We start from the raw sequence: 57,671 nt of genomic DNA, 5'->3' as shown, positions 1-57,671 counted from the left end.
AAAAGAGAGACGGGAACAAGTTGAAAAAGAAGCAGACTTCCATGGATCCATGGATGGAGCTAGTAAATTTGTAAAAGGGGACGCAATTGCTGGAATCATTATCGTTATTATAAATATCTTATTCGGTATTATTATTGGAATCGTTCAAATGGGTATGCCATTCAACGAAGCGATCAATACATTTACGCGCCTTACTGTTGGGGATGGATTAGTTAGTCAAATACCTGCATTATTGATATCTACCGCAACAGGAATTATAGTGACCCGTTCTGGAGGGAAAGATAATTTAGGTTCAGAGGTAACAACTCAGTTATTTCAATATCCGAAATTATTATACATAGCAGCTGGAGCTATCTTTTTATTAGGTTTGACTCCAATTAACTTTTTTCTGACAACAATCATTGCAATTTTGTTAGCTGGTAGTGGATATGTTTTAGAAAATCAAACAAAGGAAATGGAAATTCCAGATGTAGAAGAAGATGTTCAAGTAGAAAGTAACGAGATGAAAACCCCAGAGAATGTAATGAATCTGTTAAGTATGGATCAAATTGAATTTGAATTTGGTTATGCCCTCATTCCTTTAGCTGATGCAAATCAAGGTGGAGATTTACTTGATCGAATTGTCATGATTCGTAAACAACTTGCTTTGGAGTTAGGAATTGTTATCCCGGTTGTTCGGATACGTGACAATATTCAATTAGCACCGAATGAATATCGATTGAAAATTAAGGGGAATGAAGTGGCAACTGGCGAAGTATTATTGGATCATTACTTGGCAATGGCACCCGGAATTGATGAGGAAGATGGCCTGGAAGGAATTGATACAAAAGAGCCTGCATTTGGTCTTCCAGCAAAATGGATTAGTGAAGAGTTAAAAGATGAGGCTGAATTATCGGGTTATACAGTCGTAGATCCTCCTTCCGTTGTGTCCACACATATTACAGAAGTAATCAAACAACATGCTCATATATTGCTTGGAAGACAAGAAACAAAACAATTAATCGATCATTTGAAAGAAAGTTATCCAATATTGGTGGAGGAAGTTACACCAGACCCACTATCAGTAGGGGAAGTGCAAAAGGTTCTTGCTAAATTATTAAGGGAAAATATTTCGATACGGAATTTACCTATTATATTTGAAACACTGGCAGATTTCTCTAAAATGACGAATGATACGGAATTATTAGGAGAATATGTCAGACAATCTCTTTCCGTTCAAATTACAAAACAATATACAAAAGAAGATATGTCGTTAAATGTTGTTACTGTATCTGGAAAAGTAGAAAAAACAATTGCCGAGCATATCAAACAAACAGAGCATGGAAATTATTTGTCATTAGATCCTGAAACACAACAAAACATTATTTCTTCTATTCATGAACAAGTGGAGAAATTATTACTTCAGGAAGAAACAGCTATTGTCCTTTGCTCACCAGCCATACGTATGTACCTTAAACAATTATTAGATCGATTTCTACCTCATGTCGTAATATTATCTTATAACGAATTAGAACCGAATGTTCAAGTTCAAAGTGTTGGAGTGGTGAATGTCGCATGAAAATAAGAAAATATATCGCGCCAAATATAGCAGAAGCAATGAAACAAATACGAAAAGAATTAGGTACAGATGCTGTTATTTTAAATTCTAGGGAAGTACTTCAGGGAGGATTTTTAGGCTTCTTTAAAAAAAAGAAGATAGAAGTCATTGTAGGACTAGATCCTGACCCAATAACGAATCAGTCGAATCAAGTAAAGATAGAAATGCCTTCATCGACACAACAAGAATCTGTTAATAACAGGAAGAATTCTTCGGATCAGGATGTTTTACATGAAATCCAACAGGTAAGGAAGTTTGTTGAATTACAATCTAGAAATCAAAATGCCGACAGCTATCCAATCGAATATGAACTACTTTATCAACATTTACTTAATCAAGAGGTCAAGGCCCAATTTGCAAAAAATATAATCGATACCATGTTAGATCAACATCAAGATAAAAACTTAACAAATAACCAAATCTTAGAAGGGTTTAAAAGAACCATAACGAAGTCACTTCAAAAGTATTCATTTAATGGGATAACTACAGGTAAAAAAATATTTCAATTTATTGGACCAACCGGTGTAGGTAAGACTACAACCTTAGCTAAGATTGCCTCCAACCTCGTATTAAAGGAAAAGAAAAAGGTTGCATTCATTACGATGGATACGTATCGGATTGCGGCAGTAGAACAATTAAAAACATATGCACAAATTCTTCATGTTCCCTTAGAGGTAGCTTATACAGCGGAAGATTATAAACATGCAATTAATAAGTTTGATTCTTATGATACGATTCTAGTCGATACAGCTGGTAGAAATTTCAGAGAAGAAAAATATGTGAAGGATTTATTAAATAATCTAGATGCCAATATAGAAATGGATACTTTTTTAGTCTTATCGTTAACGGCTAAACCAAAAGATATATTAGAAATATATGATCAGTTTCAACATATACCAATGAAAGAAGTCATTTTCACAAAATTAGACGAGACAAGGCAATTTGGAAGTCTTTTGAATATTTGTATGGAAAAAGAAGTTGGGATTGCATACATGACGAATGGTCAAGATGTTCCAAATGATATTTTGGAAGGAAAACCGCAAAGAATAGCTGAATGGATTGTAGGGGAATACAATGAAGAATGACCAAGCTACTCAACTAAGAAGAAAAATAGAAAAGTTAAATAATCCGAAGCAGGCAAAGACTATTTGTATCATAAGTGGTAAAGGCGGAGTAGGCAAATCTAATTTTGCTGTTAACTTTGCATTGGATTTAATTTACAACGGAAAAAAAGTATTAATATTTGATTTAGATGTAGGGATGGGAAATATTGAAATATTATTGGGGAGATCAGCAAAAAAGAATATCAATGATATGTTTAATGGTAATGACTCCATTCATAGTATTATCGAGATCCACGAAAACGGTCTAGCATTTATTGCAGGGGGATCTGGATTAAATGAGCTTTTCACATTAAACGATCAAAAGAAACAATTTTTTATTAATCAATATAACGAACTTATTCATAGTTATGATTATATCATTTTTGATATGGGGGCAGGGATACATTCAGATAGTTTGTTTTTTATTTTGGCAGCGGATGAGTGTATTGTTGTTACAACGCCCGAGCCCACCTCTATTACGGATGCTTACAGTATGATTAAACAAATCATCAATAATCAGGGTAGAATGCCAATAAGAGTTATTATGAATCGATGTCCATCGCAAAAAAATGGAGAACAAATGTTAGAGCAATTTAGAAAAGTAATTCAACAATTTTTGCAGGTAGACATCTCAAAAATGGGGATTCTACCAGAAGATAAAGCTGTCACATTGGCTGTTGTCCATCAAGAGCCTTATATTTTTAATGAAAAATTACCAATTACGAAAGCGTTAAAGCAAATAACGGCTAATTATTTAAATAACACGTTTACATTAAATTCGATACATCCAAAATTTATACAAAAGCTAAAACAACTACTGATTAGAGAGGTAGAATAAATGGAGCAGATTCGAGTCATTGTTATTGATGATTCTGCATTTATGAGAAAAATAATTACAGATATTTTATCAAGTGATGAAAGAATCGATGTTATATCTACTGCAAGGAACGGTACAGATGGGATTAAGAAAATTAAACAGTTTTCTCCAGATGTTGTCACAATGGATGTCCAAATGCCAATTATGGATGGAATTCAGACTTTGGAAGTATTAATGGAAAAAAAACCCATACCAGTCATTATGTTAAGTGGGGAGACAGAAGATAATAGATCTCGAGTCTTAGAGGCAATGGCAAAAGGTGCTGTGGATTTCATTACAAAGCCCTCAGGTCCTATTTCTTTAAATATGGACTCTATCAAAAATGAAATAATCTCGAAAGTAGTTGCTGCTGCATCCATCAGAAAAATAGATATTAAGAAAATAGAAATTGAAAAAAAGGTTTCAACTATAGAAAAACCGCCAAATAAGTACTTTGATAAAAAGACCGTTGTTGCTATCGGTTCATCTACCGGGGGTCCAAGGGCATTGGCGCAAGTAATAAGTAGTATACCTGGTAATTATTCTTTTCCTATTTTTATTGTACAGCATATGCCAGCGGGTTTTACTAAGTCGCTTGCTAAGAGACTTAATATGAATAACGATATCTATGTCAAAGAGGCAGAAGATGGAGAACAAGTAAGGTCAAAAACAGTATATATTGCACCTGGTAACCAACATATGAGAATCAGAAAAAGAGGAGAAATATTAACTATTCAATTGTCTGAGGATTCTCCAAGAAATGGACATCGCCCATCCGTTGATATTTTATTTGAATCACTTGCTGAAATAGAAGATATCGCTAAAATTGCAGTTATTTTGACCGGGATGGGAAGTGACGGAACGAAAGGAATTCTAAAATTAAAAGAAGTGAACGAAAATACTGTAGTTATTGCAGAATCAGAAGAAACAGCAATTATTTATGGAATGCCAAAAGCGGTTGTCAATTCGAAAAAGGCGAATTTTATTTTACCAATAAATGAAATTGGGAAGAAATTACTAGACCTACAAAAAGGAATGGAATAAAGCAGCCCTTAGGAAGTTTGCTAGTCTTATATAAAATTATATATGTATAAAAGGGGAAATTTACCGTGTCTAATTCAAAGGTAAGAAAAATGATTGTATTTCAGTTAAAAGAAGAGGAATATGCGGTTAGTGTTCAGGGGATAGGTTCGATTGAAAGGATGATTCCTATTACTAGAGTTCCACAAACTCCCGAACATGTGAAAGGTGTTATTAATTTACGAGGTGTCGTTACTCCAATTATTGACTTGCGTTTAAGATTTGGTTTTGAAGAGGCAGAAATTACTGATGCAACTCGAATTCTTATAGTCTACATAAATGGAATGGAAGTAGGTCTAATTGTGGATTCTGCAAATGATGTAATAGACATTCCTGAAAATATGATTGAGGTAAATCCAGAGGTTATTGGTTCTATTGATGTGAATTATATTGAAGGAGTAGCAAAAATAGATAATCGTTTATTTATATTATTGGATTTACATAAAGTATTAAGTCTTGAAGCACTAGAAGAAATAGTGGAAGGGTAGTAAGTATGGAGTATTCAAATTTATCAGGAATGCAATTAGACGCTCTACGTGAAGTTGGAAATATAGGAGCTGGAAATGCTGCCACATCTATGTCTATCTTACTTGATAGGAAAATTGATATGAATGTTCCATCAGTTAGCATAGTGGATTACAATGACATGATGGAAATAATAGGCGGCCCAGAGGAATTAATAGTTGCGATTGTTTTTCAAATTAAGGATGAATTTCCGTGTACAGTTTATTTTATACTTTCTGTCGATGAAGCGGAAAGTTTAATTCAAGATTTGACAGGTAACAAGGATTTCACCCTAATGAACGACCTGTATCATAATGAATTAGCAATGTCCGCGCTTAAAGAAACTGGAAATATTGTAATCGGTTCTTATCTATCCGCATTATCAGACTTTATTAAATATAATATGCATCCCTCCATCCCTTATTTAAGTTTCGATATGGCTGGCGCAGTATTAACCGCAGGATTACTAGAGATTTCTGAGGTTTCTGATTATGCGATTGTCATTAATACTAGCATATTAAGTGATGCTTCAGAAAATATTCAGGGTCATTTTTTTCTATTACCAGAACCCGAATCATTAAGTAAATTATTTGAAGCTTTAGGTATTGACAATGATTAAAGAGAAGAAAATAGTTAAAGTTGGGATTGCTGATTTAAATATCGTTACATCACCAGATATTATCCGTACAGCTGGACTGGGTTCTTGTGTTGGTGTCGTTATATATGATAGTTCTAAAAAAATAGCCGGTCTTGCACATGTATTGTTGCCAGAATCAAGTTTAACGCAGCAAAGTGATTTCAATAAATATAAGTATGCAGATACTGCTGTTCCTATATTAATTGGGAAATTACTAGCTAATGGGGCTCGAAAATATGCCCTTAAAGCAAAAATGGCCGGAGGAGCACAAATGTTTCAATTCGCAAGTAATTCCAAAACAATGAGAATTGGCGCACGAAATATCGAAGCGGTTAAAGAACAACTTACTCATTTTAACATACCGATTATTTCATCTGATGTTGGCGGAAATGTTGGAAGAACGATAGAGTTTGACCTAGTTAGTTGTCAGTTGAAAGTCCGAAAAGTGAATCAGGAAACAGTGTTTATATAATTAAAAGATAAAGGGGAACTCGTAAAAGGGGAGTTTAAAACTATGTATCATAATCCATCTTCTCTTGAACAAGATTTATGGAATAACTGGATAAACGATAAAAATAGTAAGAACGCAAATGAGTTGATTCATCACTACGAGTATTTAGTTCATTTTCATGTTGAGAGAATGTGTATTCATCTTCCTAAAAGTATTAATAAAGAAGATATTAAAAGCCTTGGTTTCATTGGATTATACGATGCTTTAAAAAAGTTTGAACCAAATCGGGATTTGAAATTCGATACATATGCCTCTATTCGGATTCGCGGATCTATTATCGATGGATTAAGAAAAGAGGACTGGCTACCTAGATCGTTAAGAGATAAAGTTAAGAAAGTAGATCAAGCTACTCAAAGTCTCGAACAAAAGTACCAACGATCTCCGAATCCAGAGGAAATTGCTAAGTATTCAGGATTAACTGTTGAGGAAGTAGAAAATACGATAAAAGACTCACTATTTTCTAATATTTTATCTATTGAGGAAAAATCAAAAACAGATTATGTTCAAGAAACGGGAATTGGGTATTCGATTGCAGATGATTCTTCACAATCACCCGAGTCTAAAATTCTACAAAAGGAATTAGAAAAAGAGTTAAAAGAAGGAATAAAAGAATTAAATGAAAAAGAGCAGCTAGTAATTAGTCTATTTTATTTTGACGAATTATCATTAACTGAAATCGGACAGGTTCTTGAGTTAACGACTTCTCGTATATCCCAAATTCATAAAAAAGCAATAGTTAAATTACGAAAAACGTTAAATAAATTAAAATATTTATCCCATGTAAACGGGCAGTAAGACTCACACCACAAGCTTCTAGGGAAGTAAGGAAGATAGGTGGGAGATAAAGGAAAATTCCACTGGTGGAAGTCTTCTTTATTGTAATGGATTCTTGAATTGACTCAAAATGTTTAAACAGAAAGGGATTTTTATGGTTTCATTTTTGCTAATTATTAGCTTTTTACTTCATATCATATCAATCTATGCAATTTATATGTTAAATAAACAATTACAAAAAAAAGAAGATACAAATGAAATTGCACAATTATTTGAAGAGTATTTACAAGAGATAAAAAAGGAAAATGACCGTTTACAAAATGATCTAATAAGGTACACTCATAATAAGAGTGATAAACCGATTGAAGCAGTTGAGAAAGAAAAAAAGGTTGGTAATCTTGTAATGAACGATGCAGAAGATAAATGGCTGAAGAATGTTAATGAGGTAAATGATTCTGTAGAGTCTTCATTGGAAGGTAAAGTATTACAGTTGTATCACCAAGGTTTATCGATAGCCGATATAGCAAAAAAATTGGATTGTGGGATAACAGAGGCTGAACTTATTATTCGTTTTCACGATTAGAAAAAATGGCTTTCCCTAAGAATGCCTTCTACAGATGGTAAAGACTTTTATCCCAGCTCAAGCTTCTTGGGAACTGCCCGTAAAGATCCGATAAGTATGACTAATCATCAGTGGGGGATGAAGGGAACCCCCCATTGATGGAAGTCTTCTTTATACTTTCTAACGAAAAAAATAGGATTAGTCTTGATAACGCAGGAATGATATGGTATATTAATTTTTGGTGTAAATGCTCATGTTTTGTTGAAAAAATATTGAGTAAAAAAACACACGTTTAGTAATTCATATAAATGGTGCCACATCAACTGTGTGGTGTTTATGTGAAGATGATCTAAACGGAGGAAAAAAACCATTAGGAGGAAATTTATATGTCAGCAATATCTATGAAGCAATTATTAGAAGCTGGTGTACATTTCGGACATCAGACACGCCGTTGGAACCCGAAAATGAAAAAATACATTTTCACAGAACGTAACGGTATTTATATCATTGACCTACAAAAAACAGTTAAAAAGGTTGATGAAGCTTACAATTTCGTAAAAGATATCGCAGCAAATGGCGGTACAATTTTATTTGTTGGTACGAAAAAACAAGCTCAAGATTCTGTACGCGATGAAGCTATTCGCTCAGGAATGTTCTATGTTAACCATCGTTGGTTAGGTGGAACGCTTACTAACTTCCAAACAATCCGCAAACGTATTAACCGTTTGAAAGATATTGAGAAAATGGAAGAAGATGGTACATTTGAAGTACTACCTAAAAAAGAAGTTGTAAATTTATTAAAAGAAAAAGAACGTCTTGTTAAATTCCTAGGTGGAATTAAAGAGATGAAGAGTCTTCCAGACGCTCTATTTGTAATCGATCCTCGTAAAGAACGTATTGCAATCGCTGAAGCACATAAGTTAAACATTCCAATTATCGGAATTGTAGATACTAACTGTGATCCTGATGAAATTGATTATGTAATTCCAGCAAACGATGATGCAATCCGTGCTGTAAAACTATTAACTTCAAAAATGGCTGATGCTATCTTAGAAGTGAAACAAGGTGAAGTTACAGAGGAAGCAGAAGTAGCGGAAACTGTTGAAAAGGCAGAAGAAGCTGTAGCAAATCAAGAGTAATTTTAAAAGGTGAGGGTGATAAGAGGAATAAGAGCCTTTTATCACCTTTTTTAAAAAGGTTGTTCAAAAAGTCCGGTGAAAATGACACTTCGGCCTTTCTTAGGACGTTGCGCTCTTAGCTGGCCTCGGCCCTTTTCATCCACCTTTTTGAACATGCACTTAAAAGAAAAATTAATATAATTAATGGAGGAATAATCATGGCAATTACTGCGAAAATGGTTAAAGAATTACGTGAAAAAACTGGTGCTGGCATGATGGATTGTAAAAAAGCACTACAAGAAACAGATGGAGATATGGATAAAGCAATTGACTTTCTACGTGAAAAAGGGATTGCTAAAGCTGCTAAAAAGTCAGACCGTATTGCTGCTGAAGGGTTAACACATATTGAAGTGGAAAATAATACCGCAGTTCTTCTAGAAGTGAACTGTGAAACAGACTTCGTTACAAAAAACGATCAATTCAAAGATCTTTTATCTGAACTTGGTAAACATATAGTTAAAGAACAACCATCTAGTGTTGAAGAAGCACTTGGACAAAAACTTCATGGTGAAGGCGAAACTTTAGAAACTTTTATCAATACTGCAGTATCTAAAATTGGTGAGAAGATTACTCTAAGACGCTTCACTATCTTTACTAAATCAGATGATGATGTCTTTGGTGCATATCTACATATGGGTGGACGCATCGGTGTATTAACTGTTCTTGAAGGAACAAATGATGAACAAGTAGGGAAAGATATCGCTATGCACGTTGCGGCGGTTAGCCCTCGTTATGTATCACGTGATGATGTTAACGAAGAAGAAGTTAATCATGAACGCGAAGTATTAAAACAACAAGCATTAAATGAAGGAAAACCAGAAAAAATTGTTGAAAAAATGGTAGAAGGACGCCTTGGCAAATTCTTCCAAGAAATTTGCTTGTTAGAACAAGATTTTGTTAAAGACCCAGATCAAAAAGTGAAGAAATATGTTGCTGACAAAGGTGCTACCGTTAAAGAATTTGTACGTTATGAAGTGGGCGAAGGTATTGAAAAACGTGAAGAAAACTTCGCTGAAGAAGTAATGAATCAAATGAAAAAATAATCAAAGTTAATGATTATCATCTAAAATAAAATAAAAATAGGGAACTTAGAAGTTCCCTATTTCACCATGTTTAATAAAATATAATAAATGTTTTCTTGGAGGTTATTATGACAACAGCACGATACCGAAGAATAGTATTAAAACTGAGTGGTGAAGCATTAAGTGGAGAACAAGGGTATGGAATAGATCCTAAAGTAATTCAATCTATTGCTGGCCAAGTCAAAGATGTGGTTGAATTAGGTGTAGAAGTAGTTGTTGTTGTTGGTGGTGGAAACATTTGGCGTGGAAAAGTAGGTAGTGAAATGGGAATGGATCGTGCTACTGCTGATTATATGGGAATGTTAGCTACAGTAATGAATTCACTTGCATTACAAGATGGATTAGAAACAATTGGAATTCCAACTCGCGTACAAACATCCATTGAAATGCGTCAAGTCGCTGAACCATACATACGAAGAAAAGCAATTCGCCATCTCGAGAAAAAACGTGTTGTTATTTTTGCGGCAGGTACCGGAAATCCTTATTTTTCAACAGATACTACCGCAGCACTTAGGGCTGCAGAAGTTGAAGCAGAAGTTATTTTAATGGCAAAAAACAATGTTGATGGTGTATACACAGATGACCCTAAAATTAATAAGGATGCAAAGAAATATGACACCCTTTCTTATCTAGAAATGTTAAATGAAGGCCTTGGGGTAATGGACTCTACAGCTTCTTCATTATGTATGGATAACGATATCCCATTAATTGTATTTTCTATTACGGAAGAAGGAAATATTAAAAAAGTTGTTCAAGGTGAAACAATCGGAACAATAATAAGGGGGAAATAAGTATGTCAGATACGATTATGAGCTCAATGCGTGAAAAAATGAATCAAGCAGTTCAATCTTACTCAAAAAGCTTAGCTACAGTAAGAGCAGGGAGAGCAAACCCAAGTCTACTTGACAATGTTTTTGTTGATTATTATGGTGCCTCAACACCACTTAATCAGCTTGCAAATATATCAGCACCTGAAGCAAGAATGCTTGTTATTACTCCATATGATAAATCTGCACTATCCGATATTGAAAAAGCTATTCAAAAAGCTGATTTAGGTTTATCTCCATCAAATGATGGAAATATTATTCGAATTAGTATCCCGCCATTAACGGAAGAACGTCGTAAGGACTTAGTGAAAGTAGTTGGAAAATACGCAGAAGAATACCGTATTCAAGTAAGAAATATACGTAGAGATACGAACGATCAATTGAAAAAGCTTGAAAAAAATGGTGAACTTACTGAAGACGAATTAAGAGGTCTACAAGATAATGTTCAAAAAGAAACAGATAATCAAATCAAACGAATAGATCAGCTTACTAAAGAAAAAGAAGATGAAATAATGGAAGTTTAAATCTTTCGTTATGAATCTTTCATAACCTTGTAAAAAAGTGTAAAATAAATTAAAGCCCTCTTTTATAAGGGGGCTTTTGTATTCGAGTTGCTTTTGGTTAATACTATAGAAAGTTATAGCTACTATCCATTTACCCCACCTAAACGGGCAGTAAGACTCTCGCCTCAAGCTTCTGGGGAAACAAAGAAGGTAGGTGAGAGTCTTACTGCCTGGAAAGGTCCGATAAGTGCGACTAACCATCAGTGGGGATGAAGGAAACCGCCACTGATGGAAGTAGTCTCCTTTATCATATTTTATATCCTAATGGTACGTAATATATTTCCTTTTTTCCTCATAACAATAGTAAAAGGGATGTATGCAATAACAATATTCGGAGGACTAACCATGTCTATGAGAATTCCTTTTTTAAAAAAGAAACAAAAAAATGAAAAACAGGATAAAATAGAAAATGTACCAAAACATGTTGCTATAATTATGGATGGGAATGGTCGTTGGGCTGAAAAAAAAGGTCTTCCGCGTGTTGCCGGTCATAAAGAAGGCGTACATGTAGTTAATAAAATAGTAAGGGCTGCATCAAATGCAAACATAGAAGTTCTTACCTTATTTGCATTTTCTACTGAAAACTGGAAAAGACCAAAAAGCGAAGTTGATTTCTTAATGAAGCTTCCAAAAGAATTTTTACATGTATATTTACCTGAAATTATGGAGAATAACGTGAAAATTAACACAATTGGCGATATAGAAGAATTACCTAAGCATGCAAAAAATGCTTTTGAGTATGCAATGGAGAAAACAAAAAATAATGATGGCATGATATTAAATTTTGCATTAAATTATGGTGGCCGGTTTGAAATTCTTCAAGCAATCAAACATTTAGTAAATGATATGGAAACTTCTAAAATCTCAAGTGAAGCTTTAGACGAAAAAATATTTTCACGATACTTATACACAAATGATTTTCGTGATCCTGATTTATTAATTAGAACTAGCGGAGAAAAACGTTTGAGTAATTTCTTATTATGGCAGTGTGCATACACTGAACTTTGGTTTACTGATGTACTTTGGCCAGACTTTGATGAGCAAGTTTTTCACGAAGCGTTAAATGAATACCGACAGCGTCAAAGAAGATACGGTGGATTGTAGGATGGTGACTAATAGATGAAGCAACGAACAATTACAGCAATATTAGCACTAATAGTTTTTATCCCATTTATTATTATAGGTGGTTTCGCATTCGAACTTTTTGTTTATCTACTCGCTACAATTGCATTGTTTGAATTAGTAAGAATGCGAAAAATTGGGGGATATATGGTTCCACCCATATTAGCAGTGCTACTATTATGGATCTTATTATTACGCGACTCCCTCTTTTTGTTAACAGATTTTTCGAAATTTGAATGGGTAACAATCATTATTTTACTATTACTTGCTTATACTGTATTAGTAAAGAATAAATTTACATTTGATCATGCAGGCTTTATTCTTTTGGCCACTTTCTATGTTGGAATTGGATTCTACTACTTGATTGAAACTAGGGACGGTTCTGGTATAGTTGGATTAAAAAATATTTTCTATGCCTTTTTAATTGTTTGGTCTACAGATACTGGAGCTTATTTATTTGGACGAGCATTTGGTAAAAGAAAGTTATGGCCAACCATTAGCCCGAATAAGACTATTGAAGGTGCACTTGGAGGAATCGTACTTGCTATTGTGATTTCCGTTATTTTTCACCTAATAACACCATTTCCACATTCATTACTTGCTGTTATTTTGGTAACCATTATCGCTTCTATTTTCGGTCAAATTGGGGATTTAGTTGAATCGGCCTTGAAACGAATTTATGGAGTAAAAGATTCCGGTAAAATTTTACCAGGGCATGGTGGAATATTAGATCGTTTTGATAGCTTACTTTTTGTTATTCCTCTGTTACATATCATCCAATTTTTTTAAGGGCAAAAGATTCAACAAATTGCTTGTTTCATGGTTTAGGAAATTACAAAATTTGCTGCATGTGGATAATTATTCAGAATAGGCCACGTCCGGCTCCAGCGCCCAGCGACTAGCGAGACTTCCTTCACCTCCGTACGATAAGTCAACATCGACTCAAAGTATTAAAGGAAGGCCGACTAAGTGCGGCCTTTGCGGCCAACGTCGGCATACCCCTATGAAGGGGCATGTTTCCTTTATCTCCTACGGCTCAGTCCAGTCCGTACGTCGCTAAACGGGCGCTTGCGCCTTTGCTCTTTCTTAAACTTGAACAAACCTCTATAAACAGTTAAACTTATTTAGATAAAGATAAGTCATTTAGACTGGAAAAGGATGTGCTTTTTTTGACCACTGTTATTGCGTTTATCTTTATGTTTGGCTTACTTGTGTTTGTACATGAGTGGGGACATATGATTTTTGCTAAGCGTGCAGGAATGCTTGTTCGAGAATTTGCAATCGGTTTTGGTCCAAAAATACTTTCATTTACAAAAAATGAAACATTATATACAATCCGTTTGATTCCAGCAGGTGGATATGTACGTGTTGCTGGAGAAGATCCAGAAATTATTGAATTAAAACCAGGTCACCATATAGGACTTGAATTTAATGAGTATGGTAAAGTTGACAAAATAATCGTTAACAATAAATCAAAGCACCCCAATGCGCGAGTTATTGAAGTTGAGCGTGTTGATCTAGACCATGAATTAATTATCGAAGGTTACGAAATGGACGAGGACGAAAGACTTGTATTTAAGGTTGATCGGAAGGCATTTTTTATCATGGATGAAAGAAAAACGCAGATTGCACCTTATGATCGCCAGTTTGCTTCAAAAAGTGCTGGTCAAAAAGCGATGCAATTATTTGCTGGTCCAATGATGAACTTTATACTTGCCATTATTCTTTTCTTAATCATCGGACTAGTTCATGGTGTTCCGGTAGACGAAGCCAAAATGGGTGAAATCCAGCCTAATACACCCGCGGAACAGGCGGGCTTAATGGCCAATGATGAAATTATTAAAATTGAAGATACCACGATTACTACATGGGAAGAGTTTACAACTATAGTTAGAGAAAATCCTGGTGAAGAACTATCTATGACTGTTCTTCGTAATGGAGAAGAAAAGACTCTTAATATTGTACCTAAAGAAGGAGAGGCCATAAATGAAAAAGGTGAAACTATCACTATAGGTCAAATAGGGGTTCGTCAAGCTTTTGAGAAATCCATGATTGGAACGGTTAAATATGGCTTTGAACAAACATATACAATTACTAAAATGGTATTAACCAATTTAGGTATGTTAATTACTGGTCAAGTTCCTTTAGAAATTCTTTCAGGGCCGGTAGGAATCTATGACGCTACAGATCAAGTTGTTCAAAGTGGATTTATCAGTTTAATTATGTGGACAGCTATGCTAAGTGTGAACTTAGGTATTGTTAACTTAGTTCCACTTCCAGCACTTGATGGTGGACGTTTATTGTTTGTAGGAATCGAAAAACTTCGAGGGAAGCCTGTTCCACCGGAGAAAGAAGGAGTTTTCCACTTTATTGGATTTGCTCTCTTAATGTTACTAATGATTGTAGTAACCTGGAACGATATACAACGATTATTTCTTTAAAAGCGTAAGCGCCCATAAAGGCTAAGAACGCGACGTCCTTTCATAGCGAGCGTATGGACTGCGCCTGGTCATGCTAGGTAGTCGATGGTTACACCAGTCGGCAAGTCTTCTTTATCGTATAATAAGGTGAAGGAAGTCTCACTACGGCTTTAGCGCTGGAGCTAGACATCTTTAATAAATGGTGAACGGAACCCTTGTCTAGAATTTGGCAAGGGTTCCGCATAATTTACAAGCTATTTTGGAATAAATCACCAGTTTAAATTTGTACAACTTCTTACCAACACCTGTTTTTAGGGGGATAAAAATGGATATATCCAAACAAGAAAAAATGAACTTATTATTAAAGCAAATACAGATAACTGATGAGAAAATGTTAAATTATTTCTCTAATAGTTATTTAGAGAAATTAGAAGTATATAAAAAGTCAAAAATATGGCATTTCTATGTTCATTTAAATCATATTTTGCCTCCTTATATATATCAAGTATTTATTGCAAAACTAAAACAAACATTCCAACCAATAGCTGAAGTCGAATTATCAATTAATACAGAAAACAAAACTTGTGATGAAAATATAGTTATTGGCTACTGGGAATATTTCATTACATCTATAACGAATTTATCTCCTGCTTACAAAGACCTAGTCCAAAATCAAACGCCAACAGTAAACAATAATAAGATTATGTTAACTGCAAGGAATGATGCGGAAGCTCACGCATTAAAAAAACGATTAGATGATAGTTTCAAATCTTATTGTAAAAAAATAGGAATGGCCATGTATACAATTGAAATAGAAGTAAAAACGAATTTGGCCGACATTGAAAAATTTAAAGAGCAAAAAGCATTAGAAGATCAGCAGTTAGTTTTAAAAACCGTAAAAGAAAAAGAAAAGCGGGATAAAGAAAAGGGAAATCAAGAGGAAGCTTTACCTTTAATGATTGGGTATAAAATTCAAGACGACCCTATTCCAATGGAAAGTATTCTTGAAGAGGAGCGCAGGGTAGCTGTTCAAGGGTATATCTTTTCAACCGAAATACGTGAATTACGTTCAGGACGAAGTCTTTTAATTGTTAAAGCGACTGATTATACAGATTCTCTAACGATTAAAATGTTTTCTAAAGGGGACGAAGATGTAGATAAGTTTAAAACTGTAAAAGAGGGAATGTGGGTTAAAGCAAGAGGTAGTATTCAAACGGATATGTATACAAATGAGCTAGGGATGATGGCAAATGATATACATGAAATTACGGTAGAACCGAGGAAGGATTTATCTGCTGAAGGAGAGAAACGTGTTGAACTTCATGCTCATACGATGATGAGTCAAATGGATGCTGTTGTTTCACCGCAAGCCTTAATATCTCAAGCGGCTAAATGGGGTCATAAAGCGGTAGCTATAACAGACCATGCCGGTGTACAAGGATTCCCAGAAGCATTCGCAGCCGGAAAGAAAAATAATATAAAAGTATTATATGGGGTAGAAGCTAATTTAGTTGATGATGGGGTTCCAATTGCATATAACGAGAAAGATATTGACTTAGAATCAGCAACTTATGTAGTTTTTGACGTAGAAACAACAGGACTCTCGGCGGTCTATGACACTATTATAGAGCTTGCAGCGGTGAAAATAAAAGACGGGGAAGTTATAGATCGTTTTGAAGCTTTTGCAAATCCACATCATCCATTATCCCAAACGACCATTGACCTGACAGGTATCACTGATGAAATGGTTCAAAATGCTCCTGATATTGATGAAGTATTGAAAGACTATTATGAATGGATGGGTGATGCCATTTTAGTTGCGCACAATGCTAGCTTCGATATGGGCTTCTTGAATCAAGGACTTAAAAAGATCGGATATGATGAAGCAGAAAACCCTGTTATAGATACATTAGAACTTGCTAGATTTCTATTACCGGAATTAAAAAATCACCGGTTAAACACGATTAGTAAACATTTAGATGTTGAATTAACACAGCATCACCGAGCAATTTATGATGCTGAAGCAACAGGCTACATTCTTTGGAAACTAGTTAAAAAATTACTTAATAAAGAGATTGTTAATCATAATCAGTTAAATAACCATATGGGTGAAGGAAATGCTTATCAACGTTCAAGGCCATTTCACTGCACGATTTTAGCTAAAAATGAGTTAGGGTTAAAAAATCTTTATAAATTAGTTTCATTCGCTCACATTGATTATTTCTATCGTGTTCCTAGAATACCTAGATCTGTGTTACAAAAATATCGGGAAGGCCTTTTAATTGGAACTGCATGTGATAAAGGGGAAGTCTTTGAAACCATGATGCAGAAATCAGAAGAAGAGGCAGAAAATGTTGCTAAGTTTTATGATTATATAGAAGTTCAACCACCTACGAATTATATTCATCTAATTGAAAAAGAATTAGTACAAAACGAGGCACAAATTCTCGATATTATATCGAAGTTAGTAAAATTAGGAGAACGAATGGAAAAACCTGTTGTTGCAACAGGGAACGTTCATTATATGGATGAGCATGATAAAATATATAGACAAATTTTAATTAAAGCCCAAGCGGGAAATCCCCTTAATAGGCAAACACTGCCAGATACTCCTTTCCGTACAACCGTCGAAATGTTAGATTGTTTTCGATTTTTAGGGGAGGAAAAAGCGAAAGAAATCGTTATAACAAATACGAACGCGATTGCGGACCTTATTGAAGAAATTTCTCCTATAAAAGAAGGTTTATTTACACCAACTATTCAAGGAGCGGAAGAAGAAATAAGAGAACTTTCCTATGGGCGTGCAAAGAAAATATACGGCGATCCGGTTCCAAAAATTGTTAGTGATCGATTAGAAAAAGAATTGGATAGTATTATTGGTAACGGATTTGCTGTTATTTATTTGATTTCTCAAAAGCTAGTTAAAAAATCCTTGGAAGATGGATATTTAGTAGGTTCCCGTGGGTCTGTAGGTTCTTCTTTCGTAGCAACTATGACTGAAATTACTGAAGTTAATCCACTTCCTCCACATTATGTTTGTTTGGAATGTCATTACAATGAATTTATTAATGATGGAACAGTTGGTAGTGGTTTTGACCTACCGGATAAAGCTTGCCCAAACTGTGGACGTTCATTAACAAAAGATGGACAAGATATTCCGTTTGAGACATTTTTAGGTTTCAAAGGGGATAAAGTTCCAGATATTGATTTGAACTTCTCAGGTGATTACCAGCCAAGGGCGCATAACTATACAAAAGAATTATTTGGTGTAGATTATGTTTATCGTGCGGGGACAATAGGAACGGTGGCAGAAAAAACCGCCTATGGATATGTGAAAGGTTATGCTTCAGATAATAATATTGTTTATAAGAATACGGAAGTCGATCGTCTCGTAAAAGGCTGTACGGGTGTAAAACGAACAACTGGACAGCATCCAGGTGGGATTATCGTAGTTCCTGATGATAAAGAGATTTATGATTTTACGCCTATTCAATATCCGGCAGATGACCGAAATAGTGAATGGAGAACGACACACTTTGATTTCCATTCCATTCATGATAACTTATTGAAATTAGATATACTAGGACACGATGATCCGACCGTTATCAGAATGCTGCAGGACCTAAGTGGAATTGATCCGAAAACAATCCCGACTGATGATAAGGAAGTAATGAAAATATTCTCGGGTACAGAATCATTAGGGGTTACTCCTGAACAGATTAATTGTAAAACTGGTACACTAGGTGTTCCCGAATTTGGTACAAAATTTGTTCGACAAATGCTTGAAGATACGAAACCATCTACTTTCTCAGAACTATTAATTATATCTGGTTTATCCCATGGTACAGACGTGTGGTTAGGTAATGCGCAAGATTTAATTAATGAAGGTATTTGTGAACTATCTGACGTAATAGGATGTCGTGATGACATCATGGTTTATTTAATGCACAAAGGGTTAGAGCCTTCTTTAGCGTTTAAAATTATGGAATTTGTTCGTAAAGGGAAAGGTTTGCAGGATGATTGGATTGTTGAAATGAAAAAACATAATGTGCCGGATTGGTATATTGATTCTTGTAAAAAGATAAAATATATGTTCCCGAAAGCCCATGCGGCAGCTTATGTTTTAATGGCGATTCGAATTGCCTATTTTAAAGTACACCATCCGATTTTATTTTATGCTGCTTATTTTACGGTTAGAGCAGATGATTTTGATTTAGAAACGATGGCCAAAGGATCAACTGCTATTAAAAGTAGAATTGATGAAATTGCTGCAAAGGGCAATGACGCATCACCGAAAGAGAAAAACTTAATGACAGTACTGGAAGTGGCGCTTGAAATGTGTGAAAGAGGATTATCCTTTAAGAAGGTAGATTTGTATAAATCTAGTGCTACAGACTTTTTAGTAGACGGGGATAGTTTAATTCCTCCATTTAATGCGGTTGACGGTTTAGGAACCAACGCAGCAATTAATATCGTTAAAGCAAGAGAAGAGGGAGAGTTTCTTTCTAAAGAAGACCTTAGGGAAAGAAGTAAAATCTCTAAAACGGTTTTGGAATATCTTGATAATCAAGGATGTTTAGAAGGTATGGCAGAAAAAAACCAATTATCCTTATTCTAAAGATATTTACAGTTGGTGTAAAAGTACCAAAAAATGTAAGGAAATGCTAATTCTTGCATGAATGTTATTTTTATGATATATTTTTATTGGTAAGTAATGATACGAAATGTTAAAAGAGTGGGCGAATGCTCACTCTTTCTTCATACCCATTCCACATGAACTCGATTCCCCCTTGCCAAGCACTTTTGGGCAGGGGTTTTATATTGAATAGATAGTATTCGGGTGAATCGTTCATAATAAGAAATAAACAGTTCAGCGTAAAGGAGGATTACGATGAGTTCAAAGGTCATTCAAACAACAGAAGAATTAGTATTGCCAATTCTCCGTAATAAGGGTTTAGAATTAGTTGATATAGAATACGTCAAAGAGGGAAAGAATTGGTTCCTTCGCATATATGTTGATAAACCTGGTGGGGTAGACATTACTGAATGTGGAGAAGTATCTGAACAATTAAGTGAGAAATTGGATGAAGTAGATCCTATAAAAGATCCTTATTTCTTAGAAGTTTCTTCTCCGGGTGTAGAAAGACCATTAAAGAAGAAAGAGGACTTTGAGAACAACATTAATCAAAATATAAATGTTAAACTTTATGAACAGATTGATGGAGAGAAAGAATATGAAGGCACCTTAAAAGCTTTCACTAATGATATTTTAACCATTGAGTACAAAGTAAAGACAAGAAAAAAACAGGTAGAAATACCATATGAAAAAGTTGCTAAAGCTAGGCTTGCAGTAGTTTTTTAAAGGGGGATTAGTAAAGTGAGCAGTCAATTGTTTGACGCATTGAATAGTTTGTCCGAGGAAAAAGGAATTGATAAAGAAATTCTGTTAGAAGCACTAGAAGCTGCTCTTATTTCTGCATATAAGAAAAATTTCAAATCCGCTTCCAATGTGAGAGTCGAACTAAATGAAAATACAGGAAAAATGGCCGTTTTCTCTAGGAAAACAGTTGTAGAAGAGGTTGAAGACCCACAACAAGAAGTTTCATTAGAGGTTGCCAGAGAAATCGATCCTAATCATGAAGTGGACGATATTATCGAAGTTGAAGTTACTCCAAAAGATTTTGGCAGAATCGCGGCACAGGCAGCAAAACAAGTTGTTACACAAAGAGTAAGAGAAGCAGAACGTGGTGTCATCTTTTCTGAATTTGTCGATCGTGAAGAGGATGTTATGACAGGTATTATACAAAGAAAAGATTCACGCTTTATTTATGTGAATTTGGGTAAGATTGAAGCTAAATTGGCTGAAACGGAACAGATACCTAACGAGGAATATAATATTCACGATCGGATAAAAGTGTTTGTGACAAAAGTTGAAAATACAAGTAAAGGTCCACAAATTTTTATTTCTAGATCTCATCCCGGGCTATTAAAAAGGTTATTTGAGATGGAAGTGCCCGAAATATACGATGGAACGGTTGAAATTAAGTCTGTAGCTAGAGAAGCAGGAGACAGATCGAAAATATCAGTTCATGCACAAGATCCGGAAGTAGATCCTGTAGGGTCATGTGTAGGTCAAAAAGGGCAACGTGTTCAAGCAATCGTTGACGAATTAAAAGGTGAAAAGATTGATATTGTGCAATGGTCAGAAGATCCTAAGGTGTATGTATCAAATGCATTAAGTCCTTCCAAAGTGATAGAAGTGTTAGTTGACGAAGAGGAAAAAGCCACGACAGTGATTGTTCCCGATTATCAATTGTCACTAGCTATAGGGAAACGTGGCCAAAACGCAAGGCTTGCAGCTAAATTAACCGGTTGGAAAATCGATATTAAGAGTGAATCAGAGGCTAGAGAAGAAGGTATTTTGTCGGAAGTAGAAGACGCTTATTCCAACGATGATGAAGATTTGTTTGAATAAGGAGGGGACACTCGGTGAAAAAAAGAAAAATACCAGAAAGAAAATGTGTTGTAACTAATGAAATGAAGCCAAAGAAGGAACTCATTCGTGTCGTTCGAAATAAAGATGGGGAAGTTTTTGTGGATCCTACAGGGAAAAAGAATGGCCGAGGAGCTTACTTAACAAAGGATTTAGATGTGATTATAGAGGCAGAAAAATCAAATGTTTTAAACAGACACTTAAACGCAGAAGTAGATTCATCTGTGTTTGTAGAACTTAAAAAAATGGTAAAGAGCAATGAAAAGTAATTATTTAAACATACTTGGGCTAGCATATCGTGCAAGGAAATTATCAATAGGTGAGGAAACAATTATTAAAGATATTCAAAGCAATCGGGCAAAGTTAGTTTTACTTGCAAATGATATCGGTCCCCAAACGAGGAAAAAAATAACAGATAAATGTAAATTTTACAAGGTACCATATGAATTGGTGGATAATCGAGAAACATTATCCAATGCAATTGGAAAATCCCAAAGAGTAGCAATTGCAATTTTAGATAAAGGTTTTGCCAATAAAATTAAATCGTTGCTCGGGTAATTAATTTCGGGGGTGAACGTATGAGCAAAATTCGTGTATATGAATATGCTAAACAAAATAATACAACTAGTAAGGATGTTATCAATTATCTAAAAGAGTTAAATGTGGACGTAACGAACCATATGTCTACTATTTCGCTAGATACTGTGACACAATTGGATAAGAAATTTGGATCGAAACAAAATCAAGGGAAACAACAAAAGGAAGCTCCTAAGCAAAAATCTGAAGGAATGAATTCAGGAAATAAAAAACAATCTGATCATAATAAGTCAGACAAACAAAAAGCAAAAAATCATCATAATAATAAGCCTAAAAATAAGAATTTTAAAGGTCCTAAGAAGGGGAATAAGAACAATAAGCCAGCAAATTATCAGGAACCTGTCAAAAAGGAAACTCCTGAAAAAATTACTTATAGTGACACGTTAACTGTAAGTGATTTAGCTGATAAGCTTAATAAAGAACCAGCGGAAATCATTAAAAAATTAATGTTTTTAGGTGTAATGGCGACTAAAAATCAAGATTTAGATGATGATGCAGTAGAACTTATTTGTAGTGAATTTAATGTTGAAGCTGAAAAGGTAGTTATTTTAGAAGATACAGATCTTGATAAATACATCATGGAAGATAAAGAAGAAGATTTAATGGAAAGGCCTCCTGTTGTTACAATTATGGGACATGTTGACCACGGAAAAACAACAACACTAGATTCCATACGAAATACAAAAGTGACCGCTGGAGAAGCTGGGGGTATTACACAACATATTGGTGCATACCAAGTAGAGTTCGGTGGTAAAAAGATAACATTTTTAGATACACCTGGCCACGCCGCCTTTACTAGCATGCGTTCAAGAGGTGCACAGGTTACGGATATCGCTATTTTGGTTGTGGCTGCAGATGATGGTGTCATGCCACAAACGGTAGAAGCAATTAATCATGCCAAGGCGGCCGAAGTACCAATTATTGTTGCAGTTAATAAAATGGATAAGGAATCAGCAAACCCTGATCGTGTTATGCAAGAATTAACAGAGTATGAATTAATACCTGAAGACTGGGGCGGTAGTACGATATTTGTTAATATCTCCGCGTTGAAGAATGAGGGTATCGATGATTTGTTAGAGATGGTTCTTTTAGTATCGGAAGTTGAAGAATTAAAGGCTAATCCGAAAGCTAATGCTACAGGAACGGTAATCGAAGCGGAGCTAGATAAAGGTCGTGGAAGTGTTGCAACTTTACTTGTTCAAAATGGTACCCTCCATGTTGGAGATTCACTAGTTGTAGGAAATACTTTTGGTAGAGTTCGTGCCATGATTAACGATACTGGTAAACGTGTAGAAATGGCTGGTCCTTCTATGCCGGTAGAAATTACAGGTTTACAAGATGTACCACAAGCTGGGGACAGATTCGTAGTATTTGATGATGAGAAAAAATCTCGTCAAATTGGAGAAGCGCGTCAACAGGAAGCTATAGCAGCTAACCGTAATGAACAGACTAAAGTTAGTCTAGATGACTTGTTTGAACAAATCAAACAAGGTGAAATGAAAGAATTGAATATCATTATAAAAGCTGACGTTCAGGGTTCTGCAGAAGCACTTTCTTCTTCACTACAAAAAATTGATGTAGAAGGTGTTAAAATTAATATAATCCATACGGGTGTTGGTGCTATTACGGAATCCGATATCATTCTAGCTTCAGCATCGAATGCGATTGTCATTGGTTTTAATGTTCGCCCTGACGCGAACGCAAAAGGCTCAGCGGAAAGAGAAAAAGTGGATGTTCGTTTGCATCGCGTCATTTACAAAGCAATCGAAGAAATTGAATCTGCTATGAAAGGTTTACTCGATCCAGAATTTGAAGAGAAAATAATTGGCCAAGTAGAAGTCCGAGAAACATATAAGGTTTCAAAAGTTGGAACAATTGCGGGATGTTACGTGACAGATGGTAAAGTTACTAGGGATGCAGGTGTTCGAATTATTCGTGATGGAGTTGTCCTATATGAAGGTGAAATTGATACATTAAGACGATTCAAAGATGATGTTAAAGAAGTTGCAAAAAATTATGAATGTGGAATAACAGTCACCAATTTTAACGATATTAAGGTTGGGGATACTATGGAAGCATTTGTAATGGAGGAAATTGAACGTACATGATTTTATATGCGGAAGTCGAATGTATCATGTACGACGGACATTCACTGAAACATAAACGGTCAATTATTAAAAAAATAATTGCTAAACTTAAAAAAGATTTTAATGTCGCTGTTACAGAATTAGATTATCATGATTTGTGGCAGCGCACTAAATTAGGAATAGTTACTATTTCAACAAGTTTGACAAACGCGGAACAAATCATTCAAGAAGTGCTACGTGTAATTGACACGTTTCCAGAGTTGGAACGAACGATTACGAATGTAGAAAGAGTTTAAGTATGTGTTCAAAAGGAGGGCAAAAGGACCGAGTCGGATAAAAGTTGCAACTTTCTGGAGCTTCGATGATTAGCCCTACCGTAAAGATTTGTTGCAACACCGACTCCACTATTGCCAATGATTTTCTTTAAAGGAAGGCCGACTAAAGATGAGCTTTGCGTCCAACTTACGCCTCCCCCTTTTTAGTGGCATGTCATTTTTACCTGACTTTTGGAACAATCTCTTTTAAGTCACTTCTTTAATAATGGGTTTTTCACGAGGTGAATTTAATGGCTGAATTACGAGCAAATCGTATTGCGGAACAAATGAAAAAAGAATTAGGTGAAATTCTTACAAGGAAAATTAAAGACCCAAGAGTAGGTTTTGTTACAGTGACCGATGTAGAAGTAACTGGAGATCTTCAGCAGGCAAAAGTATATATATCTGTTTTAGGGGACGAAAAACAAAAAAAAGATACTTTACTAGGACTTGCTAAGGCGAAAGGATTTATTCGTTCTGAAATCGGTAAACGAATTCGATTAAGAAAAACACCGGAAATTTCTTTTGAATTCGATGAAGCATACGCCTATGGTAATCATATTGAAAAATTATTACGTGATTTAAATAAATAGTAGATTTTTAACTATTGGAAATCTGACTCGGGAAATGAGTCAGATTTTTCCATAGGAAGATCAAAAGCGAAAGCGCCAGTTTAGCGACGTACGGACTGGACTGAGCCGTAGGAGATAAAGGAAACATGCCCCTTCATAGGGGTATGCCGACGTTGGCCGCAAAGGCCGCACTTAGTCGGCCTTCCTTTAATACTTTGAGTCGATGTTGACTTTCACCACAAGGGTATAAGTGCGACTAAGCCTCTGGTTTCATCCATCGGCAAGTCTTCTTTATCGTGTCATGAGGTGAAGGAAGTCTCGCTAGTCGCTGGGTGCTGGAGCTGGACGTGGCCTTCCTTATGACAAGATTTAATAAGATAAATTTTAATTTTTACCCAATAACAAAACCTTTGATATTCAACATGAATGGAGTTGATGACGTGGATGGTATCTTATCATTATGGAAACCGCGAGGAATGACATCACATGATTGTGTCATGAGATGCAGAAAACTTTTTAAAACAAAAAAAGTAGGACATACTGGGACTTTGGATCCGGAGGTGGATGGTGTTTTACCCATATGTATTGGCAACGCTACAAAAATTGTGCCTTTTTTAACCGATACAAAGAAAACATACATAGCTGAAGTAAAGTTAGGAATAGCCACGGATACAGAAGATGCCCAAGGAACAGTACTGGAAGAAATGGAAGTATCCGAATCACCAAGTACAGAAAGCGTTCGTAATGTCTTGCTTTCATTTCAAGGTTCTATTACACAAGTTCCTCCAATGTATTCAGCAGTTAAGGTAAACGGAAAAAAGCTATACGAATATGCAAGAGAAAACAAGACGGTGGAACGACCTAAGAGAAAGATCACCATATTTGATATTGAATTATTAGACAAGAAGCATGACTCTTTTAAAATAAAAGTAATTTGTTCAAAAGGTACATATATCCGTACTTTATGTGTTGATATAGGTAAGAAATTAGGATACCCTGCACATATGTCAGATTTAACTAGAATAAAAACGGGATCTTTTTCAGAGAAAAATTCAGTTGATTTTGCTATTATAGAAGAAGCAGTAATGGAAAATGAAGAAAGTAATCTACTATTTCCAATAGTAAAGGGATTAGATCACCTAGACACACTTTATGTGGATGAAACGTTGGAGAATAAAGTGAAAAATGGACAAAAACTTCCGATTCCGGAAGTCCTACCAAAGACCAATCCTTTTATGGTAATACATAAGAATAAATTACTCGCAATCTATCAAATACACCCTGAAAACAAAAATCAAATTAAACCCATCCGTGTTTTTAATGGGTAATAAGTGCAGGTGAAGAATATGAATATCTATGAATTGAGTTTTCCCCATTCTTTAATAAAGGATGATATTCCAGATACAGTATCTGCGATTGGCTTTTTTGATGGTATACATAGGGGACATCAAAAAGTAATAAATGAAGCAATCAGGCGAGCAGAAGAAAATAATATGGAAAGCGCTGTTATAACGTTTCATCCACATCCTTTAGTTGTTTTAAAAGGTGAACATCATGTTAACTATATAACACCATTGAAAGAAAAAATTGAAATTATGAAAGGGTTAGGTGTGGATCGATTATATATTATCGATTTTAATAAGGAGTTTTCCAAGTTATCGCCACAAGAGTTTGTCGATCAGTTTATTATTGGTTTAAATATTAAACATCTTGTAGCAGGATTTGATTATACTTTTGGCCATAAGGGTAAAGGGAATATGGAGAATATTTCGGAATATACGCGGGATAAATTTTCCTATACTACTGTGGAAAAAGTTTCTTTAGATCATGAAAAAGTCAGTTCTACTAGAATTAGAAAACTGTTAAGAGAAGGCAATATTGAAGAGGCTAATGAATTACTTACACGTCCTTTTAAATTAAGAGGGATTGTAATTAGGGGAGATCAACGTGGTAGGGAAATTGGCTTTCCTACAGCGAATTTACAAGTTGATAAGCAAGCATTGTTGCCTAAACCGGGCATTTATGCTGTAAAGGTGCTATATAAGAATGAAACCTATTTTGGCATGGCTAGTATAGGCACAAACCCAACGTTTACAGCTGAAAGGGAAGATTTGTCTATAGAAGTTAATATTTTAGATTATAATAATAATTTATACGGTCAAGAATTAACAGTAGAATGGTACAAGTATATGCGGGAGGAAGAGAAATTCGATAGTGTAGAAGCGTTAATAGAACAAATCAAATTGGATGAGGTTAATATTCGACGTTTTTTCTCTATTTAATGATTTTTTCCCTTGCAATTTTTAATGAAAGACGTTATGCTTAAGAACGTGAACCATCCCTTGGCAAATCGTAACTCCGACGTTTGCTAGGAGATTGGGGATATGAAATAAATATTTAGGAGGTGCCCAAATGGCAATTACACAAGCTCGTAAAAATGAGATCATCAATGAATACAAAGTTCATGAAACTGATACAGGATCTCCAGAAGTGCAAATCGCTGTACTAACTGAAGAAATTAACACGTTAAACGAACATTTACGTATTCATAAAAAAGATCACCATTCACGTCGTGGTTTACTTAAAATGGTTGGTAAACGTCGTAATTTATTAAACTACCTAAGAAATAAAGACGTTACTCGTTACCGTGAATTAATTAAAAGACTCGGTTTACGTCGATAATGAATTTACAGAAGCAGGAGCAATCCTGCTTCTTCTATTATCCACGACTTTTTTAGCAAGTAGGAAAGTATAAAATCTTTCCCGTTTGCATAAGTGCAACTAAGGCGTCGACCAAAAGCTTGTCGAACGCCAAGTTTTCTAACATTTACATAATATAAACAGAACCTGTAAACGCCTATTATTTAATAATGCGTTCAAAAAGGAAGATAAAAGGACCAAAGTCGGCCAAGAGTGCAACGTCCTGGGGCTCCGATTACTCGCCCCTACTGTAAAAACACTTGTTGCAACACCGACACTATTACGAACTAGAAACGTCAAAGTGTTATTTTCATCAGACTTTTTTGAACAACTTTTAATAGGGGATAAAATTTACATTTATGTTTATAAACTATAAAATGAAGGTAGAATGAGCAATGAAAGGAGTACTATATGAAATGACAGATGAAAAATATGTGTTCTCCACTGAAATTTCGGGTAAAAAGTTTACCGTTGAAGTAGGAGAACTGGCGAAACAAGCAAATGGAGCTTGTATGGTTCATTATGGCGATACTTCCGTATTAGCTGTTGCTACAGCATCAAATGAACCAAAAGATTTACCGTTCTTTCCATTAACGGTTAACTATGAGGAACGTTTATATGCAGTCGGTAAAATTCCAGGTGGTTTTATCAAACGTGAAGGAAGACCGAGTGAAAAGGCAATTCTTGCTTCTAGACTAATTGATCGTCCAATCCGCCCTATGTTTCCTGATGGTTTTAGGAACGAGGTACAGGTAATAAGTACGGTTATGAGTGTTGATCAAGATTGTTCATCAGAGATTGCAGCTATGTTAGGGTCATCTATTGCACTATGTGTTTCCGATATCCCATTTGAACAACCAATCGCTGGTGTCCATGTTGGACGTGTCGATGGTGAATTCATTATTAACCCAACAGTAGAACAAGATGCGAAGAGCGATATAGATTTAACAGTTGCGGGAACAAAAGACGCGATTAATATGGTAGAAGCTGGTGCAGATGAAGTACCAGAAGAAGTAATGCTAGATGCAATTATGTTTGGTCATGAAGAAATCAAACGATTAGTTGCATTTCAAGAAGAAATTATTCAAGCAGTTGGTACAGAAAAATTTGAGGTTAAATTATTTGATACCGATGAAGAACTAAGTGCTAAAGTAGAGGCAGAAGCAAAGGAAAGCCTATTACAAGCAATTCAAGTAAAAGAAAAACATGCTCGAGAAGAAGCAATAAAACAGGTTAAAGATAGTATTCTTGAGGGTTATGATGAAGATGAACCTGAAATTTATAATCAAGTTAAAACAATTCTAGATAAATTAGTTAAAGCTGAAGTTAGACGCCTAATTACGGTTGAAAAAGTTCGACCAGATGGAAGAATGATTGATGAAATTCGTCCACTTTCTTCACGTGTTGGTGTTTTACCTAGAACGCATGGTTCTGGATTATTTACACGTGGACAAACACAGGCGCTAAGTGTATGTACTCTTGGGGCTTTAGGTGATGTTCAAATATTAGATGGGTTGGATTTGGAAGAATCCAAACGCTTTATGCATCATTATAATTTCCCACAATATAGTGTAGGGGAAACAGGACCAATTCGTGGACCAGGTCGTCGTGAAATTGGACATGGTGCATTAGGTGAAAGAGCATTGGAGAAAGTTGTCCCATCTGAAAAAGAATTTCCTTATACGATTCGTTTAGTATCGGAAGTACTTGAATCCAATGGTTCTACGTCACAAGCGAGTATTTGTGCAAGTACATTAGCGATGATGGATGCAGGTGTACCAATCAAATCACCAGTTGCAGGTATTGCTATGGGGCTCGTGAAATCAGGTGAGGATTATACGATTCTTACTGATATTCAAGGGATGGAAGATGCACTTGGAGATATGGATTTTAAAGTAGCAGGAACAAAAGATGGTGTAACTGCATTACAAATGGATATTAAGATTGACGGATTGTCCAAAGAAATCTTGGAAGAAGCTTTAACTCAAGCTAAAAAGGGTAGAATGCAGATTCTAGAATCTATGCTCGCCACTATTAATCAACCAAGAGAAGGACTTTCTCGATATGCACCTAAAATTCTTACTATGTCTATCAATCCGGATAAAATTCGTACGGTTATAGGTCCTAGCGGAAAACAAATCAATGAAATCATTGATGAAACAGGTGTTAAGATTGATATTGAGCAAGATGGAAATATCTTTATTTCCTCTACTGATCCTGAAATGAATGAAAAAGCTAAGAAAATTATAGAAGATTTAGTTCGAGAAGTTGAAGTCGGACAAATTTATTTAGGAACTGTAAGACGAATTGAGAAATTCGGTGCGTTTGTTGAACTATTCAAAGGAAAAGATGGATTGGTTCATATATCCGAACTTGCGGAAGAAAGAACGAATAAGGTAGAGGATGCAGTGTCCGTTGGTGATAAAATATTAGTAAAAGTAAAAGAAATTGATCGTCAAGGCAGAATTAATCTTTCCAGGAAAGCAGTTTTAAAAGAAGAAAGGGAAAGAAAAGAAAAGGCGAATCAATAATAGTAAGAGAAAGAAGCTGTATGAGCAGTTTCTTTTTTTATGCTTTAAATATCATCTTGTAACTTAATCATACCTTGTCCCCCTTATGCATACATTTGTATAAGAAGGAGGGCAAGGACGATGTACCGATACCGAAAATACATAAATTTATGTCTATTCATTATTATAGTGGCGTTATCTTACAACAGCATTAATAATCCAATTGAAATAAATGAAGAGGTGACAACAACTCTCTCTCATGCAATAAAAAAAGAAGATTCCTTATATATGGAGATTGAAGAAAAAAGCAAAGAATTTGAGCAACCACCAGTTGATGCATATATAGATGACGTGTGGAAAAAGACCCCAGGTAGAAACGGGATTAAGGTGAATATAGATAAATCATATGAAAAAATGAAGGATAAAGGTGTCTTCGATGAATCACTTTTGGTTTATAAAGAAATTCCTCCTAAAGTTAAATTGGCAGATTTACAAGCATCTCCAATTTATAGAGGCCATCCTGAGAAAGAAATGGTCTCATTTTTGATAAATGTTTCATGGGGAACGGAATATATTCCAGATATTTTAAAAACGTTAAATGATCATAAAGTGAAAGCAACCTTTTTTATTGAAGGAAAGTGGGCAAAAGAAAACCCTGAATTGGTTAAAATGATTGATGAGCAGGGACATATCATTGGTAATCATGCCTATAATCATCCAGATATGGCGACACTGTCTAATCAGAAAATAGTGGAGCAAATAACACAAACAAATGAAATCCTAACAGCAATCACAGATAAAACACCAAAATGGTTCGCCCCACCAAGTGGAAGCTTTAATGATCAAGTTGTACAAAGTGCCTTTAACCTAAAAATGGAAACAATTCTATGGACAGTAGATACGATTGATTGGAAGAATCCTTCTGTAAATGTTATGATTAACCGAGTAAATAGTAAAATTCATCCAGGGGCAACCATTTTGATGCATCCGACATCTGTAATCGCAAATGGACTAGATGATTTAATTAAAGTGATTAAAGAGAAAGAGTATCGTATAGGTACTATTGAGAAATTATTAAGTGAAGAAAGGTAATCAAAACGCATTAGGAGGACGAACTTTGATACAAAGACATACATGTAGAAATGGATTAAGAATTGTTCTAGAAAATATACCTTCCGTACGTTCTGTGACAATTGGAATATGGGTATTAACTGGTTCGAGAAATGAAACGAAGATGAATAATGGCATCTCACATTTCTTGGAACATATGTTTTTTAAAGGAACGGATACAAGATCTGCGCAAGAAATAGCAGAAGCTTTTGACTCTATAGGCGGTCAAATCAATGCCTTTACTTCTAAAGAATATACTTGCTTTTATGCGAAGGTTCTAGACACACATAAGGATTACGCATTAGAAATATTAGCGGATATGTTCTTCAATTCTTCATTTGATGAAGAAGAAATGGAAAGGGAAAAGAAAGTCGTTTATGAAGAAATAAAAATGTATGAGGATACTCCCGATGATATCGTACATGATTTATTAGCTCGAGCGTCATTTGGAGACCACTCATTAGGGTACCCTATTCTTGGTACAGAGGAGCATTTAAAATCTTTTTCACCTGAAGATTTACGAAATTATGTAGAACAACGATATACACCTGATAATGTAGTAATTTCTGTAGCCGGTAATGTGGATGAAAGCTTTATTAACAATATAGCTTCTTATTTTGGTAAATTTGAACGTAATGTAGGGAAAGAATCGCTTGAAACACCAACTTTTTTAGCTAATCGGATTGAAAGAAATAAAGATACGGAGCAGGCACATTTATGCTTAGGATTTAATGGATTAAAATTAGGTGATGAAAATACGTACAGCTTAGTTGTCATGAATAATGTTCTTGGTGGTAGTATGAGTTCTAGGCTATTCCAAGATGTTAGAGAAAAACAAGGTCTTGCTTATTCTGTCTTCTCTTACCATTCAACCTATTTAGATAATGGACTTCTAACCATTTATGCAGGTACTGGAAAAGAACAGCTACCATTACTGCAAGATACAATCAATAATACGTTAGAGTTATTAATTAAAGATGGTTTAACTGATAAAGAGTTAAGAAATAGTAAAGAGCAGCTAAAAGGAAGCTTAATGTTAAGTTTAGAAAGTACCAATAGCAAAATGAGTAGAAATGGAAGAAATGAATTATTACTTGGAAGACATAGAAGTTTAGACGACATGATTAAAGAAATTGATGCAGTAAGTCATGAGTCGATAAGAAAAGTGATTGATTATACGTTTCGTAATTCTCAATCAGTCGCATTAATTGCACCGGAAATTTCATAGAAAACGAAGGCATTCGCTATTAGGCTGCGAATGCCTTCGTTGTATTTATGTGGAAATGGATTCATTCAGCCTTATAATATGTGTTTTGCTTACATAAAAAGGACATACGACCATCCGATGATACATATAAATTTACTATATATCATCGTATGGAGGTTATTTATATGCGCTTTAAAGATATTAGCAGTAAGGAAATAGTTAGTATTAACGAAGGGGAAAGGTTAGGAATACTTGGGCAAACTGATTTGGAAATCAATGAAAAAACCGGTCAGATTGAAGCTTTCATTATACCAACTTATAAATGGTTTGGATTGAAAAAAGAAGGGGAAACAACAAAAATTCATTGGAATGAAGTAAAAAAAATTGGCGAAGATATGATCATGGTTGAAATGAAAAATGATAAGTTTTAATGGAAAATAAAAATATAATTGTTATGGTCCATAATCAAAAGGAGATTATGGTCTTTTTTTGGTTTTTTAGCTATGGACGAATCACTCTCATTGCAGAAAGACATAAGCTATAAAGAACAGATTTAGGATTAGTTATGTATGGAGGGTAGAAATAATCATGAGTCGAATAATTGCTGTAATTGGTGGGGATGCAAGATATATAGAATTAATTAGGCAATTAGAACTAATGCCAGAAACAACTATTATTCTTGTGGGTTTCGATAATTTAAATCAAAGTTTCACAGGCTTAAAACAAACTCAATTTGATGAATTAGAATTAAATACATTGGATAGTGTTATTTTACCAATAACTGGAACGGATTCTAAAGGAAACATTGAAACAGTTTTTTCTGATCAAAAAATAAAGTTAACTCCTGAATGGTTCGGACAGCTACAAAAAACAACAAAAGTATTTACCGGAATTACAAATGAATATTTGAATCATGTTACAAAAGAAGCTGGGATAGAGCTTTTTCCATTGTTTAATAGAGATGATGTCGCTATCTATAATTCAATACCTACAGCAGAAGGTGCAATCATGATGGCGATTGAGAATACAGACTATACGATTCATTCCTCACGTGTACTCGTAACAGGGTTTGGTAGGGTTGGTCAAACTGTAGCAAATCGATTTTCTGCATTTGGTGCGAAAGTTTCGGTTAGTGCCAATAATATTAGAGAATTAGCAAGAATAACAGAAATGGGCTTAACGGCAATTCCAATTGATAAACTCCATGAACACACTAATAATTGTGACATAATAATAAATACTGTACCGGCATTGGTCGTTGATCAAAAGGTAATACAGCAATTACCTTCTCATGCAATTATTATAGATCTTGCGTCAAATCCAGGAGGAACAGATTTTGAATATGCAACAAAACGTGGTATTCAAGCAATTTTAACTGGAAGTTTGCCTAGTATTGTAGCTCCGAAAACAGCTGGAAGAATTCTGGCAGATGTTATTAAACAAATATTATTAAACGAGGGGAGTTTATCATGAATTTAAAAGGGAAACGTATCGGTATTGGATTAACTGGTTCACATCACACATTTAGTAAAGTGTTTTTGCAAATTGAAAACTTAGTAAATAAAGGTGTTGAAGTCATTCCAATTGCATCCTATACCGTACAGAGTACTGAAACTAAATTTGGTAGAGGAGAGGACCATTTAAATAAATTAGAGGAATTAACTGGTCAAAAAGTAATTACTTCTATGCCCGATGCAGAGCCATTAGGACCGGATAAACCACTAGATTGTATGGTGATTGCACCACTTACCGGAAACTCCATGGCAAAACTTGCGAATGGGATTACTGATAATCCCGTATTAATGGCAGCAAAATCCACTATCAGAAATCAAAATCCTGTCGTTCTATCCGTTACTACAAATGATGCCCTCGGATTAAATGGTATCAATTTGGCGCGATTATTAAATAGTAAATTTATTTATTTTGTGCCATTTGGTCAAGATAATCCTATGAAAAAACCAAACTCCTTAGTAGCGAACCTTGACTTATTAGAGGATACAATCAAATCCGCTTTAGATCGTGAACAACTTCAACCTATTATTATTCCTTTTTAATAAAAAAATATGTTAAAATAATAAATTAAGAGATTTAATTTTTAGCAGTAAAAAAACTGCAAACTTTTTATCTGCATGAGTATAACGAAGGCATCGCCAAAATCTTGTCGTGCCGAGTTTTCTAATAAGATTAAGGGGAGAGTTTTAAATGTCAGAAAAAACAGCATATAATGTAGCAGTAGTTGGAGCAACCGGTGCAGTAGGTCAAAAAATAATGAAAATATTAGAAGAAAAAAAGTTTCCTTTAAATAAATTAAAGCTTTTGTCTTCCAAAAACTCAGCTGGGAAAGAACTTACATTTGCTGGTAAAACAATTATAGTAGAAGAGGCAAAACCGGAGAGCTTTGAAGGAATAGATATAGCGTTATTCTCTGCAGGGGGATCTGTTTCGAAACAATTAGCTCCAGAAGCTGTTAAAAGAGGAGCAGTGGTAGTAGACAATACTAGTGCATACCGCATGGACGAAAATGTACCACTAGTTGTACCAGAGGTGAATGCAGAAGACATTAAAGAACACAAAGGAATTATCGCAAATCCGAACTGCTCCACTATTCAAATGGTAGCAGGTTTGAAACCAATTAAAGACCATTTTGGATTATCTAGAGTTATTGTTTCCACCTATCAAGCTGTTTCTGGAGCAGGTGCAAAAGCAGTGGCTGAATTAGAACATCAAGCAAAACAATATCTGAACAATGAAGAAATGGAAGCAAATATATTACCTGCTGGTAGTGACAAAAAGCACTATCCAATCGCATTTAATGCATTACCACAAATAGACCTTTTCCAAGATAATGGATATACATTTGAAGAGATGAAAATGATAAATGAAACTAAAAAAATTATGCATGAACCTAACTTATCAGTAGCAGCTACATGCGTGCGATTACCATTTTTCACGTCTCATGCCGAAAGTGTATATATTGAGGTAGAAAAAGATGGAGTAACTGTCCAAGATATTTGGAGAACTTTTGAGAATGCAGAAGGAATTATTTTACAAGATGATCCCTCTACACAAACGTATCCTACTCCTTTAAGTTCAGCAAATAAAGAAGAGGTTTTCGTTGGTCGAGTAAGAAAAGACTTAGACAATGATAAAGGATTCCATTTATGGATTGTATCTGACAATCTTCTTAAAGGTGCTGCTTGGAATACGGTACAAATAGCTCAAACATTAGTGAAAAATAACTGGCTATAAGTAGTTTATTAGAGGTGTTAAGATGCAGATTTTAGTACAAAAATTTGGCGGTACTTCTGTACAGTCTGAAGAAAATAGGAAACATGTTATCAAGCATATTAAAAATGCATTAGTGAAAGACTATAAACTAGTAGTTGTTGTTTCTGCATTAGGAAGGAAGCCAGATCCATATGCAACAGATTCACTTTTAGAGTTAGTGGGTTTTCCAGCAACGAATAGTTCAGATCGTGAAATTGATTTACTTATGTCCTGTGGGGAAATTATTTCTTCTGTTGTCTTATCCAATGAATTAAAAAAACAACATATTAATGCAATTGCATTAACGGGCGCACAAGCAGGTTTTATTACGAGTGAGGACTTTACACAAGCAAAGATTAAAGAAGTAAAACCAGAAAGAATTTATAAAGAGTTAGAAAATAATGATGTCGTTGTAGTGGCAGGCTTTCAGGGACAAACAGAAATGGGAGAAATTACTACCATTGGCCGTGGAGGTAGTGATACTTCTGCGGCTGCCCTTGGAGCGGCATTACAGGCAGAGATGGTTGAAATATTTACGGATGTTGAGGGTATTATGACAGCAGATCCAAGAATAGTTGAAAATGCACATTCTTTAGATGTCGTTACTTATTCAGAAATTTGTAATCTTGCCTATCAAGGTGCGAAAGTAATTCATCCTAGGGCGGTAGAAATCGCCATGCAAGCAAAAATCCCATTACGTGTTAGATCAACTTACTCGCTTGAACCTGGGACATTAGTAACCTCATCTAGAGTGAAGGAAATGGGTGTTGATATTCAAGATCGTTTAGTAACAGGGATAGCCCATATGTCTTCCATTACTCAATTAAAGGTTCAAACCAAAGAAGAGGCATATAGACTTCAATCGGATGTATTTAAAGCGATGGCTGAAGCGGGAATCTCAGTCGATTTCATCAATATTTCACCAGCAGGGGTAATTTATACAGTGCCAAATGATTTAGCAGATAAGGCAGTTTATGTACTTGAAACATTAGGGTTTAAACCGGAAATCACAAGAAATTGTGCCAAAGTTTCGGCTGTGGGCGCGGGCATGACTGGAGTACCTGGGGTTGCAGCTGAAATCGTTCAAGCATTAACCAATGCAGGTGTACAGATTTTACAGTCTGCCGATAGTTACACAACAATTTGGGTTCTTGTTCATGAGAAAGATTTAAAAACTGCTGTGAATGCCTTACACGATGTTTTTAGTCTTTAATAATATGTAAAAGTCAACAGGATCTTCTTCAATATTATTAAGAAGGTGAAAAAATGAATTTCGGTCAAGTGTTAACTGCTATGGTTACGCCATTCGATAAGGATGGTAAATTAGATTATGGCCAATTAGAGGATTTAATTAACTATTTATTAGAAAATGGTACTGATGGATTGGTTGTTGGCGGAACTACTGGTGAATCACCTACGTTATCCGTAGATGAAAAGATGAAATTATTTCGTCATGTAGTAAAAATAGTTAATAAAAGAGTTCCTGTTATTGCGGGTACCGGAAGTTATAATACGAAGGAATCAGTCGAATTAACGAAGCGAACAGAAGCATTAGGGGTTGACGGTTTCTTGCTTGTAGCACCGTATTATAATAAACCTAACCAAGAAGGTATGTTTCAACACTTTTCCCAAATTGCAAAAGAAACAACACTGCCTATCATGCTGTATAATATTCCGGGACGTTCTATCGTAAATATGGACGTAGATACAGTTGTAAGGTTAAGTGAAATAGATAATATCGTTTCCATTAAGGAAGCAGGAACTGATTTAGATCAAATCTCCGAAATTATTGAAAAAACAAATGATGACTTTACTGTTTATAGTGGTAATGATAGTTTAACTTTACCTATGTTGTCTATTGGGGCAACTGGTGTTGTTTCCGTTGCATCCCATATTATAGGAAATGAAATGAAAGAAATGATTAATCGGTTTTTTAATGGTGATATAACACATGCAGCTACCATGCACCGTAAATTATTGTCGGTAATGAATGGATTATTTACGTCTCCATCCCCAGCCCCGGTTAAAGCAGCCTTACAAATGAAAAACATAGAGGTTGGTGGCGTTCGATTACCATTAGTCCCATTAAATGAAGAAGAAAGAAACGAACTAAATACACGAATAGAAAATATCGGCTTATAAAAAGCCGATATTTTTTTGCATATGTACATAAACTTTCTATCTTATAAATTTCTGCATTGTAATACAAAATTCGTTCATACTAAAGTTAATATAAGCTTTAGGGAGTGATTGACAGATGAGTAAAGAACAAGAAGAAAAAAAGGATGAGCAATCGAATGCCTCGTCTTTAGTACAAAAAATCCAGTCATTAGGACAAACAAACGTTCCACAGGCTCCTGATTCGAATATTCATGTTTTATCTATTATTGGTCAAATAGAAGGTCATGTTCAACTTCCACCACAAAATAAAACAACGAAGTATGAACATATTATCCCCCAATTGATTGCGATTGAACAAAATCCGAAGATAGAAGGTGTCGTAATCTTATTGAATACGGTAGGAGGAGATGTAGAAGCGGGTTTGGCATTATCTGAAATGATAGCATCTATGTCAAAACCAACCGTTTCAATCGTTTTGGGCGGCGGTCATTCCATTGGTGTGCCAATTGCGGTTTCCACGGATTATACCTTTATCGTGCCAACAGCAACCATGACTATCCATCCGGTAAGGTTGACTGGTCTCGTTATCGGTGTTCCGCAAACATTTGAATACTTAGATAAAATGCAAGATAGAGTGATTCAGTTTGTTGTTAATCATTCTAATATTAAAGAAGAGGTGTTCAAAGATCTTATGTTTGCCAAGGGGAATTTAACTCGAGATATTGGAACAAACGTTGTTGGAGCTGATGCAGTAGAATATGGGTTGATTGATGAAGTTGGAGGAGTCAGTAACGCAATGAGAAAATTAAACGAGCTCATCGACAATAATCGGGGAAATGAAAGTCAGGTGATACAGTGATTTTGTATACACCTTTATCGCAATCAGACATCTTTCCACCTTCAGATGAGAGTTTTAAGAATAGGGAATGCATTTCATATGAAGGAAAAATGATGATAGCCGAAAAGAACGTGGATGGTTCCTATCAACTAGTACAATTGTTATCCACTGATCCGCAAGATTTCCTTAAATATTCACCCGGATCTATTCTACACTAGCCTTTTAAAGCATGTTTTTCAATTTTCCACTGATAATAGACTTTATGTTATAATATAGTTAATATAATCCTTGCCAAATTTGGCAAGGTTTTCCTTTATCCCACCTAAACGGGCAATAAGGCTCCCACCTCAAGCTTCTGGGGAAACAAAGAAGGTAGGTGGGAGATCAACTGCCTGTAAAAGTCCGATAAGTGCGACTAACCATCAGTGGGGGATGAAGGAAAATCCCCCACTGATGGTTAGTCTTCTTTTTAGAGAAGTTGGTATGGTGGAAATAGTGAGGTGAAAGAATGAAAAAAAAGAAGGGAAAGAAACGGAAAAATTCAAATCGCAAAAAGAAATTGCAAAATGAGTTGCTAGGATTATTGTTTATTGCTTTAGCAATCTTCGGAAGTGGAGCAAGTGCAATTAGTGATGGGGCCATTCCTGGTGGATTAGAATATTTATTCCGATTCTTTCTAGGAATCTGGTATTTTTTAGCTTCGGTATTTTTACTGATAATTGGTATTTTTCTTATGGTAAAAAGAAGGTATCCATATTTATTTCATAAAAAATTCGTTGGATTTTATATTTTATTTGCAGGGGTCTTGTTAATAACGCATATACAAACTTTTGAGCAGTTAATGCTGCAAAATGTCTCTATAATTGGCTCAACCTGGAATCATTTTTTACAATTTATTAATGGTAATGGGACTGCCGTGCAAACAGGTGGGGGAATGATAGGTGGATTGCTCTTTACTTTTACAAACTATTTATTTTCATTAGTAGGGGCGAAAATTGTTGCTGTCTTCTCTATCATCATTGGTATTGTATTCTTAACGGATATATCTTTAGGAGATATTTTTTCTAAATTAATAGGAAAATGTAAGAATATGTTTGTACGTTTTGGTGAAGGAATAAAAAATGTTAAATTGAAAAGAGATGAAGTGAAGGCAGAAGATAGTGTAACAGAGGCAGAAATAGTAGATAATCAACAGGTAAACACAGAGGAACCTGAAATAACAGATTTTACAGATGTTGCTTATCAACCCCAAGAAACAAATGATGAAATAGTAAATCAACCGAGTAAAAAAGAAGAGACCCAACTTAACCATACAGATGAAGAAGAAATGGATTACTCCATGTCGATACCGATGACTGAGACGGAAAACCATGAATATATTTTACCATCTCCAGATTTACTAGCGGAACCTGCTCATAATTCGCAGTATCAAGAAAAATCACAAATCCAAGCAACGGTAAGAAAGTTAGATCGTACATTTAAAAGCTTCGGAGTTCGGGCAAGAGTTACGAAGGTAAATGTAGGTCCTGCGGTTACAAAATATGAAATATCACCTGAAGCAGGTGTAAAGGTTAGTAAGATTGTAAGTTTACATGATGATTTAGCACTAGCTCTAGCCGCTAAGGATTTACGGATTGAAGCTCCAATTCCCGGAAAATCAGCTGTCGGAATTGAAGTTCCTAATCAAGAAGTTGCAATGGTGTCGATTAGAGAAGTGTTAGATAGTACATGGAACAACAAATCTTCTAAACTACTAGTTGCATTAGGAAGAGATATTTCAGGGGATGCTGTTGTTGCTGAACTAAATAAGATGCCGCACCTACTCATCGCAGGTGCTACCGGAAGTGGTAAAAGTGTTTGCGTAAATGGTATTATTACTACCATTTTAATGCGGGCGAAACCACATGAGGTTAAAATGATGATGATTGATCCGAAGAAAGTGGAATTGAACGTATATAATGGAATACCACATTTGTTAGCTCCAGTTGTAACAGATCCGAAAAAAGCTTCAAAAGCCTTAAAGAAGGTCGTATCGGAAATGGAGAGAAGGTATGATCTATTCTCCGATACTGGAACTAGAAATATAGAAGGATATAATGAATATATTCGAAAGTATAATTTATCATCCGAACAATCACAACCACACCTCCCATACATTGTTGTGATCGTGGACGAACTTGCCGATTTGATGATGGTTGCTTCGAATGATGTGGAAGATTCTATTACAAGATTAGCACAAATGGCAAGGGCTGCTGGTATTCATATTATCATTGCAACCCAAAGACCTTCTGTAGACGTTATTACTGGGGTTATTAAAGCGAATATCCCTTCCAGAATTGCTTTTAGCGTTTCCTCACAAACAGACTCTAGAACCATATTGGATTCTGGAGGAGCAGAGAAGCTTCTTGGGAAAGGCGATATGTTATTTTTACCAGTTGGTGCTTCCAAACCAAAAAGGGTTCAAGGGGCATTTTTATCAGATGATGAGGTTGAAAGAATTGTGGATCATTGTATTGATCAACAAAAAGCATCTTATCAAGAAGAAATGATCCCCGATGAAAATGATGAAGTTCATACTGAAGTTGATGATGAACTTTATAATGATGCGGTACAACTTATTATTGAAATGCAAAGCGCAAGTGTTTCTATGTTGCAAAGAAGATTTCGAATCGGTTATACAAGAGCTGCAAGACTTATCGATGCAATGGAAGAACGTGGCATTGTAGGGCCTTATGAAGGAAGTAAACCAAGAACAGTGTTAGTTTCTGGTACTCAGGAAGAAAAAACGTCTTAAATGTATAGAAATAAATGATTCAGCAGACTTGTATATTCGCAAGTCTGCTTTTTTTACCGTATAATGGATGATAACTGGAAAAAATGTGCAATATAGAAGTATCAAGGAAATTTTTTTTGGGAGGTTCATTCATGCAAGATATCACGGAAAAACGTTTGAACGAAAATAATATAGAGTTTCATTTTATTCAAAGTAATAAATATAAAACGATTAACATCGTAGCAAAGCTAAAAGCTCCTTTAGAAAGAGAAACAATTACCAAAAGAGCATTACTTCCCTATATATTGAAGCAAGGAACAAAATCTTATCCAACTCGAAAAGAATTACAATTAAAATTGGATGATTTATTCGGTGCAATCCTATCCGTTGATGGAGGCAAAAAAGGAGAAAATCATATTTTAACCTTTAGATTAGAACTAGCGAATCCAAAGTTCATCCCTGAAGAGACTTCTATTATCAAAGAAGGTATTGCTTTATTAAGCGAATTTATGTTCCATCCAAAAAGTAAAAATAATGCATTTGATGAGGCTATTTTTAATCGAGAAAAAGATACATTAAAACAAAAAATGAGTGCAATTAAAGATAATAAAATGCAGTATGCAAATATGCGTTTAATCGATGAAATGTGTAAAGATGAACCTTATTCATTACATGTTCATGGCTATGAAGAAGACTTGAATTCGTTAACAGCTGGAGATCTTTATAGTTATTATCAAAGCTTACTTCAAGATAATCAATTAGATATCTATGTATTAGGAGATTTTAATGAAGAAGAAATAAAAAACGAAATTATTGCTTCGATGAATCGTAGTTCCGTAAGCTTACTAGATAGACGAGAGACAACGAAGAAGGAAATTACGGAACCGCAAGAAATTATCGAGAAACAAAATGTCCAACAAGCTAAATTGCATATTGGTTATCGAACCAATACGTATTTTAAAGATGAGGATTATTATGCTCTGCAAGTGTTTAATGGAATTTTTGGTGCGTTTCCTAGTTCTAAACTATTTATCAACGTTAGAGAAAAAAATAGTTTAGCCTATTATGCTTCCTCACAAATGGAGAGTCATAAAGGGTTGCTTTTTGTTTTTAGTGGTATTGCTCCAGAAGATTTTGAGAAGGCAAGAGATATCATTAGAGAACAATTAACGGCGATGAAAAATGGAGATTTTACAGAGGAGAATTTATCAGAAACAAAAGAATTAATTTGTAATCAAATGTTAGAGACAATGGATCACCCACAAGGATTTATTGAGCTTTTATATCAACAGGTAGTTGGGGAAAAAACTATAGATCCAGATGAAATAATCAGTCAAATTAAAAGTGTAACGAAAGAACAAGTTATACAAATTGCACAAAAAATAGAAGAAGATACAGTTTATCTTTTAACGAGTGAAGGAGGCCAAGAAAATGAATAAACAAACGTATAATGATATCGCTGAAACACTCTATACTGAGAAATTAGATAACGGTTTAACTGTATTTTTATTACCGAAACCCGAAATGGCTAAAACATATGGGATTTTTACAACTAATTATGGCTCGATTGATCAGACCTTTGTTCCCATTGGGCAATCCGAAAAAATAACGGTTCCAGAGGGTATCGCACATTTTCTGGAACATAAATTATTCGAGAAAGAAGATCATGATGTATTTGCTGACTTTGGGAAACAAGGCGCTTCCGCTAATGCTTTCACTTCGTTTACCAAAACAGCATATCTATTCTCTGCTACTAATCATATCGAGAAGAATGTAGAGACCCTAATTAATTTTGTGCAGGATCCTTATTTTTCTGAACAATCGGTTGAAAAGGAAAAAGGTATTATCGGTCAAGAGATTAAAATGTATGATGATCAACCAGATTGGCAATCGTTTATGGGAACCATTAAAGCGATGTTTAAAAATCATCCAATCAATATTGACATAGCTGGTACAGTAGAATCTATTAGTAAAATAACAAAGGATGATTTGTATACTTGCTACTATACATTTTATCATCCAGAAAATATGACGTTATGTATTACAGGCAACTTTAATCCTGAACAAATGATGAATTTAATTAAATCAAACCAGGCTTCTAAGGACTTTAAGAAGATGGATGAAATTAATCGTTATTTACCGAATGAGCCAAAAGAAGTAGCCATGAAAGAACATCATATTAAAATGCCCGTTTCTGTACCTAAATGCACGGTTGGAATAAAAGAATCATCAGAAGAGATTAGTGGGGAAGAATTTCTGAAAAAAGATTTATTACAGAATATGATTGTGGATTATTATTTTTCAAAAGGTGGTTCTTTTTATCAAGAACTCTATCAAGAAAAATTAATTGATGATAGCTTTTATTTTGAAACAACATTAGATAAAAATTATGGATATACTTTAATAGGTAGTAATAGTGATGAACCACAAGTGTTTTCAAATAAAGTGAAGGAATTGTTATTATCTACTCGCGATGAAACATTAAGCGAGGAAGATTTTAATCGTATGAAGAAAAAGAAAATTGGCAGGCTGTTGCGTTCTATGAATTCATTGGAATTTATGGCAAATAAGTATACGCATTATCATATATCAAAAGTAGATTTATTTGATATCATCCCAACGATTCAGGCGTTACAATTAGAAGAAGCAAATCGATTTTTAAAAGAATGGATCGAAGAAGAACGTTTAGCAGTTTGTACGATTTCTGCTGAGTAGGAGTAGAGTATGGGGAAGAATGTTTTAGTTATCGGTGCTAGTGGAGATATTGGTCAAGCGATTGTGGAACGTTTAGCAGAAGACGGATATCAATTGATTTTACATTACCATAAAAATTCAGAAGCGATGATGGAGCTTCGTAGAAAGATTAAAGACAAAGGTGTTCTTAGTGTTATTCAAGCAGATCTTAGTAATGAAAAAGAAACGAATGAATTTTTAAACCAGTTAGTCTTTCGAATTGATATCGTTGTTTTTGCAAGTGGCAAAGCTGAATTTCGTTTATTTCAAGAAACGTCAGATACATTAATGGACCAAATGTTAAATCTTCATGTTAAAGCTCCGTGGAAAATTACAAGGCAGGTATTGCCAAATATGGTTCAACAACATTTTGGTAATATTATTTTTATTACATCGATTTGGGGTAATGTAGGTGCAAGTTATGAGGTTGTGTACTCTTCTGTTAAAGGGGCACAAAATAGTTTTGTTAAAGCTTTAGCTAAGGAAGTGGGACCGAGTGGAATCTCAGTAAATGCCATTAGTCCAGGTTTTATTGATACGAAAATGAATCGCTCCTTATCAGAAGAAGAAAAAGCCCAAGTCATATCGGAAATTCCTGTAAATCGTGCTGGTTTACCAAGCGAAATTGCGCATGCTGTATCTTTTTTATTAGATGAAAAATCCAGTTATATACAAGGTGAGATTTTAAATATAAATGGTGGTTGGTAATGTATTCATGTATAAATGAATTTTAAATTCACATACTATATCCGTAATAAACTCGTGGAAGGAGAGAAATAGTATGTCAATTCTTGAAAACTTCGATACATGGAAAGGTTTTTTAGCAAATCGCTTAGAGCAGGCTCAGCAACAAGGGATGAATCAACAGACAATAAACAGTATTGCTGCAGAAGTTGGCGATTATTTAGCTGAAAACGTGGATGCCAAAAACAAGGAAGAAGCTGTTCTAAAAGAACTTTGGAATGCTGCTTCCGAGCAAGAACAGCAAGCTATTGCTAGCACGATGGTAAAGCTAGTTCAAAAATCAAATTAAAGTTAATTTAATTAGAAGCTGTATACTTAACCGTTACAGCTTCTTTTAGTAATTGTCTGGGAAATTATAAAATTTGTATGGCTGTGGCTAACTTAGATATAGAAAAAGCTACGTCCGGCTCCAGCTCCCAGTGACTAGTAGACTTCCTTCACCTCCGTACAATAAGTCAACATCGGCTCGCTTACACTCACCGTGTTTCCTTTATCTCCTACGGCTCAGTCCAGTCTATACGTCACTAAACGGGCGCTTGCGCCTTTGTTCTTTAATAAGGAATTTGGTAAAGTTTACATATTATGCTTTTCACTTGCGACAAAATCATTTATGATAGTATTTAGTATTGTATAATGTATCATAAAGGGGCTTTCTATGGATAAAGAATGGTACCTTGAATATGAAATTCAAACAAATAGACCAGGGTTGTTAGGAGAAATATCGTCATTATTAGGTATGTTATCCATCAATATTATGACAATAAATGGTGTAGAAAATTCTAGACGGGGTATGCTTTTAGTTTCAGAATATGATGAAAATATTGCACGTCTGAAAACCGTCTTACAAATGATTGAAACAATAAAAATTACCAAGATACGTAAACCTAAGTTGAAGGATAAATTAGCTGTCAGGCACGGAAAATATATTCATACAGATAGAGATGACCGTAAGACTTTTCGTTTTGTGAGAGATGAATTGGGCTTATTAGTCGATTTTATGGCAGAATTATTTAAACAGGATGGACATAAATTGATTGGGATTCGCGGTATGCCTCGGGTTGGAAAATCAGAATCTGTAGTGGCCGCAAGTGTATGCGCCAGTAAACGTTGGTTATTTGTTTCTAGTACAATGCTTAAACAAACAATACGAAATCAATTAATAGAAGGGGAATATAGTACAAATACGATTTATATTATGGACGGTATTGTCTCAACTAAGGCTAATGAACAACATTGGCAATTAATTCGAGAATTGATGCAATTGCCGGCAGTGAAAATAGTAGAGCATCCGGATATATTTGTTCAATCAACAGAATATACAATGGAAGATTTTGATTATATTATTGAATTAAGGAGTCATGAAAACGAAGAAATTACGTATGAAAAGTTTGAGAATCAACCATTTCATGGCGGAAATGGATTTTCCATGTTCGATTTTTAAACTTTTGTGATCAGACTTCGGATTAACCTATAGTTAGAACGGAAGGTGTTTTTTAAATGGACATAGGGGCAAGGCTGAAAGAGGCAAGAGTCTCTAAAGGTATGTCATTAGATGAACTACAAGAAATAACTAAAATTCAGAAGAGATATTTAGCAGCAATTGAAGAGGGAAAACTTGAAATACTTCCGGGTAAGTTCTATGCAAAAGCTTTTATAAAGGAATATGCAAATGCTGTTGGAATTGATCCGAGTGAATTATTAGAAGAACATAAAGAAGAAATTCCTGAAACAAAAGAGGAATCTCCCCCGGTAGAATATAGTCGAATGCAGAGGGCTAAAAAGGAAAGTGTAGAGAAAAATTCAAAACTCTTCTCCATATTTCCTGCTATTATCGTTATTTTATTAATTCTTGCTATCGTATTCGTAATTTGGTTTTTTAATGGCAGTTCGAGTAAAGGGGATAATGCTGCAAAAGAAGAGAAATTAGATGATACAGAAATTATCATTAACAATCCGAATGATAAAGATAAAGAGAGTTCCGCAACAGAAGATAACAACAAAAATGAAAAATCAACAAATTCAGATTCTAAAGAAAAACAAAAGGATATGAAACAGGAAAATGAATCTCAAGCGGAACTAACAGTTGTAGAAGCGGGAACAGGATCCAGTCCTAAATCTACTCTTGAATTATCGAATGCAGGAGATGAAATTAAATTAGTTTTTGAGACAGATTCAAGAACATGGCTTGATGTGAAAGGTGATCAAGATCAATCTTTATATAGTAGTACTTTTGAAGCTGAGAGCTCACCACTCGAATTAGATTTAAGTGGGTCAAGTCAAATTTACCTAAACATCGGAAATGCCTCCGATTTAAAAGTCACCATCAATGGTATAGAATTAGAATATCCGGTAGATGCTAACCAATATGTGCATCAACAATTATGGATTAATATTAACGATCAAGAAATTGAATAAACATAGTAGACCCTTCCAGTTATCTATGTGGAAGGGTTTCTGTTTCTTTAGTTATAAAAGATAGAAGGGAAAAAAACATGAATTTACCAAATAAACTTACATTATCTAGAATTTTAATGATTCCTATTTTTATTTTACTACTTAGTTATCCATTTGAATGGGGAATATGGGATATAGGATATAGTGAATTACCTGTAGCTCATTTCATTGCTGCACTGATTTTTATTATTGCATCCACAACGGACTGGGTGGATGGTTATATAGCAAGGAAGCATAATTTAGTAACAAACCTAGGGAAGTTTTTAGATCCATTGGCAGATAAATTACTTGTTTCTGCAGCGTTAATTCTTCTTATTGAAATGGGATATGCCCCTGCATGGGTTGTTATCATTATTATTAGTAGAGAGTTTGCCGTAACAGGTTTGCGTTTAGTAGCAGCTGGTGAGGGAATTGTTTTAGCTGCAGGAAGCATGGGTAAAATTAAAACAGCAACACAGATGATTGCCATAGCAATATTATTATTGCATAATTTTCCATTCTCGTATTTTGGATTACCAATTGGTATAATTATGTTATATATCGCATTATTTTTCACTGTTTTATCGGGTATTGATTATTTTATAAAAAATTGGCATGTAATGAGGGATTCTAAATGATGACAAATGTTAAAGCTGAAATAATAGCAGTTGGAACAGAATTACTTTTAGGACAAATAGCAAATACAAATGCACAGTGGTTATCAAACCAACTTGCTTCTTTAGGTATCAATGTGTATCAGCATGGAGTAGTAGGCGATAATTTAAATCGTGTACAGGAAGCATTTGAACAAGCACAAAAACGATCAGATATTATTATAGTTACTGGTGGTTTAGGGCCAACAGATGATGATTTAACGAGAGAAGCTTTTCAACTGATGACAGAACTTGAATTAGTTGAACATAAACCGTCTATGGATAAAATTCAATCATTTTTTGAAAAAAATAATACGGTTATGACACCGAATAATAGAAGACAAGCACGAGTGTTTAAAGGAAGTCAGGTTCTTTTTAACAGGAAAGGTATGGCTCCAGGTATGATTGTTAGTCATGAGTCAACCACGTGGGTTTTCCTTCCAGGTGTGCCAAGGGAAATGAAAGGTTTATTTACAGAGGAAGTTTTCCCATATCTTCAAAAGTTAACCGGGAATACTGAGGTCATTAAGTCGTTGGTATTGAAATTCTTAGGCATTGGAGAGTCAGAATTAGAACATAGATTAAGCCATTTAATCCAGGCTCAGAAAAATCCTACTATTGCACCGTTAGCTCAAAATACTGGTGTCGTTATTCGTTTAACCGCAAAAGAAGAGACTGAGGAACGGGCAGAACGATTATTAGAAGAAAGCAAAAGGCAGATTCTCCATGAAGTTGGAGATTATTTCTATGGAATTAACGATGAGACGATCGAAGAAAATATTATTTCGTTGTTAAAAGAGAAAAAGATGAAAATTGCTAGTGCTGAAAGTTTAACGGGTGGGATGTTTTCGAATAGACTTATTTCGGTAAGTGGTGCTTCTAATGTATGTCGCGGAGGAATTGTTTGTTATGATACGAATGTGAAACAAGATGTGTTAGGTGTTTCCAAAGAAACTATTCAAAATAAAGGTACGGTTAGTGAAGAATGTGCGTTAGAGATGGCAGAACAAGTTTCTAGTAAACTGGATGCCGATATTGGAATAAGTTTTACCGGGGTTGCTGGTCCTGATGAAGTAGAAGGCAAAAGTGTAGGTACCGTTTATATTGCACTTACAACTAGTAATGGAGAGAAAAAAGTAGAGAAATTTATATTTTCTGGTGACAGAAATGCAATTAGAAGAAGAGCGACTTTAAAAGGCTTAGAAATAGTTTTCCACTTTCTAAAATTTTAATTTTGCAAGAAAAGTTAATAGATTTGATGTTTTCTAGTAGTACAAATCAACTTTTCTGGATAATTTTGACTACCAAAACATAAGAACATTTATTCGATTCTTTCTTGGCAAAAGCTAAAAATCATTGTATGATAGTAGTAGTAATTTAAGGAGGTAGTCTCGTTGAGTGATAGAAAACAAGCTTTAGATATGGCTTTAAGACAAATAGAGAAACAATTTGGAAAAGGCTCGATTATGAAACTCGGTGAACAGGAATTAGTGAAGATTGCAACTATTCCAAGTGGTTCCCTAGCATTGGATGTTGCATTAGGTATAGGCGGTTATCCAAGAGGTAGAGTAATAGAAATATATGGCCCAGAGTCTTCTGGTAAAACAACTGTAGCGCTACATGCAATCGCAGAAGCGCAAAAACAAGGCGGACAAGCAGCTTTTATCGATGCAGAGCATGCTTTAGATCCAATTTATGCACGTGCATTAGGGGTAAATATCGACGAATTATTACTTTCACAACCCGATACAGGTGAACAAGCATTAGAAATCGCTGAAGCGTTAGTCCGTAGTGGAGCGGTAGATATTATTGTTGTGGACTCTGTTGCAGCACTTGTGCCGAAAGCAGAAATTGAAGGTGAAATGGGAGACGCCCACGTTGGCTTACAAGCTCGACTGATGTCTCAAGCATTAAGAAAACTTTCTGGAGCGATTAATAAATCTAAAACAACGGCTATTTTCATTAACCAAATCCGTGAAAAGGTTGGTGTTATGTTCGGGAACCCCGAAACAACACCAGGTGGACGTGCGCTTAAATTTTACTCTTCTGTAAGATTAGAAGTTCGCCGTGCGGAGCAGTTAAAACAAGGAAATGAAATTGTTGGGAATAAATCAAGGGTTAAGGTAGTTAAGAATAAAGTTGCTCCTCCATTTAGACAGGCAGAAGTAGATATTATGTACGGTGAGGGAATTTCTAAAGAAGGAGAAATTCTAGATATCGGTTCGGATTTAGATATTGTTGAAAAGAGTGGAGCTTGGTATTCTTATAATGGTGAACGTCTTGGTCAAGGGCGTGAAAATGCAAAAATATTCTTAAGAGAAAATCCAGAAATGATGGATGAAATACACCTAGCAATTAGAAACCACTATAATTTAGATGATACGGATCCCGAAGATGCGGAACAAGTAGGTCAAGAAAGTCTAGATGTTTAATCCATTGAAAAAGGTCTTTACGATAAAATTCGTAAGGACCTTTTTTGGTTAAAATGTATTAAGTTATTTCTTAAGGAAATATATGGATTTTTTTATCGTGTTTTTATGACGTTTTCTTGACATTTATAATACAGGCAATTACAATTGTACTGTATAATTTTATAATTTTTATAAGATTAATTGTTAGATTATGCATCTACATGTTACATGCCGACAATATGAAAGTTAAACCTATGGCAATAGGAGGTGAAAAGATGGACCTTATTTATGTAATCATCTCCATTTTGCTTACTCTGATCGTCGGTATTGTTGTTGGTTATCTGATACGTAAATCTATTGCAGAAGCTAAGATTTCTAGTGCGGAAAATTTAGCTAAACAGATTGTAGAAGAAGCACATCGGAATGCGGAAGCCTCTAAAAAAGAGGCGCTTCTTGAGGCGAAAGATGAAATTCATGAACTTCGCCAGCAAACAGAGGAAGAACTCAGAGAACGTCGAACAGAAGTACAAAGGCAAGAAAATCGTCTGTTGCAAAAAGAAGAAAGTCTTGATAAGAAAAGTGAGACATTAGACAAACGTGAACTGTTGTTAGAGGGTAAAGAACAAAGTCTAGCAGACAAACAACAACAAATTGAAGAAATGAAAAGCAAAGTGGAAGCTATGAAAGAACAGCAGCAAATGGAACTTGAGCGCATTTCTGGATATACATCAGACCAAGCGAAGCAGATTATTTTAGAGAAGATTGAAAAAGAAGTAAAACATGATTCAGCAGTCATGATTAAAGAAGCTGAGAATCGTGTCAAAGAAGAAGCGGACAAAAAGGCAAAAAGTATTTTATCGCTTGCTTTACAGCGCTGTGCTGCAGACCACGTTGCTGAAACAACTGTATCTGTTGTAAACCTTCCAAATGATGAAATGAAAGGACGTATTATCGGGCGCGAAGGTCGAAACATACGTACACTAGAAACATTAACTGGTATTGATTTAATAATCGATGACACACCAGAGGCAGTAGTTTTATCTGGTTTTGATCCAATTCGAAGAGAAATTGCTCGTATTGCATTAGAAAAACTCGTTCAAGATGGACGTATCCACCCAGCAAGGATTGAAGAAATGGTGGACAAAGCAAGACGTGAAGTTGATGAATATATACGCGAGGTTGGAGAAGAAACAACATTTGAGGTTGGCGTACATGGTCTACATCCAGATTTAGTGAAAATACTTGGTCGTCTAAAATATCGTACAAGCTATGGTCAAAATGTGTTGAAGCATTCTACTGAAGTTGCGTACCTTTCAGGGTTGCTTGCTGCTGAATTAGGCGAAGATGTAACGTTAGCAAGAAGAGCAGGACTTCTACATGACATTGGTAAAGCAATAGACCATGAAGTGGAAGGCAGTCACGTAGAAATTGGCAAAGAATTAGCCATTAAATACAAAGAACACCCTGTTGTCATTAATTCCATCGCTTCCCACCATGGTGATGAAGAGGCTACATCTATTATTGCTGTATTAGTAGCCGCTGCCGATGCACTGTCTGCAGCAAGACCGGGTGCTAGAAGTGAAACACTTGAAAATTACATTAAGAGATTAGAGAAATTGGAAGAAATCTCTGAATCATTCGAAGGTGTAGAAAAGTCTTTTGCAATTCAAGCGGGTAGAGAGATTCGGATAATGGTTAAACCTGATGAAATTGACGATTTAGAATCCGTTCGTATTGCTAGGGATATAAGAAAACGAATAGAAAATGAGCTCGATTATCCAGGTCACATTAAAGTGACTGTGATAAGAGAAACGAGAGCGGTAGAATATGCAAAATAACAAAAGTAGCCATACAAAGTGGCTACTTTTGTTTTACGTTGAAAATCTTAACGTAACAAACAATGGTTTTTCTAATCGTTTTAAATAAATAGAAATTAAATTTTTTGACTTTGAAAAATGATTATGAAAAACTATAAGTAATGGATAAGATAGGATGATAGCAGAATGAAAATATTATTTATTGGAGATGTCGTAGGATCTCCAGGAAGAGAAATGGTTAAAGAATATTTACCAAAATTAAAAGAAAAATACCGCCCCCATTTAACCATTATAAATGGTGAAAATGCCGCTTCAGGTAAAGGTATAACGGAAAAAATTTATAAACAATTTATGGAGTGGGGCGCCCAAGTAATTACGATGGGAAATCATACTTGGGATAAAAAAGAAATATTTGAATTTATTGATGATGCGAAATATATGATTCGTCCAGCTAATTTTCCCGATGGAACACCTGGTAAAGGGATTATCTATACGAATGTAAACGGGGTGGAAGTTGCGATCATTAATTTACAAGGAAGAACTTTTTTACCAGCAATTGATGATCCGTTTTTAAAAGTAGATGAATTAATAGAGGAAGCCAAAAAGCGGACTAATATTATATTTATTGATTTCCACGCGGAAGCAACAAGTGAGAAACAGGCAATCGGCTGGTATGTGAATGGACGTGCAAGTGCAGTTGTAGGTACACATACTCATACACAAACTGCAGATGAACGCATTTTGCCACAAGGTACCGCATATATTACTGATGTGGGAATGACGGGTCCATATGATGGGATTTTAGGTGTGGATAGAGATGCGGTCATAAAACGATTTTTAACATCTTTGCCTGTCCGCTTTGAAGTAACGAAAAATGGAAGAACACAGCTAGGGGCAGTAGTGGTAACAATAGATAATCATAGCGGTAAAGCAACGAATATTGAACGGATTTTAATAAACGAAGATCATCCGTTTTTTGGCTGAAAATTTCTTTTAAAAATTCCACTAGCTTCGTAAGGCTTTTCATGGGATGAATCATCTGATTTATGGAATCTTTTGAAAAATTGATGCATAATAGGGAATAAGCTAACATCTCCACGAATATAGTATCAGTAGAACTATAATAGCAAATGAAGGAGGTACTAGTCATGGAAGTATTAAAAGTTTCAGCAAAATCAAGTCCAAATTCAGTAGCAGGTGCACTTGCAAATGTATTAAGGGAACGTGGTACAGCGGAGATTCAAGCAATTGGAGCAGGTGCTCTTAACCAGGCAGTGAAAGCTGTTGCTATAGCGAGAGGATTTGTTGCACCTAGTGGAGTAGATTTAATTTGCATCCCAGCTTTTACAGATATTATGATTGATAATGAAGAAAGAACTGCGATTAAACTAATTGTAGAGCCTAGATAATGGTTTTTTAAACCCTCCCTTTCTTATAAATTAGGGGAGGGTTTTTATTTGCTCATTATATTTTTTATTGTTAAATTTAAGAATAGGGATTATACTGTAAAATTGTAAACTTATGTATATTTAATTCCGTGTTCAAAAGGAGGATAAAAAGGACCGAATCGGCTAAAGTCGCAACGTCCTGGGGCTCCTATTACTCGTCCCACCGTAAAGATTTGTTGCAACACTGCTGCTATCGCCAACAAACTTCTTTAAAGGAAGGCCGACTAAAGATGAGCTTTGCGCCCAACTCACGCCTCCACTTTTGAAGGGGCATGTCATTTTTACCGGACTTTTTGAACGACCTCTTTAAGTCCTATGAAAGGAGTATAACTATGAATGAAGAGCAACGTAAAGAACAAGCACAAATAAAACAAGTAGATTCAGTGGATCATAGTAATCAGGACAATATAGAACGTATTAAGAACACTTCAAGTGAGGAAATGATAGCGAAATACTTTCAAACAAGTTATCAACCTCCTGATATAAAAAAAGCTAGAAAACGGTTTAAAGAAGACGTTAAATTTCATTACGATTTCTCCATTCCAGAAGATATGAAAACAATTGGAAAAGGTAAAAAATTCCTCATTCGTACATATGGTTGTCAGATGAACGAGCATGATACCGAAGTAATGGCAGGTATTTTAAGTGAAATGGGATATGAGTCAACCTCAGAAACAAATGAAGCTGATATTATCCTATTAAATACATGTGCAATCCGTGAAAATGCTGAAAATAAAGTATTTGGAGAAATTGGACATTTAAAACCACTTAAATTGGAAAAACCAGATGTTATTCTAGGTGTATGCGGTTGTATGTCGCAAGAAGAGTCCGTTGTAAACCGTATCATGAAGAAACATCCTCATGTCGATTTAATCTTTGGAACACACAACATCCATCGCCTACCAGACTTAATTAAAGGAGCAATGTTTGGCAAAGAGCAGGTTGTTGAAGTTTGGTCTAAAGAAGGCGATATTATTGAAAATCTTCCTAAAGTAAGAAAAGGTAAAATTAAAGCTTGGGTTAATATTATGTATGGTTGTGATAAATTCTGTACATACTGTATCGTCCCAATGACGCGTGGTAAAGAAAGAAGTCGTCGCCCGCAAGACATTATTCAGGAAGTTCGTCATTTAGTTGCACAAGGGTATCAGGAAGTTACATTACTAGGTCAAAATGTAAATGCGTATGGAAAAGACTTCGAAGATATAGAATATACATTTGGTGATTTAATGAATGACATTCATAAAATTGACATTCCACGGGTGCGTTTTACTACTTCCCACCCAAGAGACTTTGATGATCACTTAATTGAAGTGTTAGCTCAAGGTGGAAACCTTCTTGATCATATTCACCTTCCAGTTCAATCAGGAAGTAGTGAAGTATTGAAGAAAATGAACCGTAAATATACGCGTGAAGAATATTTGGAATTAGTACGTAAAATACGAAAAGCAATCCCTAATGTAACACTTACAACTGATATCATCGTTGGCTTCCCTAATGAAACAGATGAACAATTCGAGGAAACGATGTCGTTAGTGGAAGAAGTAGGTTTTGAGGCTGCTTATACATTTATTTATTCTCCACGTGAAGGGACACCAGCGGCACGTAAAAAAGATGATGTCCCAGAAGAAGTGAAGAAACAACGTCTATACCGTCTAAATGAATTGGTAAATAAACAAGCAGCAGAATCCATGAAGACGTATAAAGATAAAGTAGTTAAGGTTTTAGTAGAGGGTGAAAGTAAGAAAGATCCCGATGTATTAGCAGGATATACGGAAAAGAATAAGTTAGTAAACTTTAAAGGTCCGAAATCTTCAATTGGTAAAATAGTAGATGTTAAAATTACGGAAGCTAAAACATGGTCGTTAGATGGTATAATGGTGGAAAATACAATTGAGGTGAACTAATGTGGCTACCTATACACGTAAAGATGTATTAGATGAGGCAAAAAGGCTAGCAGAAATGCTGTCAAGCACAGATGAAATAGAAAGATTTAAGCAAGTAGAAGCTAAATTAAACGAAAATCAAAAAGTACAGAAGCTAATTCAAAAAATAAAAACGTTACAAAAACAAGCAGTAAATTTCCAAGCATATGGAAAGCATGAAGCGCTAAAGAAAGTAGACGAGGAAATTGAGCGTCTGCAAAATGAAATTGATGAAATTCCTGTTGTTCAGGAATTTAAAGAAACTCAAATTGTAGTAAATGACGTTTTACAACTTGTTTCAGGAACAATTGCAAGAGAAGTTACGAACCGAGTGATTGAATCAACTGGTGGGGATATATTATCTGGCGAGACAGGTTCGAAGGCGAAAAATAAAATAGGTTGTTCTCATTAAAATAAAAACCGAGCATAATTTGCTTGGTTTTTATTTTTAAAAAATGATTTCAGGTATGATGTCGGAGCATATTAAAATGTTAATTATAATATACATTAATCGGTTTAACCTAGGTAATCTTGGTCACAATAATAACGGAGGATGATTATTGTGATATTTATATACAATGACTACGGAGGAACACACACTACATCGCTCGCTGCAGCATACCATCTAAAAAAACTTCCAACAGATAGGAAACTAACAAAAGATGAAATCGTTCATGTAGATTATTTTAACAAATTAACAAAACATGATTTGGGTAAATTGATATTTCATGGGATTGATGAAGAAGGAAACAAAGTTTATACTTTAGGCAGGAAAAATAATAAGTATGTTGTTCCCGCGTTAAAGTCTTTTATTGAGTTGCTGCAAGAAAAATATGATTTTAATGAGAAAGTAATATTTTCAAACACTTCACCGACTGTACCACTTGTAATGTCAATTGGAGGCTTTTTTCTCGGGGGATAAACATGGAGTTTATCGGAAATCCATTACTTATATTAGGAGCCAAACAATGTTGTAATCGTATTAATAGTTTAGTTGAGCAAACCAAAAAAGAAAGTATTGCAAGAACTAGTAAATTAATCGTTTTAGATAATAAAGCGTTTAAATAAAGAATATAAAAAGCAATTGTTAAAATATGCCCCTAGCCGTTTGTAGGGGCCTATTTTTTATCCCATCTAAACGGGCAGTAAGACTTCCACCTTATGCTTCTGGGAAAACAAAGAAGGATCAACTACCCGTAAAGGTCTGATAAGTGCAACTAACCATCAGTGGGGATAAAGGAAAACTCCACTGATGAAAGTCTTCTTTATAAATGATTTATTGCATTTAAACAATATCATGCACTTTAGGTATTTGTCTTGCATAAAATGACAATGAAAAAAGAGGAGGTAAAAGTAATTATGACTTTTCTTGATAAAGACTACAGACAGATTATCACGAAAGCAGTTATTGGAAAAGGACGTAAATTCACACAAGACTCTCACTCCATTACCCCATCACATAGACCATCAAGTATTTTAGGATGCTGGGTTATCAACCATTTATATAATGCAAAACAAAAATCAGAGGATACGGTTGAAATAACAGGAAGCTATGATATCAACGTTTGGTATTCGTATAATGATAATACGAAAACGGAGGTTGTAACGGAAAGGGTAACGTATACAGATATTATTCCACTTTCCATTAAAGATGAAAATATGCTAAGTGATGAGTGTGATGTTTTAGCTAAAGTGGTACAACAGCCTAACTGTTTAGAATGCAAAATTACAAACAAAGGTCACAAAATTGTTGTTGAGGTAGAGCGAGAGTTTGTTGTGCAGGTAATTGGTGAGACAAAATTATTTGTTAAAGTAGATCCTAAATGGAGCTATGACCATGATGATCATGATGACGATGATTCATGGGACTATAAAGTAACAGATGATGAATTAGAAAGTGTAAAACCCGACTTTTTAAATAAAAAGGATTAAGAGCAAAGGCGCCGAATCCGGACGCGACCATTCCTTAAAAGAAATTATTCAGCAAAAAATACGAGGGAATTTTTCCCTCGTATTTTTGTTTCGTTATGACTTTAGTCCGTTGAGTACGCGGCAGCGTGCGAAACAGAAAACCACCTGCTATGCGGGTGGGTAACAAGTGG

54 protein-coding genes and 1 pseudogene (1 of these 55 running past the window's edge) are annotated in these 57,671 nt (G+C 35.1%); all 55 read left to right on the top strand.

Features of this window, described 5'->3' with window-relative positions; translation table 11 throughout:
- Positions 1–1,558, top strand: the 3' portion of a protein-coding gene (gene flhA, locus ACFQ18_RS09220) for a flagellar biosynthesis protein FlhA (RefSeq protein WP_204798242.1). Its footprint begins 479 nt before the window's first position; 1,558 of the gene's 2,037 nt are visible here — the last part of the coding sequence; the start codon falls outside the window, past its left edge; the stop codon is at positions 1,556–1,558.
- Positions 1,555–2,682 (top strand): flagellar biosynthesis protein FlhF, encoded by a 1,128-nt coding sequence (gene flhF, locus ACFQ18_RS09215; protein ID WP_204798241.1) that lies wholly within the window; start codon positions 1,555–1,557, stop codon positions 2,680–2,682. Before flhA ends, flhF begins: the two co-directional genes overlap by 4 nt.
- On the top strand, positions 2,672–3,538 hold the full coding sequence (locus ACFQ18_RS09210; RefSeq protein ID WP_204798240.1) for a MinD/ParA family protein: 867 nt from the start codon (positions 2,672–2,674) through the stop codon (positions 3,536–3,538). Before flhF ends, ACFQ18_RS09210 begins: the two co-directional genes overlap by 11 nt.
- Positions 3,539–4,600, top strand: a complete 1,062-nt coding sequence (locus ACFQ18_RS09205) for a protein-glutamate methylesterase/protein-glutamine glutaminase (RefSeq protein ID WP_204798239.1) — start codon at positions 3,539–3,541, stop codon at positions 4,598–4,600.
- A gap of 89 nt (positions 4,601–4,689) precedes the next feature.
- Complete coding sequence (locus ACFQ18_RS09200) at positions 4,690–5,124, top strand: chemotaxis protein CheW (protein ID WP_047186135.1); 435 nt, start codon at positions 4,690–4,692, stop codon at positions 5,122–5,124.
- 5 nt (positions 5,125–5,129) lie between these two features.
- Positions 5,130–5,759 carry a chemotaxis protein CheC gene (locus ACFQ18_RS09195; RefSeq protein ID WP_204798238.1) on the top strand — a complete coding sequence of 210 codons (630 nt, stop codon included), beginning with the start codon at positions 5,130–5,132 and terminating at the stop codon, positions 5,757–5,759.
- On the top strand, positions 5,752–6,249 hold the full coding sequence (locus tag ACFQ18_RS09190) for a chemotaxis protein CheD (RefSeq protein WP_204798257.1): 498 nt from the start codon (positions 5,752–5,754) through the stop codon (positions 6,247–6,249). The genes ACFQ18_RS09195 and ACFQ18_RS09190 overlap by 8 nt, the downstream gene beginning before the upstream one ends.
- A 42-nt stretch (positions 6,250–6,291) precedes the next feature.
- Complete coding sequence (locus tag ACFQ18_RS09185; RefSeq protein WP_047186069.1) at positions 6,292–7,083, top strand: FliA/WhiG family RNA polymerase sigma factor; 792 nt, start codon at positions 6,292–6,294, stop codon at positions 7,081–7,083.
- A 133-nt stretch (positions 7,084–7,216) separates the two neighbouring features.
- Positions 7,217–7,645 carry a DUF6115 domain-containing protein gene (locus tag ACFQ18_RS09180; RefSeq protein WP_204798237.1) on the top strand — a complete coding sequence of 143 codons (429 nt, stop codon included), beginning with the start codon at positions 7,217–7,219 and terminating at the stop codon, positions 7,643–7,645.
- 365 nt (positions 7,646–8,010) lie between these two features.
- Entirely contained in the window at positions 8,011–8,763 is a 753-nt protein-coding gene (gene rpsB, locus ACFQ18_RS09175) for a 30S ribosomal protein S2 (protein WP_047186071.1), read from the top strand.
- Between the two features lie 197 nt (positions 8,764–8,960).
- Complete coding sequence (gene tsf / locus ACFQ18_RS09170; protein WP_204798236.1) at positions 8,961–9,845, top strand: translation elongation factor Ts; 885 nt, start codon at positions 8,961–8,963, stop codon at positions 9,843–9,845.
- A 107-nt stretch (positions 9,846–9,952) separates the two neighbouring features.
- The gene (pyrH, locus tag ACFQ18_RS09165) at positions 9,953–10,675 is read left to right on the top strand and encodes a UMP kinase (RefSeq protein WP_047186073.1); all 723 of its coding nucleotides are present in this window, start codon (positions 9,953–9,955) and stop codon (positions 10,673–10,675) included.
- A 2-nt stretch (positions 10,676–10,677) separates the two neighbouring features.
- On the top strand, positions 10,678–11,235 hold the full coding sequence (gene frr / locus ACFQ18_RS09160) for a ribosome recycling factor (RefSeq protein ID WP_047186074.1): 558 nt from the start codon (positions 10,678–10,680) through the stop codon (positions 11,233–11,235).
- A 384-nt stretch (positions 11,236–11,619) separates the two neighbouring features.
- Positions 11,620–12,378: an isoprenyl transferase gene (locus ACFQ18_RS09155; protein ID WP_047186075.1), complete on the top strand. Its 759-nt coding sequence runs from the start codon at positions 11,620–11,622 to the stop codon at positions 12,376–12,378.
- Positions 12,379–12,393: 15 nt separating this feature from the next.
- Positions 12,394–13,185 carry a phosphatidate cytidylyltransferase gene (locus tag ACFQ18_RS09150; RefSeq protein ID WP_060667963.1) on the top strand — a complete coding sequence of 264 codons (792 nt, stop codon included), beginning with the start codon at positions 12,394–12,396 and terminating at the stop codon, positions 13,183–13,185.
- 380 nt (positions 13,186–13,565) lie between these two features.
- Positions 13,566–14,837 carry an RIP metalloprotease RseP gene (rseP, locus tag ACFQ18_RS09145; protein WP_145523451.1) on the top strand — a complete coding sequence of 424 codons (1,272 nt, stop codon included), beginning with the start codon at positions 13,566–13,568 and terminating at the stop codon, positions 14,835–14,837.
- A 304-nt stretch (positions 14,838–15,141) separates the two neighbouring features.
- Positions 15,142–19,434 (top strand): PolC-type DNA polymerase III, encoded by a 4,293-nt coding sequence (locus tag ACFQ18_RS09140; RefSeq protein ID WP_060667962.1) that lies wholly within the window; start codon positions 15,142–15,144, stop codon positions 19,432–19,434.
- 273 nt (positions 19,435–19,707) lie between these two features.
- A complete protein-coding gene (rimP, locus tag ACFQ18_RS09135; protein WP_047186079.1) occupies positions 19,708–20,178 on the top strand; it encodes a ribosome maturation factor RimP in 471 nt (156 codons plus the stop codon).
- Between the two features lie 15 nt (positions 20,179–20,193).
- Positions 20,194–21,291: a transcription termination factor NusA gene (gene nusA / locus ACFQ18_RS09130; protein ID WP_047186080.1), complete on the top strand. Its 1,098-nt coding sequence runs from the start codon at positions 20,194–20,196 to the stop codon at positions 21,289–21,291.
- Positions 21,292–21,305: 14 nt separating this feature from the next.
- The gene (gene rnpM / locus ACFQ18_RS09125; RefSeq protein WP_225344082.1) at positions 21,306–21,578 is read left to right on the top strand and encodes an RNase P modulator RnpM; all 273 of its coding nucleotides are present in this window, start codon (positions 21,306–21,308) and stop codon (positions 21,576–21,578) included.
- Positions 21,568–21,867 (top strand): YlxQ family RNA-binding protein, encoded by a 300-nt coding sequence (locus ACFQ18_RS09120; RefSeq protein ID WP_060667961.1) that lies wholly within the window; start codon positions 21,568–21,570, stop codon positions 21,865–21,867. Before rnpM ends, ACFQ18_RS09120 begins: the two co-directional genes overlap by 11 nt.
- A gap of 20 nt (positions 21,868–21,887) precedes the next feature.
- Positions 21,888–24,014 (top strand): translation initiation factor IF-2, encoded by a 2,127-nt coding sequence (gene infB, locus ACFQ18_RS09115; protein ID WP_145523454.1) that lies wholly within the window; start codon positions 21,888–21,890, stop codon positions 24,012–24,014.
- Positions 24,011–24,289: a DUF503 family protein gene (locus ACFQ18_RS09110; protein ID WP_047186083.1), complete on the top strand. Its 279-nt coding sequence runs from the start codon at positions 24,011–24,013 to the stop codon at positions 24,287–24,289. Before infB ends, ACFQ18_RS09110 begins: the two co-directional genes overlap by 4 nt.
- 269 nt (positions 24,290–24,558) lie before the next feature.
- On the top strand, positions 24,559–24,900 hold the full coding sequence (rbfA, locus tag ACFQ18_RS09105; protein WP_047186084.1) for a 30S ribosome-binding factor RbfA: 342 nt from the start codon (positions 24,559–24,561) through the stop codon (positions 24,898–24,900).
- Positions 24,901–25,319: 419 nt separating this feature from the next.
- Positions 25,320–26,207 carry a tRNA pseudouridine(55) synthase TruB gene (gene truB, locus ACFQ18_RS09100; protein WP_204798235.1) on the top strand — a complete coding sequence of 296 codons (888 nt, stop codon included), beginning with the start codon at positions 25,320–25,322 and terminating at the stop codon, positions 26,205–26,207.
- 18 nt (positions 26,208–26,225) lie between these two features.
- On the top strand, positions 26,226–27,161 hold the full coding sequence (locus ACFQ18_RS09095; RefSeq protein ID WP_047186086.1) for a bifunctional riboflavin kinase/FAD synthetase: 936 nt from the start codon (positions 26,226–26,228) through the stop codon (positions 27,159–27,161).
- 130 nt (positions 27,162–27,291) lie between these two features.
- Positions 27,292–27,561, top strand: a complete 270-nt coding sequence (rpsO, locus tag ACFQ18_RS09090; protein ID WP_047186087.1) for a 30S ribosomal protein S15 — start codon at positions 27,292–27,294, stop codon at positions 27,559–27,561.
- Between the two features lie 434 nt (positions 27,562–27,995).
- Complete coding sequence (gene pnp / locus ACFQ18_RS09085; protein ID WP_204798234.1) at positions 27,996–30,110, top strand: polyribonucleotide nucleotidyltransferase; 2,115 nt, start codon at positions 27,996–27,998, stop codon at positions 30,108–30,110.
- A gap of 120 nt (positions 30,111–30,230) precedes the next feature.
- Positions 30,231–31,181 (top strand): polysaccharide deacetylase family protein, encoded by a 951-nt coding sequence (locus ACFQ18_RS09080; protein WP_204798233.1) that lies wholly within the window; start codon positions 30,231–30,233, stop codon positions 31,179–31,181.
- 25 nt (positions 31,182–31,206) lie between these two features.
- Entirely contained in the window at positions 31,207–32,427 is a 1,221-nt protein-coding gene (locus ACFQ18_RS09075) for an insulinase family protein (protein WP_204798232.1), read from the top strand.
- Between the two features lie 164 nt (positions 32,428–32,591).
- Positions 32,592–32,837 (top strand): YlmC/YmxH family sporulation protein, encoded by a 246-nt coding sequence (locus tag ACFQ18_RS09070; protein ID WP_204798231.1) that lies wholly within the window; start codon positions 32,592–32,594, stop codon positions 32,835–32,837.
- A 157-nt stretch (positions 32,838–32,994) separates the two neighbouring features.
- Positions 32,995–33,879 (top strand): dipicolinic acid synthetase subunit A, encoded by an 885-nt coding sequence (gene dpaA, locus ACFQ18_RS09065; RefSeq protein WP_047186090.1) that lies wholly within the window; start codon positions 32,995–32,997, stop codon positions 33,877–33,879.
- The gene (gene dpaB / locus ACFQ18_RS09060) at positions 33,876–34,460 is read left to right on the top strand and encodes a dipicolinate synthase subunit B (RefSeq protein WP_047186091.1); all 585 of its coding nucleotides are present in this window, start codon (positions 33,876–33,878) and stop codon (positions 34,458–34,460) included. Before dpaA ends, dpaB begins: the two co-directional genes overlap by 4 nt.
- Positions 34,461–34,608: 148 nt before the next feature.
- On the top strand, positions 34,609–35,655 hold the full coding sequence (gene asd, locus ACFQ18_RS09055) for an aspartate-semialdehyde dehydrogenase (protein ID WP_047186092.1): 1,047 nt from the start codon (positions 34,609–34,611) through the stop codon (positions 35,653–35,655).
- A gap of 22 nt (positions 35,656–35,677) precedes the next feature.
- Positions 35,678–36,886 carry an aspartate kinase gene (gene dapG, locus ACFQ18_RS09050; protein ID WP_047186093.1) on the top strand — a complete coding sequence of 403 codons (1,209 nt, stop codon included), beginning with the start codon at positions 35,678–35,680 and terminating at the stop codon, positions 36,884–36,886.
- Between the two features lie 53 nt (positions 36,887–36,939).
- On the top strand, positions 36,940–37,815 hold the full coding sequence (gene dapA, locus ACFQ18_RS09045) for a 4-hydroxy-tetrahydrodipicolinate synthase (RefSeq protein ID WP_204798230.1): 876 nt from the start codon (positions 36,940–36,942) through the stop codon (positions 37,813–37,815).
- Positions 37,816–37,930: 115 nt separating this feature from the next.
- On the top strand, positions 37,931–38,653 hold the full coding sequence (locus ACFQ18_RS09040; protein WP_047186095.1) for a ClpP family protease: 723 nt from the start codon (positions 37,931–37,933) through the stop codon (positions 38,651–38,653).
- Positions 38,650–38,850 carry a YlzJ-like family protein gene (locus ACFQ18_RS09035; protein ID WP_047186096.1) on the top strand — a complete coding sequence of 67 codons (201 nt, stop codon included), beginning with the start codon at positions 38,650–38,652 and terminating at the stop codon, positions 38,848–38,850. The genes ACFQ18_RS09040 and ACFQ18_RS09035 overlap by 4 nt, the downstream gene beginning before the upstream one ends.
- Positions 38,851–39,140: 290 nt before the next feature.
- The gene (locus tag ACFQ18_RS09030; protein ID WP_047186097.1) at positions 39,141–41,426 is read left to right on the top strand and encodes an FtsK/SpoIIIE family DNA translocase; all 2,286 of its coding nucleotides are present in this window, start codon (positions 39,141–39,143) and stop codon (positions 41,424–41,426) included.
- Between the two features lie 131 nt (positions 41,427–41,557).
- Entirely contained in the window at positions 41,558–42,844 is a 1,287-nt protein-coding gene (gene yfmF, locus ACFQ18_RS09025; protein ID WP_047186098.1) for an EF-P 5-aminopentanol modification-associated protein YfmF, read from the top strand.
- Positions 42,837–44,120, top strand: coding sequence for an EF-P 5-aminopentanol modification-associated protein YfmH (yfmH, locus tag ACFQ18_RS09020; protein WP_204798229.1), 1,284 nt, complete (start codon positions 42,837–42,839; stop codon positions 44,118–44,120). The genes yfmF and yfmH overlap by 8 nt, the downstream gene beginning before the upstream one ends.
- A 9-nt stretch (positions 44,121–44,129) precedes the next feature.
- The gene (ymfI, locus tag ACFQ18_RS09015; protein WP_047186100.1) at positions 44,130–44,846 is read left to right on the top strand and encodes an elongation factor P 5-aminopentanone reductase; all 717 of its coding nucleotides are present in this window, start codon (positions 44,130–44,132) and stop codon (positions 44,844–44,846) included.
- Positions 44,847–44,919: 73 nt separating this feature from the next.
- Positions 44,920–45,171 carry a DUF3243 domain-containing protein gene (locus ACFQ18_RS09010; protein WP_047186101.1) on the top strand — a complete coding sequence of 84 codons (252 nt, stop codon included), beginning with the start codon at positions 44,920–44,922 and terminating at the stop codon, positions 45,169–45,171.
- A 366-nt stretch (positions 45,172–45,537) separates the two neighbouring features.
- Entirely contained in the window at positions 45,538–46,323 is a 786-nt protein-coding gene (locus tag ACFQ18_RS09005) for a DUF3388 domain-containing protein (RefSeq protein WP_047186102.1), read from the top strand.
- A gap of 56 nt (positions 46,324–46,379) precedes the next feature.
- Positions 46,380–47,297, top strand: coding sequence for a helix-turn-helix domain-containing protein (locus ACFQ18_RS09000; RefSeq protein WP_060669022.1), 918 nt, complete (start codon positions 46,380–46,382; stop codon positions 47,295–47,297).
- A 77-nt stretch (positions 47,298–47,374) separates the two neighbouring features.
- Positions 47,375–47,953 (top strand): CDP-diacylglycerol--glycerol-3-phosphate 3-phosphatidyltransferase, encoded by a 579-nt coding sequence (gene pgsA / locus ACFQ18_RS08995; RefSeq protein ID WP_047186104.1) that lies wholly within the window; start codon positions 47,375–47,377, stop codon positions 47,951–47,953.
- Positions 47,950–49,200, top strand: a complete 1,251-nt coding sequence (locus ACFQ18_RS08990) for a competence/damage-inducible protein A (protein WP_338113662.1) — start codon at positions 47,950–47,952, stop codon at positions 49,198–49,200. The genes pgsA and ACFQ18_RS08990 overlap by 4 nt, the downstream gene beginning before the upstream one ends.
- Positions 49,201–49,362: 162 nt before the next feature.
- Complete coding sequence (gene recA / locus ACFQ18_RS08985) at positions 49,363–50,400, top strand: recombinase RecA (protein WP_047186105.1); 1,038 nt, start codon at positions 49,363–49,365, stop codon at positions 50,398–50,400.
- Between the two features lie 254 nt (positions 50,401–50,654).
- Positions 50,655–52,217 (top strand): ribonuclease Y, encoded by a 1,563-nt coding sequence (rny, locus tag ACFQ18_RS08980; protein WP_204798228.1) that lies wholly within the window; start codon positions 50,655–50,657, stop codon positions 52,215–52,217.
- Positions 52,218–52,382: 165 nt separating this feature from the next.
- A complete protein-coding gene (locus ACFQ18_RS08975; RefSeq protein ID WP_204798227.1) occupies positions 52,383–53,180 on the top strand; it encodes a TIGR00282 family metallophosphoesterase in 798 nt (265 codons plus the stop codon).
- A 164-nt stretch (positions 53,181–53,344) separates the two neighbouring features.
- Positions 53,345–53,605 carry a stage V sporulation protein SpoVS gene (gene spoVS / locus ACFQ18_RS08970; RefSeq protein ID WP_047186108.1) on the top strand — a complete coding sequence of 87 codons (261 nt, stop codon included), beginning with the start codon at positions 53,345–53,347 and terminating at the stop codon, positions 53,603–53,605.
- 371 nt (positions 53,606–53,976) lie between these two features.
- On the top strand, positions 53,977–55,551 hold the full coding sequence (miaB, locus tag ACFQ18_RS08965) for a tRNA (N6-isopentenyl adenosine(37)-C2)-methylthiotransferase MiaB (RefSeq protein WP_204798226.1): 1,575 nt from the start codon (positions 53,977–53,979) through the stop codon (positions 55,549–55,551).
- Position 55,552: 1 nt separating this feature from the next.
- Positions 55,553–55,981: a YlbF family regulator gene (locus tag ACFQ18_RS08960; RefSeq protein ID WP_204798225.1), complete on the top strand. Its 429-nt coding sequence runs from the start codon at positions 55,553–55,555 to the stop codon at positions 55,979–55,981.
- Positions 55,982–56,131: 150 nt separating this feature from the next.
- Positions 56,132–56,637: pseudogene (locus tag ACFQ18_RS08955) on the top strand (DUF3189 family protein).
- Between the two features lie 291 nt (positions 56,638–56,928).
- Positions 56,929–57,501 carry an outer spore coat protein CotE gene (cotE, locus tag ACFQ18_RS08950; RefSeq protein ID WP_060668853.1) on the top strand — a complete coding sequence of 191 codons (573 nt, stop codon included), beginning with the start codon at positions 56,929–56,931 and terminating at the stop codon, positions 57,499–57,501.
- The last annotated feature ends 170 nt before the right edge of the window (positions 57,502–57,671 follow it).

The sequence above is a fragment of the Oceanobacillus caeni genome (assembly GCF_042678465.1).
Taxonomy (GTDB): Bacteria; Bacillota; Bacilli; order Bacillales; family Amphibacillaceae; genus Oceanobacillus; species Oceanobacillus caeni.
Note: the sequence above shows the minus strand (reverse complement) of the source record. Positions and strands in the feature narration are given on the sequence as shown.

Bases quoted from the DNA above. Each gene is read 5' to 3' on its own strand.
- flhF (WP_204798241.1), top strand. From the start codon at position 1,555: ATGAAAATAAGAAAATATATCGCGCCAAATATAGCAGAAGCAATGAAA.
- ACFQ18_RS09210 (WP_204798240.1), top strand. From the start codon at position 2,672: ATGAAGAATGACCAAGCTACTCAACTAAGAAGAAAAATAGAAAAGTTA.
- ACFQ18_RS09205 (WP_204798239.1), top strand. From the start codon at position 3,539: ATGGAGCAGATTCGAGTCATTGTTATTGATGATTCTGCATTTATGAGA.
- ACFQ18_RS09200 (WP_047186135.1), top strand. From the start codon at position 4,690: ATGATTGTATTTCAGTTAAAAGAAGAGGAATATGCGGTTAGTGTTCAG.
- ACFQ18_RS09195 (WP_204798238.1), top strand. From the start codon at position 5,130: ATGGAGTATTCAAATTTATCAGGAATGCAATTAGACGCTCTACGTGAA.
- ACFQ18_RS09190 (WP_204798257.1), top strand. From the start codon at position 5,752: ATGATTAAAGAGAAGAAAATAGTTAAAGTTGGGATTGCTGATTTAAAT.
- ACFQ18_RS09185 (WP_047186069.1), top strand. From the start codon at position 6,292: ATGTATCATAATCCATCTTCTCTTGAACAAGATTTATGGAATAACTGG.
- ACFQ18_RS09180 (WP_204798237.1), top strand. From the start codon at position 7,217: ATGGTTTCATTTTTGCTAATTATTAGCTTTTTACTTCATATCATATCA.
- rpsB (WP_047186071.1), top strand. From the start codon at position 8,011: ATGTCAGCAATATCTATGAAGCAATTATTAGAAGCTGGTGTACATTTC.
- tsf (WP_204798236.1), top strand. From the start codon at position 8,961: ATGGCAATTACTGCGAAAATGGTTAAAGAATTACGTGAAAAAACTGGT.
- pyrH (WP_047186073.1), top strand. From the start codon at position 9,953: ATGACAACAGCACGATACCGAAGAATAGTATTAAAACTGAGTGGTGAA.
- frr (WP_047186074.1), top strand. From the start codon at position 10,678: ATGTCAGATACGATTATGAGCTCAATGCGTGAAAAAATGAATCAAGCA.
- ACFQ18_RS09155 (WP_047186075.1), top strand. From the start codon at position 11,620: ATGTCTATGAGAATTCCTTTTTTAAAAAAGAAACAAAAAAATGAAAAA.
- ACFQ18_RS09150 (WP_060667963.1), top strand. From the start codon at position 12,394: ATGAAGCAACGAACAATTACAGCAATATTAGCACTAATAGTTTTTATC.
- ACFQ18_RS09140 (WP_060667962.1), top strand. From the start codon at position 15,142: ATGGATATATCCAAACAAGAAAAAATGAACTTATTATTAAAGCAAATA.
- rimP (WP_047186079.1), top strand. From the start codon at position 19,708: ATGAGTTCAAAGGTCATTCAAACAACAGAAGAATTAGTATTGCCAATT.
- ACFQ18_RS09120 (WP_060667961.1), top strand. From the start codon at position 21,568: ATGAAAAGTAATTATTTAAACATACTTGGGCTAGCATATCGTGCAAGG.
- infB (WP_145523454.1), top strand. From the start codon at position 21,888: ATGAGCAAAATTCGTGTATATGAATATGCTAAACAAAATAATACAACT.
- ACFQ18_RS09110 (WP_047186083.1), top strand. From the start codon at position 24,011: ATGATTTTATATGCGGAAGTCGAATGTATCATGTACGACGGACATTCA.
- rbfA (WP_047186084.1), top strand. From the start codon at position 24,559: ATGGCTGAATTACGAGCAAATCGTATTGCGGAACAAATGAAAAAAGAA.
- ACFQ18_RS09095 (WP_047186086.1), top strand. From the start codon at position 26,226: ATGAATATCTATGAATTGAGTTTTCCCCATTCTTTAATAAAGGATGAT.
- rpsO (WP_047186087.1), top strand. From the start codon at position 27,292: ATGGCAATTACACAAGCTCGTAAAAATGAGATCATCAATGAATACAAA.
- pnp (WP_204798234.1), top strand. From the start codon at position 27,996: ATGACAGATGAAAAATATGTGTTCTCCACTGAAATTTCGGGTAAAAAG.
- ACFQ18_RS09080 (WP_204798233.1), top strand. From the start codon at position 30,231: ATGTACCGATACCGAAAATACATAAATTTATGTCTATTCATTATTATA.
- ACFQ18_RS09070 (WP_204798231.1), top strand. From the start codon at position 32,592: ATGCGCTTTAAAGATATTAGCAGTAAGGAAATAGTTAGTATTAACGAA.
- dpaA (WP_047186090.1), top strand. From the start codon at position 32,995: ATGAGTCGAATAATTGCTGTAATTGGTGGGGATGCAAGATATATAGAA.
- dpaB (WP_047186091.1), top strand. From the start codon at position 33,876: ATGAATTTAAAAGGGAAACGTATCGGTATTGGATTAACTGGTTCACAT.
- asd (WP_047186092.1), top strand. From the start codon at position 34,609: ATGTCAGAAAAAACAGCATATAATGTAGCAGTAGTTGGAGCAACCGGT.
- dapG (WP_047186093.1), top strand. From the start codon at position 35,678: ATGCAGATTTTAGTACAAAAATTTGGCGGTACTTCTGTACAGTCTGAA.
- dapA (WP_204798230.1), top strand. From the start codon at position 36,940: ATGAATTTCGGTCAAGTGTTAACTGCTATGGTTACGCCATTCGATAAG.
- ACFQ18_RS09040 (WP_047186095.1), top strand. From the start codon at position 37,931: ATGAGTAAAGAACAAGAAGAAAAAAAGGATGAGCAATCGAATGCCTCG.
- ACFQ18_RS09030 (WP_047186097.1), top strand. From the start codon at position 39,141: ATGAAAAAAAAGAAGGGAAAGAAACGGAAAAATTCAAATCGCAAAAAG.
- yfmF (WP_047186098.1), top strand. From the start codon at position 41,558: ATGCAAGATATCACGGAAAAACGTTTGAACGAAAATAATATAGAGTTT.
- yfmH (WP_204798229.1), top strand. From the start codon at position 42,837: ATGAATAAACAAACGTATAATGATATCGCTGAAACACTCTATACTGAG.
- ymfI (WP_047186100.1), top strand. From the start codon at position 44,130: ATGGGGAAGAATGTTTTAGTTATCGGTGCTAGTGGAGATATTGGTCAA.
- ACFQ18_RS09010 (WP_047186101.1), top strand. From the start codon at position 44,920: ATGTCAATTCTTGAAAACTTCGATACATGGAAAGGTTTTTTAGCAAAT.
- ACFQ18_RS09005 (WP_047186102.1), top strand. From the start codon at position 45,538: ATGGATAAAGAATGGTACCTTGAATATGAAATTCAAACAAATAGACCA.
- ACFQ18_RS09000 (WP_060669022.1), top strand. From the start codon at position 46,380: ATGGACATAGGGGCAAGGCTGAAAGAGGCAAGAGTCTCTAAAGGTATG.
- pgsA (WP_047186104.1), top strand. From the start codon at position 47,375: ATGAATTTACCAAATAAACTTACATTATCTAGAATTTTAATGATTCCT.
- ACFQ18_RS08990 (WP_338113662.1), top strand. From the start codon at position 47,950: ATGATGACAAATGTTAAAGCTGAAATAATAGCAGTTGGAACAGAATTA.
- rny (WP_204798228.1), top strand. From the start codon at position 50,655: ATGGACCTTATTTATGTAATCATCTCCATTTTGCTTACTCTGATCGTC.
- ACFQ18_RS08975 (WP_204798227.1), top strand. From the start codon at position 52,383: ATGAAAATATTATTTATTGGAGATGTCGTAGGATCTCCAGGAAGAGAA.
- spoVS (WP_047186108.1), top strand. From the start codon at position 53,345: ATGGAAGTATTAAAAGTTTCAGCAAAATCAAGTCCAAATTCAGTAGCA.
- miaB (WP_204798226.1), top strand. From the start codon at position 53,977: ATGAATGAAGAGCAACGTAAAGAACAAGCACAAATAAAACAAGTAGAT.
- cotE (WP_060668853.1), top strand. From the start codon at position 56,929: ATGACTTTTCTTGATAAAGACTACAGACAGATTATCACGAAAGCAGTT.